A 55946-nucleotide genomic window follows, 5' to 3' on the forward strand; every position below is an offset into this window, starting at 1 on the left:
TGCGGAGGGCCGGGACCGGGGGCGCCGCGGCCCGGAGCGGCCGTCGGGCGGGCGGCCCCAGGAGTGCAGTGCCCGCGGGGGCGGAGTCAGGGGTGCGTCAGGGGCGGCGGCCGGCGGCGTCGAAGCGCTCGGTCGGCTCGAACCGGCCCAGCGAGGGCGCACCGCCGGAGCGGACGCGGGCGGGACGGCGCGGCCGCACGACGCCGAGTACGCGGTCGAGCTCGGCTGTCGACAGGGCGCTGTCGGCCCCGGCAACGGCGATGAGGACGTCGGCGTAGAGCTCGATCTCTGCCATGGCCGCGTGGTCATGCAGGCGCGCGTCGGCGTGGATGTCGGGGTCCAAGCGGGCGCACCTCCCTGCGGGACCGGCCGCGGAGGCACCGGCTCCACCCCAGGTTACGCCCGGGTAGCCCACCCGGGCATGACTCGCGCGGGCCATTCCTCCCGTGCCGGGACTAGTCCCGCAGGGGGAGGGCGGCCCGCCGCCGGGGCGCCGCGGACGTGCTGGCCGGGCCGGGGCGCGCCGGACCGGCCGGCCCTGCAGGGTTCAGTCGGCCCGGCGCCACGCCACCGCGCGGTGCTCGGCGGCGCGGGCGGCGTACTTCTCCGGTGTCTCGGCGAACAGCGCGCGGTCGCCGTCGGTGAGTTCGCGCACCACCCTGCCCGGAACGCCCGCCCAGAGCGTCCCGGCCGGCACCTTCTTCCCGGGCGGCACGAGTGCACCGGCCGCGACCAGGGCGCCCGCGCCCACCCGCGCGCCGCCCAGCACGCGCGCCCCGATGCCGATCAGAGCGCCCTCCTCGACCACGGCGCCGTGCACCATCGCCTGGTGGCCGAGGCTCACCCGGTCGTGCAGCTCCACCGGCTCGCCCGGATCGGAGTGCAGGCCGCACTGGTCCTGGATGTTGCAGTAGGCGCCGACCAGGATGTCCTCGGTGTCGGCGCGCAGCACCGAGCCGTACCAGACGCTGCTGTGCGCGCCCAGGCGTACCCGGCCGACGACGACCGCGCCGGGCGCGACCCACGCCTCGGGGTGGATGTCGGGCGATCCGAAGCCGGCGTCGCCGACCAGGGCTCCGGGTGAGGCGGTCATGCTGGGCCCTCCTGGGGTCGTCGCGGGTGTGCAGCGGCGGCGCAGCAGCGGCTGCGGCACTGGACCGGGCGCTCGGCGGCCGGGCCGGCGGCGCGCACCGGCCGGCGCGGCTCCGGCGCCGCCGATCGCGAATACCTTAGTCGCATAGCCTGGAGCCCGGCCGGCGGAGAGGGGGTCCGGTGCATTCGGTGCAGATCCGCGCCGCACTGCGGCGCGCAGCGGCAGTTCCGACGCTGCCGGCGGGCCCCCGCCCGCGCCGCGCCGGCCCCGGACACCCCGGCATCCCGGCCCGCGCGGTATTGAGCCCGGTCCATCCGCACGGATACCGTGGGCGCTTCTTGGTGTTCGCCAGGCCACGCTTCGTACAGAGCTGCAGCACGACCCGCATCCGCCGCTCCACCGGACATCCGCGCCTCCGATCCGCTCCGCGTGAATTCTCGCCGATGCGTAGTGGGGGCGATATGGGAATGATGGGTGGCGGGAAGCGGGTCACCCTTCCCCGACATGCCGCCAACCCGGTTGATTAGGACATGAACGAGCAGAACTCAGAGATGGTGTCGAACCTCCTCCGCGAGGAGGCGTTCCCGAGCGCCCGCAAGGGCTACGACAAGCGCCAGGTCGACGACTTCGTGGTGCGCAACCACAACCACATCCGCGACCTCCAGGAGCGGCTGGCCCGGGCCCACGACGAGCTGGAGCAGCTCCGCCGCGAGCTCGCCGAGGCCAAGGACCGCGCCGCGTCGCGTCCCGAGCACGAGGAGATCAGCGAGCGGATGTCCACCATCCTCCGGATAGCGGAGGAGGAGGCCAAGGAGAAGCGCGGCAAGGTCGACAGCGAGGTCGAGGAGATCCGCTCCTCGGCCGAGGACGCTGCCGCCAAGACCCGCAAGGACTCCGAGGAGCACGCCGAGCGCATCCTGTCCTCCGCCCGCACCGAGGCCGGCGAGCTGGTCTCGGCCGCCAAGGAGGAGGCGGAGCAGATCCACTCCGCCGCGGAGAAGGACGCCGCAACGCGCGTCTCCGATGCCGAGGCCCGCGCGAAGAAGATCCACGACACCGCGGACCGCCGCCTGGCCACGCTCACCGCCACCCACAACGAGGCGGCCCGCCGCCTCACCGACATGCACAAGACGCTGGCCACCCTGCTGGAGCAGGAGAAGCAGGCGGGGCCGCTGGAGGCCGGGCTGTCCCGCGAGGACGCGCCCGCCAGCGTCCAGGAGCCGGCCGAGGCCGCGGCGCCGAAGGGTGGCCAGCAGGGGCCGAAGCAGAACCCGAAGCCGGCCCAGCAGGCCAAGCCCGAGCAGGCCAAGCCGGAGCAGGGCCCGCAGCAGCAGAAGGCGCAGCAGCCGAAGGCCGCTGCTCCGCAGCCGGCGGCTCCGGCCGCTCCGCAGGCGGCTCCGGAGGAGGACGAGGGTCCGTCCACCGTCCGGCTCAACCCGCAGTCCGGCCACGGGGCCGCACCGCAGTCGGCGCCGGCTGCTCCGGCGGCGCCGCAGGCGCCGTCCGGCGGCCACCAGCAGGCGCCGCAGTCGGGCCCGCAGGCGTCCGCTGCGCCGTCCGGACCGCAGGCCGCGCCGTCTGCTCCGGCCCCGTCGGGCCCGCAGGCGGCGATGCCGCAGCCGCAGGGCGCCCGGTACACCATCCCGGCCCCGCCGGAGAAGGACGCGGCCCCGGCAGCTCCGGCTGCGCCGGCCGACCCGGGGGCCACGGCGATGCACCAGCGCCCCGACCAGGCACCGCAGGCGCCGGCCGCCCCGCAGGACGGCGGCGAAGGCGAGGGCGTGCGCATCATCAAGCCCTGACGTCCGCGGCGACCGGGACATGTCGGGCGCCGGGGGCGGGACGCAGGTCCCGCCCCCGGCGCTGCTGTTCCCCGCTCCCGGCCGCGGGCCGGCCGCAGCGCGCAGCGAAACCGCCGCCGCAGCCGGGGCTCCGACCTGCTTCGTCCCTGCATGCAGGGCTACGTCGGCCTTGTCCGCGCCGGTCGGCTACGATTCGACCAGCCATGATTATCCGCCCCGCCATCAGGTCTGACCTCGGTGCGATCCTCCGCCTGCTGCGCGAACTCAGCGACGGGACCTCCGGTAGCAGCGCCGGTGTCCGCATGTCGTCCGCAGCGGTCCGCGCCTGGACCCGGATGGAGGCCGACCCCGACCGCACCGTCCTGGTGGCCGAGCGCCGCGGCCAGATCATCGGCACCCTGGACCTGATGGTGGTCGCCAACCTCACGCACGACGCCCAGCCGTGGTGCGTCGTCGACAACCTCGTCGTCGACCCCGCCTGCCGCCGCAGCGGCGTGGGCCGCTCGCTGATGGAGGAAGCGGCCGACCGCGCGGGGCGCGCCGGCTGCTACAAGGTGGAGCTGCTCTCGCACGAGAGCCGCGGGGGAGCACACGACTTCTACCGCGCGCTCGGCTTCGAGAACTCCGCAGCGGGGTTCCGCCGGCCGTTGTGAGCGGTGCCCCGAACCAGTGGCCCTCCCGCCCGCTGCCGGGTGCAGCCCCGTGCACGCGAACGCGCCCGGCGCCCGCGGCGGGCCGCGGGCGCCGGGCGCGCAATCGGGGGCCGGCCGGCGGTCAGCGGCCGGAGCGGAGCGGGATGGGCTTGAACAGGCAGACCAGCACGAAGCCGGCCACCGCGATCGGGAGGCCCAGCTCGAAGACGGTCTGCATCGACGTGTTGAACGCCCCGATCACCGCATCCTGCGCCTCGGCCGGCAGCGCATGGATGGTCTCCGGTGAGCCCAGCGCGGACTCGCCGAGGTCCGGCGGGGCCGGAGCGGTCCGGCCGGCCGCCTCGGCCTCGGCGGAGCGCTCCGCCATCCGGCGGGTCAGCTCCGCGAGCTCGGTGTGCAGGCGGCTCGTCATCACCGCGCCGAAGACCGCGACGCCCATCGCGCCGCCCAGGTTGCGGAAGAACGCCACCGCCGACGTCGCCGACGCCATGTCGGCGCGCGCCAGCGCGTTCTGCGCGGCGAGGATGAGGATCTGCATGCACAGGCCGAGGCCCAGGCCGATCAGGCCGACGCCGGTGCCGACCAGGACCAGCGAGGAGTCGGCCTCCAACCGGGCCAGCACCAGGTAGCCGAGGACGACCAGCAGCATGCCGATCACCGGGAAGACCTTCCACCGGCCCCAGCGGCTCACCATGAAGCCCGACGAGATGCCGGCGACCAGCGAGCCGCCGACCATCGGCAGCGTCATCAGCCCGGACGCGGTCGGGCTCATGCCCTTCACGATCTGCAGGTACTGCGGGAAGTAGATCATCACGCCGAACATGGCCATGCCGACCGCGGCGGAGGCGGCCGAGGAGAGCACGAACGTCCGGTCCCGGAACAGCCGGGGCGGCAGGATCGGGTCGGATGCGCGGCGCTCGGCCAGCACCGCGAAGACCGTCAGCGCCACTGCGGCGGCGGCCAGTGCGTAGGCCGGGGCCGAGTTCCAGGCGAACTCCTTGCCGGCCAGGCTCAGCAGCAGCATGACGGCGCTCGCTGCGCCGACGATGCAGGTGGCGCCCCACCAGTCCACCCGGGCGCCGCTCTGCGGCCGGGACGGCAGCCGCAGCAGCCGCTGGATGCTGATGAACGCCACCACCGCGACGGGCACCGTGATGAAGAAGCACCAGCGCCACCCGAGCGGGCTGTCGACCAGGAAGCCGCCCAGCAGCGGCCCGGCGATGGTGGAGACCGCGAACACCGACCCGAGGAAGCCGGAGTAGCGGCCGCGCTCCCGCGGCTCCACGACGTCGCCGAGGATCACCTGCGGCAGCGTCGCGAGTCCGCCGGCTCCGATGCCCTGCACGAACCGAGCGGCGATCAGCCACGTCATGTCCTGGGCGAACCCGGCCGCGACCGAGGAGCAGATGAAGATGACCAGCGCCGTCTGGAACAGCAGCTTCCGGCCCCAGATGTCGGAGAGCTTGCCCCACAGCGGGGTCGACGCCGTCATGGTCAGCAGTGTTGCGCTGGCGACCCAGGAGAGCTTGTCCTGTCCGCCGAGGTCGCCCACGATCGTCGGCAGCGCGGTGCCGACGATCGACGTGGTGAGCATGGAGGTCAGCATCGCCAGCATGAGCGCGATGAGGATCTCGATGATCTGGCGCTGGCCGTAGGCGGGCGCCTCGGCCTCCACCGGCTGCTCCGGAGCCGCCGCCGCTGCGCCGCGCTGGGCCGCGCCCTTCCGGGGGGCGGTGCCGTGGGCGGTGCCGCCGTGCAGGGTGCCGGTGGCCGGTGCGCGCTCCGCCGCCCGTTCCCGTCCCTGCTCCGCCGCCTGGTCTGTCACTGTGTGTCCCCCTCACACGGCTGCCGTGCCGGCCGCCTGCCCCCGGTTCGGCCGCGCACGCAGGGCCCCGCGGCGCGCAGCACAGCGCGTCCCGGTGGGGTCGGGGTGGTCGGTCGTGGAGCCGGGTGCGGGGCAGAGCCAGGGCAGACGCCATAGCGGATCTCCGCATGCGGATCGCACCGCGGCGAGCGGTACCGGAGGGAGAAATCGGCCGATGTCACCCTCCGGTATAAGTAAACACTGTTGACTTGTCAAGCCCGGCCGTTATGGTTCGGTGCCCCGGGCATGGTTCGATAAGGGGCGGTCCGGTGGGCGGCGGGACGGAGCCGGAATGGTGTCCTCCCCGGTCACCGGGGTGCCGTCCGGAAATCGGGCGGTGCCGGCGGCGCGCAGCCGGCGCACCGCGCGGGATCCGACGAGGGGGCAGCAATGGGGCACCCGGGCGCAGAATCCGAGGACGGGTGCTCCGGGCGGCCGCGCGATCGAGAGGCGACGCGGCGGCGCATCCTGGACAGCGCCCGCGCGCTGTTCACCGCGGAGGGCTACCAGTCGGTCTCCTCGCGGCGCATCGCGGCGCACGCCGGGGTCAACGTGGCGCTGATCAACCGCTACTTCGGGGCCAAGCGCGGCCTGCTCGCCGAGGTCATCGCCGAGGAAGCGGCGTTCCCCGGCATCATCGGCGGCTCGCGCGAGGAGCTGCCGCGCCGCCTCGCCGAGCACGTCGTGGACCGCTCGCTGGCAGGCGGAACCCCGCTCTCCCGCGCGCTCGAGCACTCCGCGGGCGATCCCGATCTGGCGTCGGTGCACCGGGAGCGGCTGGAGAACGCGATCATCGCGCCGCTGGCCGAGGCGATCGGCGGGCCCAGCGCCCGTGCGCGGGCCGCCCTGGTGGTGTCGATGCTGCTGGGCGTCGGCCTGGTGCGGCGCGTGGAAGGCGCCGCCGACCTGGTCTCCTACGACCGCGAGCGGCTGATCCGCCGGCTCGTCAGCATCATCGACGCCTGTCTTGAGCTCTCCCCCGAGGAGGCCGCTGCCGCCACCGCCGCAGACACGGCTGCGGCGGATACCGCCGAAGAGGACTGAGTCCGGCCCCTGCCGCTGCCTCCCATCGGATTCCGCGCCCTGCGGCGCCCTGCCGGCTGCCTGCTGGAACTGCCATTGCCCGCACCCGGTGGTTTCGAACCCACTTGGCCGACAGATCTCCGTTTCTCGAGGCAGATTTTACGCAACACGCCTTGCGGGCACCCTCCGCGGAAAATCGGCACCTCCTGTGTTTCGCTGTGGAGCCATGCGGCCCGTGCCGGAATGGTGCGGATGCCGCTGCCGTAAATCATCGGCTCCGCACTATCGGAAAACGTGGGGGAAGAGCATGGACGGGGAACGGGGACCTGTGCCCGCTGCGGTCGGCGGCCGGCCCGCGGGGGTGCGGGCGCCAGCGGCCGCACCGCAGCCGGCGGCACGGGGGCGTGCGGTGCGCGGGCAGGAGGCCCGGGGGCGCCGCGGAGGCGCCCGGAACGGGGAGCGCAGTGCGGACGCGGGGGGCGCGGCGGCCCGTCGGCGCAGTAAACGCGGGGCCCGGGCCCTGCCGGCGAGGGTGGCCCGACATCGGGTCCGAGATTCCGGCCGCACCGCCGGGCGCACCATCGTCGTCTTATCGGCGCTGCTCTGGCTCGGTGCGGGCGGAGCAGTGGCGGCCGAGGAGGCCGCCGCGGGAACGGTCGCCCAGAAGGCCGCCGACTACGCGCTCTCGCAGGTCGGCGCACCGTACCGGTACGGCGGGAACGGCCCCAGCGGATTCGACTGCTCCGGGCTGGCGCAGTGGTCCTACAAAAAGGCCGGAAAATCGATCGGCCGCACCACCTATGACCAGTTCGCCCAAGGAAAGGCCGTCTCCAAGGCCAATCTGAAAAAGGGCGACCTGGTCTTCTTCTATTCCGGGCCCTCGCACGTCGGGATCTCGCTCGGCGACGGGCGGATGGTGCACGCGCCCAGCTCAGGAAAGCAGATCCAGATCGTCAAGACCTCCGACTACTGGGACGCCCACTACAAGGGCGCCCGCCGGATGGCCTGACCCGCGTGCCGGCGCCCGCTCCGCCGGCCGCCTTCCGCCGACCTGACGCGCGTGCGCGCCCCGGACCGGGGTCCGGGGCGCTGCAGCGGCCGGTTCAGCCGAGCACGATCGCGCCGGCGAGCAGCGCGACACCGAAGTCCACCGCGCCGCTGCCGGTCGCGATGGCCCGTCCCCCCTGGCAGCTGGTGCCGGAGTAGAGGGCGAACTTCGTGTCGGAGTCGGCTTCGAGGGCCACCACGCCGCCCTGCTCGGAGTCGAGGGGGCGGCACCCGCCGCCCTCCACCTCCTGGCGGTGGCCGGATTCGAAGACGACGGTTACCGAGGCGCGGCTGCGCTCGCCGCCCCGGTGGCCCCGGGCTCCGGCGAGCGTGGCGGACATGGTGGCGAGGTTCGCGGGACGGATCGGCACGGGCGGCGTCCTCTGCTCCGAGACGGATTATTCACTGAACGTCATTATCGTGTTCGGAGAGTGAGCATCCGCGGTGGTCTGCCGGTGTGTCGGGGCATTCGCCGACATGGCGCCCCTGGAGCGGAACGCGTCCGCCGCCGGGCGGGCAGGGACCGGTCTCAGGCCGCGCGCGACGCCAGTCCCGGGTAGTCGAGCACGAGGCCCGAGGCGTCGTAGACCAGCCTGCAGGCCACGTCGAACGCGGGAGCGGCGTAGTCGAAGTGCTGCTCCGACCCGCCGCAGGGGACCCGCGCATACCCCTGCTCGAGGCGCTCGACCGCCAGGCCGCCGACGCGGACGAAGGCGGCCGGGGCATCGGCCCGCTCGCCTGCACCGAGCGCAAGGCGGCGCAGGGGGAGCGCGTTGGTCACGACCGAGGCTTCCAGGTCGACGTCGCGGCATCCGCCGAGCTCCGGAGCCGGTGATCCGTCCACCCGCCACGCGCCCGCGCCGTCGGATTCCAGCAGCACGGAGCCGGCTGCCTCGGCCGAACGCACGGAGACCCGGGCACTGCGGGTGGCGCCTTCGGCGTTAAGGGCGATGTCGTAGTCGGCCACCCAGGGGCGGCCCTCCTCAACGGCGGTGGTGCAGCCGGTGATCCGGGATCCGCCGCTCCCTCCGGAGGGGCTGGCCGCTGAGAAGCAGGCGACTTCGAAGCCGTCGCGTGCGCCGTGGTGCCGCCAGGCGGCGGTGCGGGGAAAGGGGCGGAAGCTCATGGGGAACACCTCCCCCTGGGGAGCTTCGGCATTCCCGCCCGCCGCCGGCCCGCGATGGGGCACGGACACCGCGCTCCGCCGAGCGCGGCGGGAACCAGGGGGAGGGGCTGTTCGTCGTAGAAGGGACGGCCACAGGGAAGGGGATGCGATGCTGCTGCTCCTCACCCATGTGCTGGCCGCCGCCCTCTTCGGCCCCGACCTGGTCCCCGGCGGCGTGCTCGACGCTGTCGGCGGGCTGACCGGGCTGGGCGGGGCCGCACTGCTGGCCGCGGTCGCCGTCGGCGCCGCGCTGGTCCTGGTCGCCCTGCGCGGTCACCCGCCGGAGTGCACCGGGTCGGCTGCGTCGGCCGAAGAGTCCTGGCTGCGCCGCTCCGCGCGCCGCCCGGTGCCGCCCGCTGCGGCGCCCGACACCCCGGGAAAGCCCCGTCCCCGAGCCCCCGGCGCCGCGCTCGCGGCCGCCTGAGCCGGCCGCGCCTGCCGCGTCCGACCACCCCCGCCGGAGGTCTCCGGCCCTGCCTCGAGGGGCTCTTCCACCGTGTACACCTTTGCACCCATTGCGGCCGCCATCGGCTTCGCCGCCACGGTCACCACCGTGCTGACCGCCCTGTTCGCCCCGATCGCCGGAGCGTCGGCCGCCGCCCTGGCCGTCGTCGCCCTCACCGTCCTGGTGCGCCTCGCCGTGCACCCGCTGAGCCGCGCCGCCGTGCGCGGTGAGAAGCAGCGCGCCCGGCTCGCCCCGGAGATGCGCCGCATTCAGGAGAAGCACGCCGGCAACCCGCAGCGCCTCGCTGAAGCGCAGCAGCAGCTCTTCCAGAAGGAGGGCACCACGCCGCTCGCCGGGTGCCTGCCGATGCTCGCCCAGACGCCGGTGTTCCTCGTGCTCTACGGGCTCTTCATCAGCCCGGAGGTCAGCGGCGGACCGAACACCCTGCTCGCGGAGACACTGGCCGGGGTTCCGCTCGGCGACACGCTCTCCGCCGCGGCCGGCGGCTCCGGCATCGCGGGCGCGGCCGTGTTCGCGGTCCTGATGGCGGTGGCCGCGGCCGCGGCGTGGGGCACCCGGCAGTGGCTCACGCTGCCGGCGATGCAGCAGAACGCGGCCGGGCCGGCGGGCGCCGGCCAGCCGCAGCTGCCCGGCATGGGGGTGATGACCTACCTGCCGTTCATGACGGTGGCGATCGTCGCCTTCGTGCCGCTCGCCGCCGGCCTGTACCTCGCCACGTCGACGGTGTGGAGCCTGGCCGAGCGCCTCTACCTGCGGGCGGCCATCACCGTCTGAGGCGCCGGGCCGGCGTGCGGTGCCCGCGGGCGCGGCCGGCTCCAGCGCAGACGTCAGTCGAGGTTCACGTTGGCGCAGGCCAGGCGGTCGCCGGCCATGCCGGCTTCGCCGTCGGCGGTCTTGGTGTGCTCGGCGTGGATCACCAGCGACTGCATCTCGCCGGCCCGCGGCGCCCAGTCGACGCCGGTGTCGGAGTCGGCGCTGCCGTCGGCGTCGGTGGCGAAGTCGAGCCAGACCTCGTTGTCGTCGTTGGCGTAGGCCGGGTCGGTCGACGGCTGCTCCGGGTCCTCCTTGTCCTGGTAGTGCGGACCGGAGTCGTCGGGGTTCTCGCCGCACGGCTCGGTGTGCATGTGCGCGCCGAACTTGCGGTCCGGCTCCAGCCCGGCCACGGTGAGCTCGAACTCGGTCTCGGTGCCCTCGGCGCCGCCGCCGGTTCCGGCGCTGCTCTCCTCGCCGCCATGGCCTTCGTGTCCGTCGTCCTGACGGGGCGCGCGGGCGTCGTCCCCGTCGTCCCCGCCCTCGTCGGGGTCGTCGGAGATGACGAGCTTGACCGTCGACCCGGCCGGCACGGCCTCGGTGTCGTAGGTGACGGCCGTCGCGCCGTCAGAGTACTCGGTGAACTCCTCGGAGACGTCGGCGAGCACCTTCGCTTCCGGCGACGCCTCCTCCGGCGCGTTCTCCTCGGCCGACGCCCCGCCGAGGTCGTCGGTCCCGTCGTCTCCCTGGTCGTTCCCGCTGCATCCCGCCAGCAGCGGGAACACCATCAGTGCGGCCATAGTCCTGGTGCGGAGCACGTCTGACACCCCCGGGTCGTGGTCGTCCGCCCAAGCTACCCAAAGTGACGCGGAGAATACAGGGTGTCGGCTGCGGGCTGCGGGCTGCGGGCCGCGGGGGCAGCCCCGCTCCGGCGCCCCTGCTCAGCGGTGCAGGGTAGGCGCGGAGTCTCCGGAGGGGGAGAAGAAGTCGCGGAAGGTGAAGGCGGCGGGGGTCGGGCCCTGGGTGCGGAGGGCGTGCAGCCGTTCGCCGGCCTCGCCGGTGCCGGGGCGGTGGCCGGCCGGAACCCACCACAGGACGGAGGCGACCTCGTCGGGGTGGTGGAACCACTCGCGGCGGCGGCGCAGGTAGTCGAGGTGGAGGGTGCGGTAGGTGAAGTTCCACAGGGAATCGCGGTCTTCCCAGGTGGAGAGGTTGATCAGGATGTCCGGACCGAACGGCCGGGACTCCGTGGCGTCGTCGCGCCCGCCCTCGATGAACCGCCAGACGAACCCCGGCGCCGCGTCGGCGAGGGCGTTGACCGGCGCCAGGCCCTCCGTGAAGTCGGCCATCCCGGCTGCGTCACGCGGCGCCCGGAACGCGCCGACGTTGAGTTGGGCCAGGTGGAACCGGTGCTCGGCAGGGGCGTGCGCGGAACTCGTGTCGGTGCTCATGGCGGTAGCCAAGCACGCGGCGGATTCTAGTTCAATGATTATTTTTTTAGAAGTCGGACCGGGCCGCGTTCAGCAGTGCTCTCCGCCGACCGCCGAGACGGTGACGCAGCAGCCCTCCGGCGCCGGGTCCATCCGGGCGGTGAAGCGGCCCGTTCCCTCGACCATCCCGCGCAGCAGCTCCAGGTTCATGGCGCAGGCGAGGGGCGGGTGCGTCGACGCAAGGGCGTGGAAGGGGCAGTTCCGCAGCCGCAATCCGGCCCCGGTGCCGTCGGCCGCCGGCGCGTAGCCCGCGTCGGCCAGCGGCGCGGCCAGCTCGGTCAGGGTCCGGCATCCGGCGACCGCGGGGGCGCGCCGCTCGCCGTGCGCGCGGGCCGCCGCGTGCAGGGCCTCCTCAGCTCCCGCGTGCTCGACCGCGTCGGCCAGGATCCCTGCTGCCGACGCATAGTCGCGCGGCGGCACGGAGACGGCGACCTCGCCCGGGGCGCGCCGGTAGAACTTGGCGGGGCGGCCCGACCCCGGGCCGGTGCGCCCGGACGCCTTCCGCTCGTCCACCGCCAGCAGGCCGGCCGAAACGAGCTTGTCCAGGTGGAACGCTGCCAGCGCAGCGCCGACCCCGGCCGCCTCGGACGCTGCCGCGCGGGTCGCCTCGCCGTGTTCCACCACGTGCTCGTAGAGGCGCTGGCGCAGCGGGTCGGCGAGCAGGCCCGCCGCCTCCAGCGCGGCGGGGCCTGCGGTCACATCGTCCATGGCCCCATTCTCGCCCCGGGGCGCGTTGGCCGGGCAACCGGACGCCACCCGCCACGCACGCTCTGACCCGCCGGGACCGCCGCCCGGCGGGTGCGGGGCGGCTGCCGCGTACGGTGGGACTGCGGCGGCCGGCCGGGCGCCGTCCGGGAGCGGAGCAGGCGGCAGGACGGGTGGCAGCGGGGACATGCGGACCATCAGGACCGGTGGCGCAGTGGAGCTGGAGATCCGCAAGTCGCGGTTTCTCTGCGCCATGGAGCGGGTGGCCGACGAGGAGGCGGCGCGGGAGTTCATCGCCCAGCGCCGCCGGGCGCACTGGAGCGCGAACCACAACTGCACCGCCTACATTCTCGGCGACGACGCCGAGATCCAGCGCTCCAGCGACGACGGCGAACCCTCCGGCACCGCCGGCGTGCCCATGCTGGAGGTCCTGCGCCACCGCGGGATCACCGACGCCGTCGCCGTCGTCACCCGCTACTTCGGCGGGATCAAGCTCGGCGCGGGCGGGCTGATCCGCGCCTACGGGGGCGCCGTGTCGGCCGCCGTCGACGAGCTCGGCGTCCTGGAGCGGCGCACCCTCGCCGTGGTCGCGGTGATGGCGGACTACCTGCGGGCGGGGCGCCTCGAAAGCGATCTGCGCTCCTCCGGATACACGGTGCGCAATGTCGAATACGGCGCCGACGTGCGCATCGACGTCGCCCTGCCCGAAGAGCAGCTGCCCGCGTTCGAGGCGTGGCTGGCCGAGGCGACCGCGGGCGAGGCGGTCTGCGAACGGGTCGGTGCCGCCCGGGTCGAAGTGGCTCCCGATACGGGCTGAACGGTGGGCCCCGGGGCTGCGCGTCGGCGGTACCGGAGCGGGCACAACCCTGGGTGACGGGCCCGCCCGGGGGCGCGCTGCGCTACCGTCGCGGCCGGAGTGAGTCGTTTCGACCGGACGGCGGCGGAGCGCGGATACCGCGCCGCGGCCAGAGCCGGGCACCGGAGGAGGTGGCCATGCCGACCGTGCGCGCAGCGGCGCCGGTGGTCGCCGCGGTGCTGCTGGCCGCGGGCTGCTCCGGGCCGGAGGCGGGCGGGGACGACCCGTCGCCGCAGCCGCTTCCCACCGCGTTCGGGGGAGAGGCACCGCCCGGCGTCGGCACCGAAGTGGTGCGCTACCTGCACGGTCCCGGAGCGGAAGCCCCCGACATCGTCTCCGACGAGCGCGGCATCCGCATCACGGCGTTCGGATCCGCCTTCCTGATCAGCGCCAACAGCGCGGAGCGGCACGCGGTCCAGCGCGCGGCCGACGGGGACGTGCTGTGGGAGGGCGAGCTGCGGGTGGACGGCTTCCTGCCGCCGCCCGAGCCGGGCGGCCCGCCGGAACTGCGGCTGTCCGGGGAGGGCGGCGCGGGCCTGGTCGTCGGCGACGACGGCGAGGTCCGGTGGGAGGGCGCGAGCGCGCGCGACGACTACGTGGCGGGACTGTCGGTGACCCGCCCTGAGGGCTGGTCCCCGGAGGAGCCGCACGGCGAGTTCACCGTCGACCCGGGCGACGGGGCCGACCCGTGGACGTTCGCGTTCACCCCGCCCGAGGACGGCGGGGACGGCGGCAGTGGCGGCGGCGAGGCCCCGTCGCCCTCACCCGATCCGGACGACCCCGCCCAGCAGGTGCCGGAAGCCGCCCCGGACCCGGACCGGATGGGCGTCCCGGTGGGGGCGGGCAGCGGTGTGGTGCTGCTCGACGACGGCGCCGGACTGCTCCAGGCCCGGGCGACCGGCGCCGGCGCCACCGGCGGCGAGGAGCCCGGCACCGAGCTGTGGAACTACACCGGCGACGATCCCGACCTGCTCGGCGAAGGGGCGATCCCGCGCGCCCGCCCGGAGGTCGTCGGCGTCTACCGGGTGCCCGAGGAGCCGGGGGCCGATGCGGCGGCGGACCGCTCCACCGGCTCGCCGGAGCCTGCGGCCGACGAGAGCGCGGAGGAGAGCGGTTCGCCCGGGGCGGATGCGCCGAGTGGCGGCGCGGACGGGGACGGCAGCGGCGACGAGAGCGCGGGCGGGTCCGACGCCGTCCTGCTCCGCTGGTCCCGGCCCGAGGAGCCGTCCCTGCTCTCCCTGCACGACCTGGAGACCGGCGACATCCGGTGGACCCTCGCCGAACCCGGTGCCAACCCCGGCGAGCCGGACTTCGCGCTGCGCCCGCTGCCCGGCACCGTCTTCGACCCGGAGACGGGCACCCTCCTGGTGCCGCAGGCCGGCGGAGCGACGCCGATGATCGCGGTCGACACCGCGACCGGTGCGCAGCTGTGGGAGTTCGGCGGCGACGACGAGCGGGCGATGACCCCGGTGTTCGCGGCCGCCGGGCAGGTCTACGCCGACGCCCGCGGCCCGGAGGACGACGGCACCGCGCAGGTGGTCTTCGACGCACCGACCAAGGACGTCCGCTCCGACGGCCTCGACGCCTACGTCGAAGCGATCAGCTCCGACGGTTACGCCATCGTCGCCGCCGACCGCCAGCGGTTCGTCTTCGCCCCGCCTCCCGGCTCCGCGCCCGGTCCCGGCGGCGAACGTGAAGAGGGCGGCTGACGGCGCGGTGCGCCGAGTCGCCCGGCGCCGCGCGTGCCGCGCCGGGCGCCGGGCCGGCCGCTCCGGTCCGGCCTTCGGCCGCCGCCCTGCTTCCTTGCGCCGCCCCCCCCGGAATCCGACCGTGTCCCGCTGACCGGAAGGGGGCACCGGACGGCCCTGCCGGGGCAGCGCGGCGCTCCTCGCGGTCGGAGAAACGCGCTGAACAGGGGGTTTGTCGCGATGGCGGTGCGCCGTTCCGAGTGACGCAGCACACTTCGGCGCGCCGTCCGGGGGGCCCGGAGCGGGGATGGCCGAACGGCGCTCTATAGCATCCGACTATGGAGACGCCGGAAAGTCGGGAGGCGCTCGGGGCGGGATTCCCCGCCGCGACGCGCGCAGAATGGCGCGAGCGCGTCGCCGCCGTGCTGGAGAAGAGCGGAGTGGACGCCGACGCCTCGGAGCCGGAAGCGCTCCTCGCGTCGGCCACCTATGACGGGATCACCGTCAGCCCCCTCTACACCGAAGAGGACGGCTTCGACTCCGGCTTCCCCGGGCTGGCCCCGTTCACCCGCGGCGCCCGGGCCGACGGCAGTGTCCGGTCCGGCTGGCAGGTCCGCCAGCTGCACGCCGACCCCGATCCGGCCGCCGCCCGCCGCGCCGTCCTCGCCGACCTGGAGAACGGGGTCGGCGCCCTCTGGCTGCGGCTCGGCGACGGCGCCCTGCCGGTGTCCGGGCTCCGCGAGGCGCTCACCGACACCTATCTCGACATGGCGCCCGTCCACCTCGACGCCGGCGCCGACTACGCGGCGGCGGCCGACGAGTTCCTCACCCTGTGCAGTGAGCGGGAGCTGCCGGACTCCGCCCTCCAGGGCGGCCTCGGCATCGACCCGCTGGGCACCGCCGCCCGCACCGGCGCACCCGCCGCCGTTGAGCCGGCCGCCGCGGCCGCCGCCGGATACGCCGCCGGCCGCCCCGGACTGCTGCTGATGGCCGCCGATGCCACCCCGGTGCACGATGCCGGGGGCTCGGAGGCCCAGGAGCTCGGCACGGCCGTGGCCGCGGGCGTCGCCTACCTGCGCGCGCTCACCGAGGCGGGGCTCGGCCTGGACGAGGCCGCCCGCCGGGTGGAGTTCCGGATCTCCGCCTCCGACGACCAGTTCCTCACCATCGCCAAGCTGCGCGCGGCCCGCTCCATGTGGGCCCGCGTCCTCGACGCGTGCGGCCTGGCCGGCGGGGACGCGGGCGGTGCTGCTCCGCCGATGCGGCTGCACGCCGTTACGTCGGCGGCGATGATGACCCGCCGCGACCCCTACGTGAACATGCTCCGCACGACCCTCGCCTGCTTCGCGGCCGGGGTGGCCGGCGCCGACGCCATCACGGTGCGGCCGTTCGACACCGCCCTCGGGCTGCCCGACGGCTTCGCCCGCCGGATCGCCCGCAACACCCAGACCCTGCTCATCGAGGAGTCGCACGTCGCCCGCGTCATCGACCCGGCCGGCGGCGCCTACCTCGTCGAGCGGCTCACCGCCGACCTGCACGACCAGGGCTGGGCCTTCCTGCAGGAGATCGAGGCCCAGGGCGGCATCGCCGAGGCGCTCGCCTCCGGCGCGGTGCGCCGCGCCGTCGACGGCGTGTGGGAGCGGCGGCGCGCCGCCATCGCGCACCGCACCGACCCGATCACCGGCGTCAGCGAATACCCCGACGCGGCCGAGGTCCTGCTGAGCCGCCCGGCGCCGCCCGGAACGCCTGCACCGCGGGTGCCCGAGGCGGCGCTGCCCGCGCGCCGCTACGGCGCCGAATACGAGGAGCTGCGCGACGCGGCCGAGCAGCATGCCGCCGCCACCGGCAGCCGTCCGCGGGTCTTCCTCGCCACGCTCGGCCCGGTCGCCGCGCACACCGCGCGCGCCTCCTACGCCGCCAACCTCTTCACCGCCGGCGGTATCGAGCCGGTCGGCGGGGCCGGGGCGGACGGCCCAGCCGAGGCCGCGCAGAACTTCGCCGCCAGCGGTGCGGCCGTCGCCTGCGTGTGCTCCTCCGACGCCGTCTACACCGAGCACGCCGCGGCCGCCGCCGCGGCCCTGAAGGACGCCGGCGCGGTGCGGGTGCTGCTCGCCGGGGAACGGGTAGAGGAGTACGCCGACGCGGGGGTCGATGACTTCCTCCACCGGGGATCGGACGCACTCGGACTGCTGGCCAGCCTGCACGCGACACTGGGGGTGGGACGATGAGCCACGACACCGGGGACGGCGCCCCGAGAGCGGGCGCGCACCCGGCGGGACGCGCCGCCATCCCGGACTTCAGCACCGTGCCTCCCGGCAGCCCCGCGGCGCCCGCCGGGGCGGCCGCCGCCGCAGGCGGCACCGCGTGGGGCGAGGCGCTGGCCGAAGCGACCGGCAAGGGCCCCGACGCGCTCGTCTGGGAGACGCCCGAGGGCATCGGGGTGAAGCCGCTCTACACCCCGCAGGACCGCGAGGGCCTCGACTTCACCGCCGGCTATCCGGGGATCGCGCCCTACCTGCGCGGCCCCTACCCGACGATGTACGTCAACCAGCCCTGGACGGTGCGCCAGTACGCCGGCTTCTCCACGGCCGCCGACTCCAACGCCTTCTACCGCAGGAACCTCGCCGCGGGCCAGAAGGGCCTGTCCGTCGCCTTCGACCTGGCCACCCACCGCGGCTACGACTCCGACCATCCGCGCGTGGCCGGCGACGTCGGCATGGCCGGGGTCGCCATCGACTCCCTCTACGACATGCGCCAGCTGTTCGACGGCATCCCGCTGGACCGGATGAGCGTGTCGATGACCATGAACGGCGCCGTCCTTCCGGTGATGGCGCTCTACATCGTCGCCGCCGAAGAGCAGGGCGTGCCGCCGGAGAAGCTCGCCGGGACCATTCAGAACGACATCCTCAAGGAGTTCATGGTCCGCAACACCTACATCTATCCGCCGCAGCCGTCGATGCGGATCATCTCCGACATCTTCGCCTTCACCTCGCAGAAGATGCCGCGCTTCAACTCGATCTCGATCTCCGGCTACCACATGCAGGAGGCCGGGGCGACGGCTGACCTGGAGCTCGCCTACACGCTGGCGGACGGGGTCGAGTACATCCGGGCCGGCCGGGACGCGGGCCTGGGCGTCGACACGTTCGCGCCGCGGCTCTCGTTCTTCTGGGCCATCGGGATGAACTTCTTCATGGAGGTGGCCAAGCTGCGCGCGGCACGGCTGCTCTGGTCGGAGCTGGTCGCCGGGTTCGGTGCGGAGAACCCCAAGTCGCTGTCGCTGCGCACCCACTCGCAGACGTCCGGCTGGTCGCTGACCGCGCAGGACGTGTTCAACAACGTGGTGCGCACCTGCGTTGAGGCGATGGCCGCCACCCAGGGCCACACCCAGTCGCTGCACACCAACGCGCTCGACGAGGCGCTCGCACTGCCCACCGACTTCTCCGCGCGCATCGCCCGCAACACGCAGCTGCTGCTGCAGCAGGAGTCCGGCACCACCCGCTCGATCGACCCGTGGGGCGGCAGCCACTACGTCGAGCGGCTCACCGCCGACCTCGCGCTGCGCGCCCGCGCGCACATCCGCGAGGTGGAGGAGGCCGGCGGCATGGCGGCCGCGATCGACGCCGGCATCCCGAAGATGCGCATCGAGGAGGCCGCCGCGCGCGCCCAGGCCCGGATCGACTCGGGCCGGCAGCCCGTCGTCGGCGTCAACAAGTACCGCCCGGACACCGGCGACGACATCGACGTCCTCAAGGTCGACAACTCCAAGGTGCGCGCCGAGCAGCTGGAGAAGCTGCGCCGGCTCCGCGCGGAGCGCGACGAGGGGGAGACGCGCGCAGCGCTGGACCGGCTCGCCGCGGCCGCCGCCGCGGAGCCCGGTCCGGGGCTGGAGAACAACCTGCTCGCCGCAGCCGTCGGCGCGGCCCGCGCCAAGGCCACCGTCGGCGAGATCTCCGACGCCATGGAGCGGGTCTTCGGCCGCCACTCCGGCCAGATCCGTACCATCCAGGGGGTGTACCGGGACGAGGCGTCCAGTTCGAAGGGGGCGGTGCGTGCCATGGAGGCGGTCGCCGCGCGGGTGTCCGCGTTCGAGGAGGCAGAGGGGCGCCGGCCGCGCATCCTGGTCGCGAAGATGGGCCAGGACGGCCACGACCGCGGCCAGAAGGTCATCGCGACCGCCTTCGCCGACCTCGGCTTCGACGTCGACGTCGGCCCGCTGTTCTCCACGCCGGACGAGGTCGCCGCGCAGGCGGCCGAGGCCGATGTGCACATCATCGGCGTCTCGTCGCTGGCCGCCGGGCACCTCACGCTGGTGCCGGCCCTGCGCACGGCACTGGCCGAGCAGGGCCGCGAGGACGTGATGGTGGTCGTCGGCGGCGTCGTCCCGCCGGCCGACTTCGACGCGCTGCGCGAGGCCGGCGCGGCCGCGATCTTCCCGCCGGGAACCGTGATCGCCGAGGCCGCCGCCGACCTCCTCGACCGGCTCGCGGCCTCCCTCGGGCACGCCGCGGCCGCGGACGGAGCGGAAGGCGGCAGCGGTACCGGGCAGAGCGCCGGGGCGGCCCGCGCCGCGGGCGGCGAGGGCTGAGCGGTGCCGCGCCCGATCGACGTCGCCGCGCTCGCCGACGGGGTCCTGTCCGGGCACCGGGCCACCCTCGCGCGCGCCGTCACGCTGGTGGAGTCGCGCCGCCCGGACCACGCGGCGGCCGCACAGGAGCTGCTGGTGAAGCTGCTCCCGCACGCCGGCGGTGCGCACCGCGTCGGCATCACCGGGGTTCCGGGCGTGGGAAAGTCCACATTCATCGACGCGCTCGGCACCCGGCTCACCGGCGGAGGCCACCGGGTGGCGGTGCTCGCCGTCGATCCGTCGTCGACCCGCACCGGCGGCAGCATCCTCGGCGATAAGACGCGGATGCAGCACCTCGCGGTGGACCCGGCGGCCTTTGTCCGGCCCTCGCCCGCCGCCGGCACGCTGGGCGGGGTCGCGCGCGCCACCCGCGAGACGATGGTGCTGATGGAGGCGGCCGGCTACGACGTCGTTCTGGTCGAGACGGTCGGCGTCGGCCAGTCCGAGGTGGCGGTCGCCGCGATGGTCGACTGCTTCGTCTTCCTCACCCTGGCCCGCACCGGCGACCAGCTGCAGGGCATCAAGAAGGGCGTGCTGGAGCTCGTCGACGTGGTGGCGGTGAACAAGGCCGACGGGCCGCACGCCGCGGACGCGCGCACGGCCGCGCGCGAGCTGTCCCGCGCGCTGCGGCTGCTGCGGCCGGTGCACGAGGAGTGGACACCGCCCGTGCTGACCTGCAGTGCGGTCACCGGAGACGGGCTGGACGCGGTGTGGGATGCGGTGCGCGGCCACCGCGCGGCGCTGGCAGAGACCGGCGCCTTCGAGGAGAAGCGCGCCCGACAGCAGGTCGACTGGATGTGGTCGCAGGTCCGCGACCGCCTCTTCGACCAGCTGACCCGCGCCGGCGGCGTCCGCGCGGTCCTGCCCGGCCTGGAGGACGAGGTCCGCTCCGGCGCCCTGACGGCAACGCTCGGCGCCGAGCGGATCCTCCGCGCCTTCACCGAGGGCGCAGGGGGAGCAGACGGCACGGGAGCCGCAGCGGGGCCGGGTGGTGCCGACGGCGCACCCGGGGAATGCGGGTCCGGGCGGTGAAGGCTCCGCCGCCTGTGCGGGCGGGCGGCCGGCGGGTGCGGATCGGATTCTGCGGGGCGCTGCTGACATCGGATGTGTCGGACAGCCTCGGGCGATCAGGGGGAAACGGCTGAGGCCCCGGCGTAGGGGACGGTATCGTGCCGTAGAGGGTTCACCACGGCGCGCCGCACGGCGCATCCGCGCCGCGGCGGTCCCGACAGCGGCCGCACCGCACCGCCGCCCATCCGAGGTGGTCGGCGGAGGCCGAACGGGGTTGTCCCGGACGGTTTCGCGACTCGTGGTCGAAAATAGTGTCAGCATCGGCATTCCCGAGACGCCGATCTGCTAATACCGTGTGTGGCTAGGGATGTACGCGCATCCGCCCGCCCCGGACGGCGGCCCCCTCAGGCCGCGGTCGGGGCGCGCGCGTACGGGAGCCCTCCGCCGTCACACGTGGGGCTGGGAGGAGTGAACGTGCACAGGCTTGGGATCGGCACCCGTGTCGAGAACCGCACCGTGGTGGTCACGGTGGAAGGCGACCTCGACATCGCCACCGCGAACGACCTCCAGGAGCAGGCCCTAGCGGCCGTTGAAGATCACGGCCCCTGGCTGATTCTCGACCTGGCCGGCCTGGAGTTCATGGACTCCAGCGGCCTCAACGCCGTCATCCACATCTACCGTGCGGTCAAGGAGCGGGGCGGCAGCCTCGCCCTCGCGGCGCCGAACGAGCGCGTCACCAAGGTGGTCCGCCTGGTCGGCCTGCACCGCCAGGTCCCGGTCCACACCACCGTTCCCACCGCCGTCAGCGCCATGGAAGCCCTCGAGTCCAAGGCGGGCTGACCCCGCCTCGCGTCCGCTGCCCGCCTCATCCGCGCGAGGCGGGCATGAGGTGTGTCTGAGGCCTCAGCCGGAGTCCGCCGCGCGTCCGGCGTCCGGCGTGTTCGCGGCGAGCGCGGCGCGGGCGCGCCGGTGGCGGCGCCGCCGGTCGGCGGCCGACCAGGGGAGGAATACGGCGACTGCGGCTGCCAGCGCGGTCGAGAGGATCCCCTGAAAACTCCAGAAGTCCGCCGCAGCCCAGCGCAGCCCGCCCACCGCGACGCCGGCGCCGAGCAGTACCTGTCCGGCGAAGAACCAGGGGTTGGCGTCCCGCCGCAGGTTCTCCGCGGCGAGTCCGCGGACCGCGGCCGCCTCCTCGTGCGTCTCGGCGCCGGTCCCGTTCTCCAGTGCCTCCCGGGCGCGCTTCTGCGCGTCACCGGGCAGCCGGTCGAACGCGCCGAGCTCGGTCAGGTCCTGGTCCGGTACCCGGTGGCGGCTGCGCCGCGCGAGGCCGGCCGCGAACACCGCGGCCGCCGCTGCGATGCCGGTGAACGAGAGGACGTCGGCGAGCCAGAGGGCCAGCTCCGTGTCCACGGGTGACTCCTTTCGCCGGTTCCACGGCTTCCGCGGGACCGGATCGGGGGTGCGGCGACGGTACCCCGGATGCGCACCGCTCGCAGCGCCCGGGGCACCGGCCGCCGGCGGCCCGCGCGCTGAGGTCTCGCCACTCTGCTCCGGCGGTTCCCTCGTCCGGCGCATCGGCGCATCGGCGCATCGGCGGCAAGCGCCACCCGGGCCCGCCGGTGGCGGCGCGGTCCGCGGACCGGCCCGGGATCGCGACCGCGGAACCGGCACAGGTGCGGAGCGCGGCGAGCACCCCCGCGGACCGGGTGCCCTGCCCAGCCCAGCGGAGTGGAGGGACCGCGGTCCCGGCCGCCAAGACCCGGCCGGCCGCGCGGTACCGGGGCTGACTGTCCGCTCGCGGTTCGTGGCCGCGGCGCGGACTCCCCCGGCACCGCGGGGTGTAGCCGCCCGTGCTGAGCAGGGCGCGCACGCTCCACGCCTCGGGTCCCCGCGTTCTCCACGCGGGGTACTGCTGCCAGGGGGTGGGCGGGGAACGGGGACAGCGTCGCCGTCTCCGTGGCCGTGGCCAGCAGGGGCAGGACGACCGCGAGACAACAGAGCGCGGTGGCGGTAGTCGGCAGGGCCATCAGCGCCGCCCCGTTCCGGGCGGGGCCTCCGCTGGGCGCGAACGCTGGGTCCTGCCGTTCGCGGTTCGCCCTCGTGCAGGTCGGACGGCAGGCGGGAACCAGCGCGGCCCGGGCCCGCCGGTGGCGGCGGGCGGCTGCCTGCCGGGGGAGGCGGACGGCCAGGGCTGCCGGGAGCAGGGCCGGCGCACCCCAGAAACCCCGGAGGGCGGCGCGGATCCAGCGCAGCCCCTGGGGCCGCTTGCACTGAACCGGCGATCCGGGCGGCGGAGTACCGGGGGGGACCGGGGGCGCAGGGGCCCGTGGCAGGGGCGGACCGACGCCTGCTGCGCGATGCCGCCGGGCGCCGCTCGTGAGCGCGAGCCCGGCCCGGCGCTTCCCTGAGCCGGTCGGGCGCCCCGGGCTCGGCCGGTGCCTTCCCATGCGGGGGGGGGGGGCTGCCCGGGTGCTGCCAGCGCCGCGGCAGCGGCGTACCGAGACGCAGGGGAGGCGGGAAGTCCACGCGGCACGGCCGGCGTTCCCGCTTTCCGCCCGGGCCGGGGCGGGGCCGGGGCGGCACTGCGGTGCGCAGGGGGTACCGAGCGGGCGCGGCGGCTACTCGGGAGGGCCCTCGAAGAGGGCGGGGCCCGCCGCAGGGCCGGCTGGGCAGCGGGCTACGCCTCTCCGGCGCGGGCGTCGAGCTCGGCGACCAGCTCCAGCAGCCGCTGCCGCCGGCGGAGCCACAGGAGCCCCAGCCCGGCCTGGAGAAGGCTGATCAGGACCCAGAAGGCGGCGAAGCCGGGGGGACCGAGCCAGAGCACGGCCCCGGCCATCGCCAGGCACACCGCGCCCAGCCCGAAGTAGGGCCAGGGCATCCAGCGCAGCGTGGCGGCCTGGCGGTCCGCCTCGGCGCGCTGGATCGGTGCCAGACCGGGGTCGTCCACCGGCCTGCCTTCCTGGACGGCCCTCTCGACCTGCCGCCGCTGCGGCTCGGGGAGGCCCCGGGCGGGGCGCTGGCCGCGCGCTCGCCGCGCCCGGCGCACCGCCAGTGCCGCGGCCGCGACTACCCCGAACACGAGCACCCCGAAGGCGGTGAAGACAGCGGTCACGGTGTACCTCCTCATTGACGGGCATGGCGGAAGGCGAGGGGGTCCCCTGGGGCGCGAACGCCGCGGGCGGGCCTGCAGGCGGTGCTGGGGAGTGTCGGGCGGGCAGCTGCCGCGACAGACGCCACCCACTCGGCATGCCCTAGCGCTCCACCGGTGCGGACGTGTGCTGCCGCCCGGTGAACGCGGTGAGTTCGGCGGCGGTCGGGGCCGTCCCCGGGCCGGGGCGGGTGACCGAGAACGCCGCCGCGGCGTTCGCCCGCCGTGCGGCGGCGAGCGGGTCCGAGCCATGGTCCAGGGCGGCGATGAGCGTGCCGACGTGGGTGTCGCCGGCGCCGGTGGTGTCCACGGCCGTGACCGGGACACCCGGGATGCGGGCCGGCGGCTCCGTCCCCTGCGCCAGGACGCAGCCCCCGGCGCCGTCGCGGACCGCGGTAAGGCCCCCCGGGCGGATGCGGACGGAGAGCGCCGCCGCCGCGGCGAGCGGGTCGCGGCGGCCGGTCAGCACGGCCGCCTCGGCGGCGTTCGGCGAGAGCACGTCGGTCCGCTGAAGGACGGCGCCGAGCGGTCCGGCGGCCAGCTCGTCGACCACCGGTGCGGGGTCGAAGACGAGCCGGACGCCGTCCGGCAGGTCCGCGATCCACGCGAGCAGCGGATCCAGGGACGGGCCCGGGAGGAGGCTGTAGCCGACCAGGTAGACCGTGTCGTCCGCGGCGGGGCGCAGGGCCGCCAGCTCGGCCGCAGACAGGTCGCTCTCTGCGCCGAGGCTGGTGACGAACGTCGGCTCCGCACCGGGTTCCACCAGCGCCACGCAGAACCCCGTGTCGGCGCCCTGCTTGGGTGCGTGCGCGAGCTCGACGCCTTCCGCCCGCAGCGCAGCCCGGGCCATCTCGCCGTAGGGCCCGGTGCCGTGCGCGCCCGCGTAGACGACGTCCATGCCCGCGCGCTTCGCCGCCGCCATCACGCTGAAGCCGCCGCCGGGCCGGGTCCGCGACGACGTGGCCAGCACCGCGCCGCCGGAGGCGGGCACCGTAGGCACGGTCATGGCGACGTCGGCGATGACGGCGCCGACGTGGACGAGACGGGGCATGGGGGTCCTCTCCGTGTGCGCGGGGGCGTTCCCCCAGCCTCTCAGCCGGCAGCGGCGGCCCCGGTCCGGCTCCCGCCCGGCCCGGTGGCCGCGCATCCGGCCCCGCCCCTGCCGGCTCCGCGGGGCGGCGGGAGCGGCACCGGGGGACCGGTGGTGCAGCTCGGTAGGGTCGCCCCATGGCCACACCCGACTTCATCCTCGAACTGCGCAAGCGCGTGGGGCACGACCTGCTGTTCCTCACCGGCGTCACCGGCGTGGTGATCGCGCCGGACGGCTCGGTCCTGCTGCACCAGCGCGCCGACGACGGCAGCTGGGCGCCGCCGGGCGGCATTCTGGAACCGGGGGAGCAGCCCGCCGCGGCCCTGGTACGGGAGATCCGCGAGGAGACCGGGATCGAGGCGGCGCCGGAGCGGGTGGTCAGCATCGTCACCGAAGAGCCGTTCACCTACGCCAACGGCGACCGGGTCCAGTTCCTCGACGTCGCCTTCCGCTGCAGCCCGCTCGGCGGCGAGCTCCGCACCGACGACGAGGAGACCCTCGACGTCGCCTGGTTCGCCCCCGACGCCCTTCCCGAGCTCAAACCGCACGTGCTCCGCCGCGTCCGCTGCGCCCAGGACGACGCTCCCGCCTACTACGCCGGTCCGGCCACCTGACCGCTCCGCCTGCCGGCCCAGTCCCGGCCGGGCGCAGCACCCCCGGCGGCGGTTCCCCCGGGCCGCCGCGGATACACCGCGGCCGGAACCTGCACGGGCCCTGCCGGGCGGGCCCAGAGCGCTGACGGGGTGCTGCGGCCGCCAGCGGTGCGGGCCGTCGGCCGCGGCGCCGGCCAGCCGGTTGTCCGGATTGCGGCGTTGAGCGCACGCCTTGCGACCGGTGCCCGGCCACAGGGCCGGGTGCCGCGCGCCGCACCGGCCGGAGCTGGTCCGTGAGAGGTCCGGCCGGCGGCTCCGGTGAATTGACGCGGCCGCCTGGGGACCGGCCCGGGGCCGGGCTCGTCCGGCGCTCCGGGATGGGCTGGGGAGCACGCGGCGGAGCCCCTGCAGCGGCGCTGCTGTGCGTGAGACGGGTTCGGCGGGCCGCGCCGGTCCGGGGAGGCTGACCGGCTCCCCGGATCGGCACGGAGGGCCGCGGTGAGGGGTGCCGGGCGGGCAACTGTCCTGCTGCTTCTCGCCCGGCGCGCGCCTCGCGGCGTCTTTCTCTTCTCGGGAGGAAACCCGCCCTGACTCCCTCACCGGCCGTGCGGCGGGTGCACCGCCGACACCGCTCGCGGCAGACGCCACCCACCCAACACGCCTTAGGGAGCGGCTTCCACGGGGTTCCCGGTGCCGTCCTCCGCCAGGGACGCCGCGGGGACCACCTCGACGGTGCCGGCGGTGCCGTCGATGCGGAGGAGGTCGCCGGTGCGGATCTGCCCGGTGGCGTCCGGCACGGCGATCACCGCTGGGATGCCGTACTCGCGGGCCACGGTCGGGCCGTGCGCGATCGTCGAGCCGGTGTCGCTGACCAGCCCCGCCGCGGTCATGAACAGCGGCGTCCAGCCGGGGTCGGTGGTCGGCGCCACCAGGATCTCGCCGGGCTCGACGTGCGCCCCGGACGGGTCGGTGACCACCCGGGCCCTCCCCTCGGCGTATCCGGGCGAGGCCGGCAGGCCGGCGAACCCGTGCTCCGGCGCGGGCGGGCGGGGCGCCGTCGCCGCCAGGTCGGTGCCGTCGCTGAGCAGCAGGCTCGGCACCGATCCGCGGCGCAGCTCGCGGATGTGCGCCCGCTGCCGCTCCGCCACCAGCCCCCTGCGGTCCGCGCCGTCCGCCCCCGCGGCGCGCACCTCGTCCCGGGTGAGGAACATGACGTCCTCGGCGGTGTCCAGCACACCGGCGGCGACCAGCGACTCCCCGGCCAGCACGAGCTGGCGGCGGATCTCGGCGTAGGGCACCAGCCAGGCGAACTTGGCGTACTCCCGCATGCCGGTGAGCTCCCGCGAGCGCTGCATGAGAAAGCGCGCGATCCGCCCACGCACCGGCCGCGCCCGCACCGCGCGGCTGCCCAGCTCCGCCAGCTTCGCCTCCGCGGCGGCCGCGGCCCGGGCGAACCGGCGGTCCGGCGCCTGCTCGGGGTCGTCCAGCTTCAGGTAGTTGGCGATGGTGGCGAACACCGGCGACGGGTCGTCCCGCCAGCGCGGCACGCCGATGTCGACCTCGCCGGCGGTGCGGTGGCCGTAGACGTCCAGGAAGCCGGCCAGCCCGATGTCGGGCAGCTTCCCGCTGCGGTACTGCTCCGCGAGCTCCGCGGGCGGCGTCTCCGCGAACAGCGGGCCGTGCTCCCGCGCGCGCTCCGCGATCCGCCACAGCTCCAGGTTCATTTCCGTGGTGACGTTGTGCGGCATCCCGCCGAGTACCGTGGCGCACTCGTCCTGCGTCGCGACGCCCTTGAGCAGCTGGGTGGGCAGTGTTCCGGCGAGGATTCCGGCGAAGACCGGGCCGATGATGGTGGTGAGGTCGCCGCCGAGCATGACCGGGGTCGCGTCACCGGTGATCCAGTCGAGCCGCTCCGCCGGCGTCCGCGGCCCGTCCGGGCCGGTGAGGGCGCGCAGGTTGCCGGTGGCGCGGTGGGCTGCCGCGCGCGACTCCGCGGGCTTCGCCAGGGACCAGCCGACCCCGGCTGCGAAGGACGGGAGGAGGCGTGCGGCTGCGCCGAGCACGGTGCCGACCGGGAAGGGGCTGCCCCGCCGCGGCGCGAAGCGCGGGTCGGCAAGGACGCGCTGCAGTCCGCTGATCGCCCGCGGACCGTACACCTGCAGCCCTTCGGCCAGCCGGCCGCGGGTGGTGCCGCTGCGCACCATCGCGGAGATGTCCAGGAAGAGCCGGTTGCCGACGCCCACCATGAACGCGTCGCGGGCGTCGGTGTCCACGCCGGCGGCCGTCTTCACCCAGTCCGCCCAGACGCCCTCCATCATCGAGATGCCCATCGGCGTGAAGGGCCGGAGCATGCCCTGCATGCTCCCGACCTCCAGGTAGAGGCGGGGCATGTCCGGCAGGTCCTGCGGCGGCAGCGGGAAGAGCGTAGTGATGGGCCGCGACTGCACGAGCCAGAGCACGCCGTCGCCGTCGTAGGCCCACTCCGCGTCCTGCGGTGCGCCGAAGAGCTCCTCGAGGCGGTGCCCGGCCGCCGCGATCTCGGTCAGCTGCGCCGGGGTGAGGCAGCCTCCGGCGGCTTCCGGAGGTGTGCCGCCGGAGACGGTGTAGTGGTCGGTGCCGGTGGCGCCGTCGACCACCGCGGTCCCCAGCCCGCGGGCAGCGTCGATCACCGCGGTGCTGCGCGATCCGGTGACCGGATCGGCGGTGAAGAGCACGCCGGCGGTCTCGGCGTCCACCATGCGCTGCACGACGACGGCCATCTGCACCTCGGAGCGCGGGATGCCGTTGGCCTCCCGGTAGGCGACGGCGCGGTCGTTGTCGAGCGAGGCCCAGCAGCGCTGGACGGCGTCGGCCACCGCATCGGCGCCCTCGACGTTCAGGTAGGTGTCCTGCTGGCCGGCGAAGCTGGCGTCCGGCAGGTCCTCGGCGGTCGCGCTGGAGCGCACCGCCACCGGGCCCTCGCCCATCCGGACGTAGGCCTCGGTGATCGCATCGGCCGGCACGGTGCCGGACACGGAGGCGGCGGTGGTCACGCAGAACCCGGGCGGGACGCGCTCGCCCGCGGCGGCCATCTCGCCCAGGTTGGCGGCCTTGCCGCCGACGAGTCCGCCCATGGTGCGGCGGACCTCGGACAGATCGACGACGGGCGGCCCGCCGCTCTTTCCGCGGCCGGTGCCCCGGCCCTTCCCCTCGGTCATTCCTCGGCCTCCTGCTTCATCCTCTTCGCGGCTGTGGCGAGCAGTTCCATGGCGCGGAACACCGTGGCGCGCTCGTCCTCCTCAAGGCGGTCCCAGAGCTGCAGCTGGGCGTCGGCGCGCATCCCGTCGATGCGCTGGATCAGTGCGCGGCCCTCGGCGGTGAGGCTGACCCGGCGGACGCGCCGGTCGGCGCCGTCCTCGTCCCGGCTGACCAGCCCGCGGTCGACGAGCTGGTCGACCAGCCGGCTAGTGCGGCTGCGCGACCGCCCCAGCAGGGCGGCAAGACCGGACACCGTGCTCGCGGGGCCGTAGGCGACCACCCGGAGCAGTACGGCGTGGATGAGCCGGAGATCGTCCTCGTCGTGGGTGCGGATGAGCGACGGCAGCAAGTCGCGCTGCATCTCTCCGACGATCTCGATCAGCCGGTCCCGCTCGTCCATGCCTCTCCCGTCCATTGCGCGAACGCATTAGGTGCCCTTTCGCACCAAAATAGGCGCACGCCTCCCGGGCGGCAAGGGGGCCGGCGTCAAGAAGGCGTCAGGAGACCGCCCGGCGGGGGGCCGGGCGGTCGTGCCTGCAGGGGTCAGGGGGCGGCGGGCGCGGGCGCGTGGCGGCGCATCAGCCCGAGGTAGAGCACGCCGCCGAGAAGGGCTCCCGCGATCCAGGCGAAGCCGGACCAGGACTGCAGCGCCGGCACCCACACCGACGCCACCGAGAACGCCGACGCGGTGCAGAAGGCCGCCAGCGCCCGCAGGTTCCAGCCGCTCGTGTAGTGGTAGGCGGCACCGGGCGCCGCCGAATAGAGCGCGTCCAGGTCGAGCCGGCGCCGCCGCACCAGGTAGTAGTCGGCGACGACGATGCCGTACAGCGGTGCCAGCACCGCCCCGAGGGTGTCCACGAACGCCGCGATGCCCACGTCCTCGATGAAGGCCACCCACAGGCCGCCGATCACGAAGCCCACCGCCGCGGTGATCAGGCCGCCGGTCCGCGCCGAGATGCGGGACGGCCACAGGTTCGCCAGCCCGTACGCCGGCGGGACGAAGTTGGCCACCAGGTTGATGCCGACCGTGGCGATGAAGAAGGTGACCGCCGCCGCCACGGTCAGTGCGAGGTTGTCGATCCGGTCGACGATGTCGGCCGGGTTGGTGAGCGCTTCGCCGTAGAGCACCGAGGTGCCCGCGGTGATCACCAGGGTCAGGAATGAGAAGAAGGCCAGGCTCACCGGCAGGCCCCAGAAGTTGCCCCGGCGCATCGCCGTCCCGGTGCGGACGAACCGGGAGAAGTCGCCGTAGTTGACGATCACGGCCGCGAAGTAGGCGACCATCGTCCCGGTCACCGCCGAGAAGGCCGCGATGCTGCCGCCCGGGTAACTGCCCGTGCCCGCGAAGACGGTGCCCAGCTCGCCGAGCAGATCGCCGCCGGCCTTCCACCAGATCAGCGCCATCAGCACGATCATGACGGCATAGACCGCCGGGCCCGCCCAGTTGAGGAACGTGCCGATCCAGCGCATGCCCTTGGCGAACAGCGCCACCTGGAACACGGCGACGATGCAGTAGGCGGCCCAGCCGACCGCGGAGAGGCCGAGGAAGGTGCCCTCCGGTCCGGGCCCGGCGAGCGCGGTGATCAGCAGCGCCACCGCGGTGGAGGCGAAGTAGGACTGCGAGCCGTACCAGAACATCGCGGTGATCGCCCGGATCAGCGTCGGGAACTGGGTGCCCCGGACGCCCATGCTGGCGCGCGCCATCACCGCGTAGGGGATGCCGTACTGCACGCTGGGCTTGCCGACCAGGTTGCACAGCACCATCACGATGAGGCCGGCGAGCACGATGCCGCCGAACACCGCCCAGCCGTTGAGGCCGTAGGCGATGAAGAGCGTCGCGGCCAGCGTGTAGCCGAAGAGGCTCTGGATGTCGTTGGTCCACACGTTGAAGATCTCGAACGCGCCCCAGGAGCGCTTGGCGCGGGGGAGCGGGGCGAGGTCCTCGTTGTAGAGCGCGGGATCGGGGTTGCGCACCGCGGGGTCGGGCGCGTCAGCTGGGGGAGCGGTCTCGCTCACGGAGTCCTCGCAGGGGGTCGGGGACCGGGGGGGGCGAGCAGGACGCGGCCGTGACCGGAGCGTCCTGCTCCGCATCAGCGCGGCGTCATCGGCGCGTGACGTACCGCGAAGCTAGTGCCCGCAGGATCGTTAAGCAATGGCTTCACACGGTTGGCATCGGAGCTTCACGCGGAGCGGCTGCGGCGGCTCCGCCGGCCGCTTCGGCGCCGGCCCCCGCCGGGTGGCCGCCTCCGGCACCGCCGGTCCGGGCGGACGCTACCCCGGTACGCTCCGTATCCATGCACAACGAGGAGACCGGCGCCCGTTCCAGCGGTTCCGGGCCCCGCCGCCCGGCTGCGCCCGGCCTGGACGGAAAGGCCATCGGCGAGCGCGTCCGCGCCCTGCGCCTCGACCGGTCGCTCACCCTCCGCGGGCTGGCGGCGCGCCTCGGGATCAGCCCGAGCGCCCTCTCCCAGATCGAGCGCGGCCGGCGGCGCCCGTCAGTGATGCGGCTCTACCAGATCCTCACCGAACTGGGCGCCCCCGCGTCCGCGGTGTTCGGCGGCGCTGACCCGGCGCCCGTCGGCGCCCCGGCGGCCGGCCCGCCCGGAACCGCACCGGCCGTGGTCGCGCGCCGGGACGACGCGGCCGTCGTCGAACTCGCCCACGGCGTGCGCTACCGGCGGCTCTCACCCGCACCGCTGGCCAAGGCCGGGCTGTACGAGTGCGTCTATCCCCCCGGCGCCTACTCCGGCCCCGACGCCGAGTTCCTCACCCACACCGGGCACGAGACCGGCAGCGTCACCCGCGGCGTGCTCACCGTCGAGATCGGCGGCGAGCAGTACGCGCTCGGCCCCGGAGACGCCATCGCCTTCCGCTCCGAGCGCCCGCACCGGATCGCCAACCTCGGAGCCGTCGACGCCGCCGCCGTCTGGCTCAACCTCGACGACGGCAGCCCCTGACACTTCCGCCCCGAAACGACCCTCCGAGGGGGCAATCGGAGGTCCGGGACGGTGGTCGTGCACAGGCTGATCCTTCGCCGTCCGATCCCGCGGAGAATTGTGCGAACCCCGGACGGAGCCCCCCGGACGTGCGAAGATGGGCACTGCCCGCACCGAGGGGCGCGGGCAGCGGAAAGGGACCTGAGGGGGAGGTCTCTTTCTGCGATCCCCCTTCTTCCAACGGATAGGGGGACGGCCCCCTGCGGGCCGGGTGGCCCGCCACAATTCCTTGCTGCCGCTGTCTGGGGGGACCGGCCGAGGGTGTGGCGGGCCCCTTTTTCTGTCGTTCTGCGGGGCCGGGCCGGGTGGCCCGCCACCGGTGCTGCTTGCTGCCGCTGTCCGAGGGACCGGCCGAGGGTGTGGCGGGCCCCTTTTCCTGTCGCTCTGCGGGGCGCGGCGGCCCGCCCATCGCGCCACCCCGGGCGATCGCCCCGGGCCGAGCGGCCGGCCTTCCGGGCTCTGCCCGGCCCACCGCTTTCTATGCTGGGGGGATGACGAGAGACGACCGGGGTGCGGTGGAGCGCAGGACCGTGCTCACTGCGCTGCTCGGCGCCGCCGGCGCGGCCGCGCTCGCCGGGTGCGCGGGCGGAGTCGGCGACGGGCGGCCCGCCCCGGCGCGCCTCGCCATCGCGACGGGGCCGCCCGGCGCGGTCTTCCGCGAGATCGGGGCCGCTCTCGGGCAGCAGCTCGACCGGGACCTGCCGGACACCGAGATCGACGTGCTGCCCACGCACGCCTCGGCGGAGAACCGGCGGCTCGTCGCCGGCGGCGAGGCCGACATCGGCATCGCCAGCCTCGACTCGATCCCCGTCCACCGCCCCGGCGTCGACGCGCTGTGCCGGCTCTACGACAGCTACCTGCACCTCATCGCGCTGCGCAGCTCCGGCATCCGCACCCCCGGCGACCTGGAGGGGCAGCGCGTCTCCATCGGCGCCAGCGACTCCGGGACCGAATACACCGCGCGGCGCCTCACCAGCCTGCTCGGCATCTCCATCGACGCCGTGCTGCTCGACCAGGCCGATTCGGCCGCCGCGCTCGCCGACGGCTCGATCGACGCCATGTTCTCGCTGACCGGGGTCCCGACGCCCGCCGTCACCACCGTCGACGAGCGCGCCGACGTCCGCGCCATCGACCTCGCCGCCGCGGCCGACGCGATGGCCGACGCCTACCCCGACGTCTACTACCCGGCGACCCTCTCGGCCACCGCCTACAGCGGCATCGACGCCAGCCCCACCTTCACCGTCCCCAACATCCTCATCGCCCGCCCCGACCTGCCCGACGACGTCGCCGAGACCGTCACCAGCACCGTCTTCACCAGCGCCCCGCGCATCGCCGAGACACGGCCCGAAGCCGGCCAGATCAACGTCCGCACCGGCATCGCCACCGGCGCGGTGCCGCTGCACCCGGGCGCCGTCCGCTGGTTCCGCGCCCAGAAGATCTGAGGCGTCTGCCGTTCAGGCGGTGCCGCAGCAGCGGCGGGCGAGTGCCGCCGACGGAGACGGGCCCGCGGGCATCCGGGGCGTGCCAGGGCGGCGCGCAGCAGGAAGTGGTCCACCAGACACGCCCTAGTCCGCGGTGCCGTCCCGGGGACCGGTCCCGCCGGCGCCGCCGTCCACGGGGGCGTCCCCGTCCCGCTCCTCGGCCGGCGCAGCCCCCTCGGGTGCTGCCGGCAGCCGCACCTCGACGTCGAGTCCGGTACCGCGCTCGGAAGCCCGGCCGGGAAGCAGCTGCAGCGTGCCGCCGGCCGACTCCACCAGGTCGATGCAGATCGCCAGGCCGAGCCCGGTGCCCTCGGTGTTCTGCTGCGCGGCGCCCCGCCAGAACCGCTGCCGCGCCTGCTGCCGCTCCGCCGCGGTCAGTCCCACGCCGTCGTCGGCGACGTGCAGCACCACGTCCGCACCGTCCGCCGCGGCGCTGAGCCGCACCTCCGCGGCGCCGGACAGCCGCGACGCGTTGCTCACCAGTTCGTCGAGCACACTGCCCAGGCCACCGGGCGGCGCCAGCGGCCGCAGCCCCGGCGCCACCTCCGAGACGACCGTCATGCCCCGCTCCGCGGCGAGCGCGCGCCACCGCTCGATCCGGGTGGCCAGGAGGTCGTCCAGCTCCACCGGTTCCGCGGCGCGCAGCGTGTCCAGCCGGGTCGCCGCCATCAGCGAGTTGAGCAGGCGGTTCATCGCCTTCGTCTCCTCCACGGCGTCGGCGTGCGAGGCCCGCGCCTCCGCGCTGTGCAGGTGCGGCTCCAGGTTCTCCACCGCCAGCCGCATGCTCGCCAGCGGATTGCGGAGCTGGTGGGAGGCGTCGGAGACGAACGCGCGCTGCCGGTGCAGCGCCCGCTCCACCACGTCGACCATCGCGTTGAACGACGCCGCCAGCCGGCGCAGCTCGGGCGGGCCGCCCTCGGCGTCGGCGCGGACCGAGAGGTCTCCGGCAGCGATCGCCGAGGTCGCCCCGTCGAGGCGGTCCACCGGGCGCAGCACCCACCGGGAGAGCGGCCAGGCGACGGCGCACAGCAGCGTCAGCGGCGCAGTGCCCAGCAGGGCCATCCAGCCCCAGGTGCCCAGGATCGTCGCGCGCAGCCGGTCGGTGGGGACGGAGAGCACCACCACCCCTTCGACCATGCTGTCCCGGCCCACCGGCTCGGCGATGACCAGGTCGTTGCTGCTCCACGGCCACACCACGGTCGGCGGCTCGGGGCGGAACCCGGAGAGCGCCCGCTGCACGGCCGGGTCGGCGACCGCGGCGTGCGGGGCGCCCGAGGCATCCCCGCCCGCCTCCAGCATCGGCGTTCCGGCCGGGTCGGCGACGGTGACGTAGCCGCCGTACAGCTCCTGGTAGCGGTCGAGTTCGGTGACGAGGCCCTCGACCCGGCCGGTCTGCATCGCGGTGCCGGCCAGCGAGGCGAACCGGCCCGCATCGTTGAGCCGGTCGACGTAGACCTCCTGGGTGTGGCGCTGCGCGACGACGGCCGCCAGCGGTACTGCCAGCGACGCCGTCAGCAGGAAGGCGAGCGGCACGAGGATGGCCAGGAGCCGGCGGAGCACGGGGCCGTCCCGTCAGTCGCCGGCCGGCGGCGCTGCGGGCGCGTCGCGAACGGCTGATGCGGGCTGCCCGCCGGCGGGCGTGTCGGCTGCCGCGGCGCCGTGCGGTGTCTGTTCGGTCAGCCGGTATCCCACGCCGCGGACGGTGCGGATGGGCGCGCGCTCGCCGAGCTTGCCGCGCAGCGCCGCGATGTGGGTGTCCAGGGTGCGCGAGGACGACTCCCAGGCCGCGCCCCAGACCTGGTCGAGGATGGAGTCCCGGGACACCACCTCGGGGGCGCGGGCCGCCAGCAGCGCCAGCAGGTCGAACTCCTTGCGGGTGAGCTGCAGCGGCACGCCGCCCACCGCGGCCTGGCGGGTGGCCGCGTCCAGCGTGAGTGCGCCGACCCGGCGCGGTGGCACGGTCGGCGCCTCGGCGCGGGCCGGGCGGGTGCGGCGCAGCACCGCCTCGATCCGGGCCAGCAGCTCGTTGATGCCGAACGGCTTGACCACGTAGTCGTCGGCACCGGCGCGCAGCCCGCGCACCCGCTCGCGCTCCTCGGCGCGTGCGGTGACCGCGATGATCGCGGTGTGCGGGCGGTCGCGCAGCCGGCGGAGCACGTCGAAACCGTCGGCGTCGGGCAGGCCCAGGTCGAGCAGCACGACATCGGCCGTAGCCGCCGACAGCGCCCGCTGGGCGGTGGCGGCGCGCTCGACCTCGTACCGGGCGTTGCGCAGCGCCGTGACCAGCCCGCGCGCCACCCGGTCGTCGTCTTCGACCACGAGAATGCGCATCGGTGTCCATCGTAGATCGGTGCCGGCCGGCGTGCTGCGCGCGGAGTGGGGAGGCCCCGCGCGGCCGCTGGCGCGGAGCCGGACCGGGCTCCGCGCCAGCGGCCGCAGGAGGGTGTGACCGCGGGCGCCGCTACCCGATGAAGCCCTCGTCCTGCAGGAAGTACAGGGCGGCCGCGTCGGGCGAGGCGCCGTCGAGGTCGACCAGGCCGTTGAGCTCGATGATCCGGTCCTCGGTGAGCGCGCCGCCCAGCTCCTCGGCCAGGCCGCGCAGCTCCGGGTGCTCGGCGACGGTGTCCTCGCGCGCGGTGAGCGCGGCGAGCTGGGTCGTGAAGTAGCCCTCCGGGTCGTCCAGGACCTCCAGGTCGAGCGACTTCAGCCGCGCGTCGGTGGTGAACACCTCGGCGAACGTGCACGGATCGCCCTTGGCCACGTTGACGTAGTTGAGCGCCAGGTCCATCTGGTGCACGCCGCCGACCGGGAACGGGGCGCCGTAGTACTCCTGGAACGCGTCCCATTCGCGGTCCATGAACTCCGCGGCGCCGCAGAACGAGGCGTCGTCCGGGTGCTCGCGGACCATCGGCCCCAGTTCGGCGAGGCTGTCGACCTCGCCGGCCGGGCCCGGAGCGTCGGCCGCGCGGGCCACGCCGTACTGGTTGCCGAACTGCGCCGGGCCCAGCCATTCGATCCCGTTCTCGGCCAGGTCGCGCTCTGCGGTGGCGTCGAACTGCTCCTGGGCGCCGGCGATCCGCTCGTCCTCCTGGAGGTACTGGGTCCAGCCGGTGCCGGCGTACTCCCAGTACAGGTCGACGTCGTCGCCCTCCAGAGCGCCGCGCAGGATGTTGGAGCCCATCAGGCCGGTCATGTCCTCGGCCTCGGCTCCGGCGGCGCGCAGCGCGTAGACCGTGATCTTGCCGAGGATGACGCTCTCGGTGAACTCCTTGGAGGAGACCCGCAGCGAGGCGCCGGACAGGTCGATGTCGGAAGCGAGCGAGCCGCCGGCCAGGTCGGCCGAAGACGCGGTGGGCAGGTCGGTGCGCGGCGCCGGCGCGGAGCAGCCGGCGAGCAGCGCCGCGCCCGCGGTCAGTGCCGCGGCGCTGCGCACGGCGGTGCCGCGGGAGCGGAACACGGTGCGGATCATGGTGGGCGCTCCTCTCAGATTCCGCGCGGGCGGAGCACGTCCTCGACGATGCCCGCCAGCCAGTCGACGGTCAGGGCGAGTACCGCCACCAGCACGCTGCCGGCCACCAGGACGGCGGTGCGGTTCGAGGAGATGCCGTTGGAGATGACGTCGCCGAGGCCGCCGGCGCCGATGAAGGTGGCGAGGGCGACGGTGCCGACGGTGAGCACCAGCGCGGTACGGATCCCGGCCAGCATCACCGGCACGGCGAGCGGCAGCTCCACCTGCCACAGCGTCTGCCGGTGCGACAGCCCCATGCCGCGGGCGGACTCCAGGACGGAGGCGTCCACCTGCTCCAGGCCGACCATCGTGTTGCGCAGCACCGGAAGCACGCCGTAGACCACGATCGCGACGATGGCGATGGTGTAGATGCCCCAGGACACGAAGGCCACCGCGAACAGCACGATGAGGCCGATCGTGGGCACCGCCTGGCCGATGTTGGCGAGCGCCAGCACCGGTCCGGCGAGCGGGCGCGCCCAGGGGCGGGTCAGCAGGATGCCGAGCGGCACCGAGATCGCGAGCACGAGCAGCACGATGGCCGCGCTCAACCCGAGATGCTGTGCGGTGCGGCTGAGCAGGTACTCGGCGTTCAGGCTGCGCTGCTCGATGCGGTCCAGGTCCTGCGCGCCGAGGTAGAGGTAGAGCGCCGCGAGGGCCGCGACCAGCGCCGCGGGCGTGCCCGCGTAGCGCAGCCACCGGCGTGCACCGCCGGGACGCCGCCCGGGCGCAGTGCCGCCGGCGGTACCGGGGGCGCCGCCGTCAGCCCCGTCCGGGGCGGGATCGGCCGGAGCCGTGAGCGCTGCCACGGTCAGCGCACCCCCTTGCGCGCACCGCCGCGCTCGCCGCTCGGCTGGGGCAGCGCGGACTGCGCTCCGCCGCCGGCCGGCGCGCGGTGGATGAGCTCCTGGATGGCGGCCAGGTCGAGGGTGCCGCGGTAGGTGCCGTCGTCGCCGGTCACCACCGCCACATCGGTGTTGTTGGACAGCATGGCGTTGACCGCGTCGTACAGGGTGGCCTGCGGCGACAGCGGGCTCAGCACCGGCAGGCCGCTGCCGGTGATCCGGTCGTCGCCGGCCGCCAGGTCCCGGCCGAGCCAGCCCAGCGGCTTGCGGTCGGCATCCAGCAGCAGCACGAAGTCGCGGTCGGCGGCGCGCAGTGCCGCGCTGCGGTCGTCCCGGCCGGCGGCGGCGTCGACGGTCGGCCAGTCGGTGCGCACCGCCGCGTCGCCGAGCCGGGTCAGCGTGAGCCGCTTGACGAACGCGCCGGCGCCGATGAAGTCGGCCACGTAGTCGTCGGCCGGGTCGCTGAGGATCGCCTCCGGGGTGTCGTACTGGGCGATGCCGCCGTCGGTGTTGAAGATCGCGATCCGGTCGCCGAGCTTGACGGCCTCGTCGATGTCGTGTGTGACGAACACGATCGTCTTGCGGATCGTCTGCTGGATGCGGAGGAACTCGTTCTGCAGCGCCTCGCGGGTGAGCGGGTCGATCGCGCCGAACGGCTCGTCCATCAGCATCACCGGCGGGTCGGTGGCGAGCGCGCGGGCCACGCCGACGCGCTGCTGCTGGCCGCCGGAGAGCTGCTTGGGGTAGCGGTTCCGGTAGGTGTCGGGGTCGAGGCCGACCATGGTGAGCAGCTCGTCCACCCGGGCCGCGGTCCGCGCGGCGTCCCAGCCGAGCAGTTTCGGCACGGTGGCGATGTTCTGCGCGACGGTGCGGTGCGGGAAGAGGCCGGTCTGCTGGATGGCGTAGCCGATGCCGCGGCGCAGCGCGTCGGGGTCGACGCGGGTGACGTCGCGGCCGCCGATCAGGATGGTGCCCGAGGTGGGTTCGATGAGCCGGTTGACCAGCTTCATCAGGGTCGTCTTGCCGCAGCCCGACGGGCCGACGAAGACGACGATCTCGCCCTCGGGGATGTCCAGGCTGAGCCGGTCGATGGCCGGCCGGTCCTGGCCCGGGTAGGTCTTGGTGAGGTTCTCCAGCCGGATCATCGGCTCGGCGGAACCCGTCGCTGCGGTCGCGGTGGAGTCAGTCAACGCGGAGCCCCTTGGAGGTCGTGGCGCGGTTCAGCGCGGCGAAGGCCAGGTCGGCGAGGACCGCCAGCACGACGATCCCGAGGATGCCCTCCAGGGCGAGGTAGACCGCGAACGGCGTCCCCGCACTGGACAGGCCCTGGAGGATGAGGTTGCCCAGGCCCGGCCCGTTGACGGCGGCGGCGATGGCGGCGATGCCCATCAGCAGCTGGGTGGCGACCCGCAGGCCGGTGACGATGACCGGCCAGGCCAGCGGCAGCTCGATCTGGCGCAGGACCTGCAGCCGGCTCAGCCCCATGCCGCGGGCGGACTCGACGACCGCCGGGTCCACTCCGCGCAGGCCCACCACGGTGTTCCGGATGACCGGCAGCAGCGCGTACATCGTGAGCGCGATGACCGCGGGCGTGGTGCCCAGCCCGAACGGCGCGATGAGCAGGCCGTAGAGCGCATAGGAGGGGATGGTGAGGAAGACGCCGGCGACGGCGAGGACCGCGCCGCGCGGTGCCGCGCTGCGGTAGGTGAGGACGGCGAGGGGGACGCCGAGCACCGCCGCGGCGGCGAGGGCCTGCAGGACCAGCAGCAGGTGCTGCCCGGTCAGCGTCAGGACTTCGGCGTAGTTGCCGGCGAGGTAGTCGAAGAACGTCACTCCGCGGCCTCACGGGCCGCGGCGGTTCCGCGGCGGCGCAGCGAGCGGGGAACACCCCCGCGCCGCGCGGCCCCGAACCGGGGAGTCTGAAGAGCGCGCATGAGTGTCAGGATGACACGAATCGGACAGTGCTCCCTGCAACGCCCCAGCGCACGACCCCGCAGCCGGCCGCGGTGGAACCCGTCCCGTTACCGCCGGTTGTCCGGATCGTGTCGTCCCGGAGGTTTTGTCCCGCGCGCGGGCGGTCAGACGGGCACCGCCTCGAGCAGCCGGTAGCAGGACGGGTTCGCCAGCGGCTCGGTAGAGGCCAGGGAGAACCCGGCGCGGGCGCACAGGCGCGCGAAGTCGGAGCGGGTCCGCTCGCGGCCGCCGACGTTGACCAGCATGTTCACGTCGCTCACCGCTCGGGCCAAGGCCCACGCAAGGACGGCTTCGTCGGCAGACTTTCCGCTCTGTTCGGTCACTCCTGGCCGCTGTGTGGACAGAGTTTCTGCTGGTCGTGGGGTGGGTGAGGTCGTAGGCTCCCGCAGCTCTGCAGCCGACTTCCCGGTGTACATGGCGTCGGACAGGCGCAAAAGCGGCAGCGACGGCAGGGTTGGGCGGCGCCTCAGGCGGGCGGCCGGGTGTCGGCGGGCCGCGTGGCGGGGGACAAATGCCAGGAAATCGGACACTGCAACGGGGGCCCCTGTAAACCCGGCCCAAGTAAGCACGACCCTCCCCCCTGTGGACCCTGCACACAGGATCCGATTCCGTACCGCGCTGACCTGCGCAAACACGAGGTTACGCAGCGCCGCGGTGTCCGATTCCCGCGCACCCGCCTTTTCCGCGACCCGATCGGCGAAAAGGCGCGCTCGGTGGTCTCGCGCTGTCCCATTGTGGGTGGTTTGAGGCGGGAGAGGTTTCACCACCCCGCGAAAAGGAACGCGCCGCGCTCCTGCGCGTGGGCCCCCAGGTCGGACACCCGCGGTCCGCCGGCGCCGTTGCCCGGTTGGGCCCGAGATGTCGCCACGCAGAGTGAAACTGGCCCGGTGAATGGGGCGCGGGACGGTCACGCCTCCCGGGTTTTCCGCGCATCCGCCCTCGAAAAGGTGGGATTCGTGGCGCCGATGGGGTGTTACCAGCGGTTCGCGAACACCTGCCCGTGTCGGGTCCGCCTGCCGCCGACCCTGCAACCCCTGTAGCCCCGCTATTCACACCAGTTGCACCCGCCCCGCGACCCGCCGCCGACCCGAGGGCCCCGGGCGGCCCTGCCGTCGCTGCCGTCTTTGGCTTGTCCGACGCACTGAACACCAGTGAGACGGCTGCAGAGAAGCGGGAGCCTTCGGCCTTGTCCGTGCCTTCCCGGCGCCCAGTAGAAACTCTGGCCACACACCGGTTCCGGAGCGACGGGACAGAGCGGAAGCCTGCCGGCGAAGCTGTCCTTGTCGTGAAGCCTTACGCCCCAGCCCGGTGATCCGCGGCGGCTCTGGTTGCACGGGGCAGGGTGATAGGGGCTGCCGGCGAAGCCGTCCTTGTCTTGATGCCTTGCGTCCCCCGTCCCACCCCCGCGACCCCGGTTACGACCAGTGGCGGCGCAGGGTCCAGGCATGGGTGGCGGGGTCGACGGCGATGTCGGCGATGCTGGGTGTGCCCGCAGAGGACTCGGCGGCGACGCGGACGAGGCGGGCTGTCGCGGGGCGGTCCCAGGTGCCGATGATCCGGCGTACGCGGTAGAGGTCGCCGCGCCAGGTGAACAGGGCGGGGTGGCCGCCGGTGGTCGATCGGACATCGATCCGCTCGTTGTAAAGACTCACCCGGCGAGTCTATCGAACACCAGTTCGATGATCCACTCCGGTTGCGCGCTCCGGAGTGGAGATCCCTGCCGGAGCGCCCACAGACTAGGGGCAGTCGCGGCGGTGCGCGGGGATCAGCGGCGGGCGTGTCGCGGTCTGCCGAGTCCTGCAGGGCGGGCGATCCGGCGGCAGCCGGTCCGACCGGTCGTTATGGTGGTGGGTCATGGCTGACGGCACGGCGGACGCGATCGGGGCGGCGGAGCGGCGGGGCGCATCCGGCGTGCCCGCCCGGATCATGGCCGCTGCCACCCGGCTGTTCGCGGAGCGCGGCTTCGAACGCACCTCGGTGCAGGAGCTCGTCGTCGCGGCGGGTGTCACCAAAGGCGCGATGTACCACTACTTCGCCTCGAAGGACGACCTGCTCTACGCCGTCACCATGCGGCTGCTCGGCCGCCAGCGCGCCGCGATCGAGACCATCGCCGACGGCCCGGAGCCGGTGGCGGACCGCCTGCACCGCGCCGCGGTCGCCGTCGTCGCCGACACTGCCGCGCACTTCGACGACGCCGTGATCACCGTGCGTACCGCGCCGCTGCTCTCCGCGGACCGGCAGCGCTCGGTGCGGGTGGAGCGCCGCGCCGTCCACGACCGGTTCGTCGCGCTGGTGGCCGAGGGGCAGCGGGCCGGCGTGTTCCGCGCCGAAGTGCCCGCGCACCTCGCCCTCACCCAGTTCTTCGGTGCCGTGCAGCACATGGCCACCTGGTACCGGCCCGACGGCGGACTCGGCGGAGCGGAGATCGGCGGCCACTTCGCCGGCCTGCTGCTCGCCGGCCTCGGTGTCCCGCCGCAGGCCGTCGCCGGCGGTGGTGCGCCGGCCGGTTCCGCTACAGGAACAGGCGGCCCGGGCGGGTCCGGTCCCGGATCGCCGCCATCCGCTTGACCGCCGCCGGACGGCGGGACAGCAGGTTGTGGACGAAGAGGAAGCCGCCCCGGTCGCGGCCGGCCCGCTCGGCCATTTCCCCCATGTGCACCTCCTGGTAGAGGTGCGGGCCGCCGGCGATGAGGCGCACGGCGTGCGCGCCCTCCGGGCAGTGCGCGAGCGCGTGGTTGTCGGCCGTGTACTCCATCGCGCGGGCCAGCGCCGGGCCGAGGAGCGGCAGGACCCGTCCGGCGGCCGTGGCGGTGCGCCGCCAGTACGAGGCGTGGCCGGCGGCGATGTGGCCGAGCTGGTGGGCGAGGACGAAGCGCAGCGCAGCCGGGTCGCGCAGCCGCCCGCCGAGCGCGACGAGCTCCGCGGGGACGACGATGTAGCGCCGCGTCCCGTGCCCGCCGGCCCCGGTCCGGCGCCGGCCGGGTGCGGCGACGTAGGCGTCGGGGGTGCTGCGCAGTCCCATGTCGGCGGAGAGCCGGCGGATCTCGGCGTGCGCCTCGGGGAACTGGGTGGGGGAGACGCGCACCGCCTCGGCGCGCTGTTCGGCGTGGCGGAGGCCGCCGACCGACCAGTACGCGGCGGGAACGGCGATCAGGACGGCCGGCGCCCACCCGGGCACCGCGCCGATCCACAGCAGCATGGCTGCTGCGAGCGGCAGCAGCAGGGTGGCCGCACTGCACAGCACCAGGAGCGGCAGCTCCCACGGATGCCGTTCGAGGGCCGGCCCCTCGGTCACTAGGGCGGGTGAACGGTCCGCGGCCGCACCGCGGCCCGAGGCGGTCGCAGAGGTCATGCCAGGCGCCTCCCCGGGTGGTCGAACGCGCGCACCGACACGCGATGATCACGTCAAGTAATGGAATATTACTTTCCGAATCCATTGCGGTCCCTCACCAACCCCGCGTGTCTCGCGCCCCTTCACCCGCTCCGGCTGACGGACGGGGGCGAAGAGCGCGACCCGGTACCCCGCAGGGCCGAACCGGGCGTGCCGTCCGGCGCGCCGGACGGCGCCGGGGTCAGCGCTCGTAGGTGCGGAGTTCTTCGGCGAGGAGGTCGAGGAAGGCGTCGACCTGTGCGGGGTCGTAGCCCGGGCGGGCGCGGGTGGTGGAGAAGCGGACGCGTTCGACCTCGGCCGCGGTGAGCGGCGGAGCGGCGCTGCTGCCGTCGATGTGGGCGGAGAGGGCGCCCTCGGCGGCATCGAGGAAGTCGTCCACCTCTTCCTCGTTGTAACCCGTGGTGAGGCGGGTTGTGGAGAAGCTCTTGTTGCGGACGCCGGCCGGGGTGAGGGTGCCGCGGACGCCCATGGCCGGCGTTCCGCCGGCGCCGGGTGCGCCGCGCGGGGCGTCTGCCCCCGGCGGTGGATCCGCGCCGACGATGGGGACCGGGCCGGTGGCTGCGCGGTGCCGGGAGGCGCTCCAGGTCTCGGGTCCGGCGGGGGACGCCGGCGGCGCGGCGCCGTCCGGTATGTCGCCCCTGCGGGAGAGCCCGCGGGCACGCAGGTCCCGCGCGATCTCGTCGAGGAACTCGTCGACTTCGTCCTCGTTGTAGCCGGGCAGCAGCCGCGTGCCGCGGAACCGGGACGCCTCGATGTCCTCGGCGGTGAGCCACGCGCCGTCCGCGGGACCGCCGTCCAGCGCGGCGAGGGTCTCCTCGGCTCGGTCGAGGAGCGCGTCGACGTCGTCCTCGTTGTAGCCGGGGCGGAAGCGAACGGTGCTGAACCGCTTCTTTCTGATGTCGGCGGGCGTCAGAGGCATGCCTCTATTGTGCCGACTCGCCTGCCTGGGCTTTTCCGGGAGGGGTGGTGAGCGTCACGTGACGGGCGCCGCAGGCGCTCCCGCGGCATCCGCGCGGCGCGCGCGGCCGCAGCCGATTCCGCGGAGCTGCCGCCGGACCAGCGGCGATGCGGTTGGTGACCGGATGAGGCCACCGCGTGACGAATCTCGCGTTCCGGCAGGCCCGGATGGCCGCTCAGGCATCGCCGGAACCCGTGACGAACGCCGTGACGGCTTCCGTGAGGGCATCGGCGGCGTCCTCCTGCCATGCCGGATCGGTGAGCAGCTCCGCGTCGGCGGTACTGCGCATGTTGCCGGCCTCCAGGAACACCTTCGGTACCGTCGACAGGTTGAGGCCGCCCAGGTCGGTGCGCTCGTCCAGGCCGTCCTCGGCGAGGTAGTCGGCGACCGGGATTCCGGCGGACTCGGCATAGGAGTCGCGGACCAGTTCGGCCAGGTCCGCGGAGGGGCCGACCACGTCGCCGTTGCCCTCCACCGGGCCGGGCGCGATCACGTGGAAGCCGCGGCCGGACTCCGGGCCGCCGTCGGCGTGCAGCGAGATCGCGGCGTCCGCGCCGGCCTCGTTGCCGATCGCTGCGCGCTCGTCCACGCAGGGCCCGACGCCCTCGTCGTCCTCGCGGGTGAGCACCACCTCCGCGCCGCTGTCCTCCAGGCGCTCCTGCAGCAGCGTCGCCAGCGACCAGGTGAAGGCGTGCTCGGGGTCGCCGTCCGCGGTTTCGGCGCCGACCGTGTCGCACGCCTTCTCCTCGCCGCCCGGTCCCGACGGCACCAGCGCGCTGATCTCGCCGGCGGCGTCGGCGTTGCCGCCGTTGTGGCCGGGGTCGATCACCACGGTGGCGCCGTCCAGCGGGCCGCCGCCGGCTGCGTCTCCGCCATCCTTGCCTCCGCCGTCGGCACCGCTGCCGCCGGCTTCCGGGGGGCCGGCCCCGGAGTCCGCCGAGGGCTCCCCGCCGGGGGATGCGCAGGCGGTGGCGGCGAGCAGCGCCGCAGCGGCGAGCAGGGGCGAGAGTCTGTTCGGCATGCGCCGTCCTGGATCGGGGGTGCGGCCGAAACACGGGAGGTTTCGGGCGGGGGCCACCACAACCTAGCGCTTCGGTGGAACGCACGGCGCTGGCAACACGTCATATCGTGAGTAAGGCGGTGGGAACCTCCCGCCCCCGAGAGGTGATGAGATGCGCAAGTCCAACCGCGCCGCGGCAGGGGCGGCTGCATGGCAGGCACTCTCCGAGGCGGCGCAGCCGGGAAGGCCGTCGGTGTGGGCCCGGGCCGGAGCGGTCCCCCGCATGGTGGGCGCCCGCCTGCGCGGCCGCTACACGGAGATGCCGAAGTCGCGCCTGCTCCTGTTCATCGCGGCCGTCCTCTACATCGTCAGCCCGGTCGACCTGGTGCCCGAGCTGTTCATCCCCTTCCTCGGGCTGGCCGACGACGCGTTCATCGCCGTCTGGCTCACGTCCGGGCTCCTCGGCGAGACCGAGCGCTTCCTCGCGTGGGAGAACAGCGGTCCCCTCCGCGATGAGGAGTACATCCAGGGGCACGTCGTCGATTAGCGACGGCGCAGACACCGCTGCGGCCCCCGCCCTGAACGCCAGGGCGGGGGCCGCAGTGTTGTGCACCCCGGGCCGCCGGAGCTGCCGGAGAGGGGAGCTAAGGTCTCTATTGCAAACAATTCGCAATAAGTGAGGTGTCATGGCGGACGTGCGGGCGCTTGCGGCCGGGCTGGGAGCAGGGCTCCTGCTGCTGGCAGGGTGCAGCGCCGGGGACGATGCGGGCGGGAACACGCTGACGTACGCACTCGGCGACGAGCCGGAGGACTTCAACCCGGTCCTCGTCGACGAGCACCTCGACCCCGTCACCCAGATGGTGTTCCGAGGGCTCACCGAGCACGGTGCCGACGGCGCCCCGGTGCCCGGCCTCGCCGAGTCGTGGGACGTCTCCGACGACGGCCGCACCTACACCTTCGCCCTGCGCGAGGGCGTCACGTGGCACGACGGGGAGCCGTTCACCGCCGCCGACGTCGTCTTCACCGTGGAGTCGGTCCGCGACGGCGGCTTCGCCACCAGCAACAAGTTCGCGGCGGTGGAGGAGATCACCGCCGACGGCGACCACGCGGTCACCCTGCACCTGTCCGAACCGGCGCCTGCGCTGCTGGACAGCCTCTCCAACGGCATCCTCCCCGAGCACCTGCTCGCCGAGAAGGGCATCGACGACCCGGACTTCGGCGCCGACCCGGTCGGCACCGGGCCGTTCCGGCTGGACACCTGGAAGCACGGCGAGTACGCGACCGTCACCGCGTTCGAGGACTACTACGGCGGCGCGCCCTCGCTCGACTCCATCACCGTCGCCTACGTGCCCGACGCCTCCGCGCGCCTCATGCGGCTGCAGAGCGGCGAGGTCGACGCGGCCTCGCTGGAACCCGAGCAGGCCGACGGCTTCAACGAGGAGGGCCTGCGGCTGGAGGTGTTCCCCACCGCCGACTACCGCGGAGTCCTGTTCAACATGGAGGACGAGCGCTTCGCCGACCCCGCACCGCGGAAGGCGATGAACTACGCCGTCGACCGGGACGAGCTCGTCGACCTCGTGCTGCACGGATACGGCGAGCCCGCCTCCGGCCCGCTCGACCGCGACCCGTTCGGTACCGGCGCCGCCGACTACGGCACCTCGCCCGACCAGGACCGGGTCGACGAACTCATGGAAGACGCCGGGTGGAAGCGCAACAGCGACCGGATCTGGGAGAAGGACGGCACGCCCTACTCCTTCGAGCTGACCACGTTCGCCGAAGACGGCGTGCGCAGCGCCATGACCGAGGTGGTCGCCACCCAGCTGCGCGCCGCCGGCTTCGACGTCACCGCCGCACCGCGCCCCCGCGACGCCGTCGAATGGGAGGAGGTCGAGGGCTTCCTGATCGGCTGGGGCACGCCCTACGACGCCGACGGCTCCCTCTACGGGCCCTACCACTCGGAGGAAGCGCTGGCCGAGGGCGGCTCCAACTACGGCAGCTACGCCGATGAGGACGTCGACGCCGCGCTGGAGGCCGGCCGCGGGACCAGCAGCACCGGCGAGCGCACCGACGCCTACGGCGCGCTGCAGGAGGCGCTGGTCGACAACCCGCCCTACGTCTACCTGACCTACCTCGACGCGGTGAACGCCGTCCCCGAGGACCTGCGCGGCGTCCGCGAGCGCACGCTGGCCCACCACGGCTACGGCTTCTTCGCCGATGCCGAGGAGTGGACCCGCGGGCAATGACCGGGTTCGCGCTGCGCAGGGCCGCGGCCGCGCTCGCCGTGCTGGCCGGGCTCTCGGTCTTCTGCTTCCTGCTGCTGGAGGCGGCGCCGGGCGACCCGGCCCGCGCGGCACTGGAGGCGCGCTCCGGCGGCCGGCCGGTGCCCGAGGCCGCGGTCGCCGCCGAGCGCGCCGCGATGGGCCTCGACCAGCCGCTGCCGGTGCGCTACGCGGAGTGGGCCGGCGGGGTCCTCCGCGGCGACTTCGGCGTCTCCGTACTGCACGGCCGCCCGGTCGCCGGCGAGATCGCGGCGGCGCTGCCGTGGACGCTGGTGCTGCTCGCCGCGGCAACCGCGGTGAGCCTCGCCGGCGCCCTTGCGGTGGGCCTGGCGGCCGGCCTGGCGCGGAGCGCCGTGCTCCGGCGCGGGATCGAGCTGGCCATGTTCGTCCTCGGCGGCCTGCCCGGGTTCGTCGGCGCGCTGCTGCTGCTCTTCACCGGGGCGGTGTGGCTCGGCTGGTTCCCGTCCGGCGGACTGGGCCGGCCGGGTGCCGAACCCGGTGCCGCAGCGGTCGCGTCCGCGGTCGTCCTGCCCGCACTGGCGCTGGCGTTCGGCCACCACTTCGGCGTGTACGTGCGACTGGTCGAGACGGGGGTGCGGCGCATGCGCGGCGCACCGCACGTGCGCGCGGCAGCCGCGCGCGGCATCCCGGCGCGCGCGGTGCGGCTCCGGCACGTGCTGCGGCCCGGCCTGGTGCCGTTCGCGGCCCGGTTCGGCGTCGGCACCGCGCAGCTGATCGCGGGCGCAGCCGCGGTGGAGGCCGTCTTCGCCTGGCCGGGCCTCGGCCGGCTCACCCTGGAGGCGGCGCAGGCCCGCGACTTCCCGGTCCTGCTCGCCGCCGTTCTGGTCACCGGCGCCGCAGTCGTCGCGGCCGGCTTCGCCGCCGACCTGGCGGCCGCACGCCTCGACCCCCGCACCCGCCGCACCGCCCCGCACCCCGAGCCGGCCGGATGAGCGCCCGCCCGATGAGCGCCAGTGCGCTGCGGACGCGGCGGCGCGACCTGCCCGTGCTCCCGCCGGCCGACCGCGCACCCGCCCCGGCGGCAGCCGCGCGGCCCGCCCGCACGCGCCGCTGCACCCCGAACGCGGAACCCTGCGCCCTGGCCGTCCGGGAGCGGACGCGCCGCGCCCTCCTTCCTGCAGACGGCCGCGTCCCGGCGGGACGCGGTGCCGCGGCCTCCGCCTGCGCACCGGTACCAGGGTGCGCGAGCGCTTCCTGCGCCGGGGCCTCGGCAAACGGCGGTGCGCTGCCCGGCACCTGGGGCCCGGAGCCAGAGAACGACGTGCCGTTCGCGGACGGCAGGGGCCGCCGCGAGCCCGCCTGGTCCGCGGCCGAGCCGCTGCCCACCCCCTCCGTGACCCCCTTCGCCGCGCCGCTCCGGCAGCCCGGAACGGTCCGGCCGGCGGGCACGCCCGCCGGCCGGACCGCGCCGGCAGAGTCCCGCGGGAGCCGGCGCGGAACTGCGCCGCAGGGCGGAGGCGCGGGCTTCGTCCGCGCCGACGTGCGTCCGCCGATGGCTTCGGAAGCCGGCCTGACCGGAGGAGCCGATCCCGCGGTAGCGCGCGGAGCCCTGAGGCGCTGCCGGCTGCGCGCCTCGGCGTGCGCGTTCGCTGCAGGCGCCGGCCCGATCAGGGGCGGCGCCGTGCGGCTGGGAGGGATCCGATGAGTGCGGGTGTGCACTCCGCCGTCCGGGCCGGGCGTCCGGGCCGGGCTGCTGCGGCCGGGGTACTCGTGCTCGCCGGGGCGGCCGCGGTGCTGGCGCCGGTCCTGGCGCCGCACGACCCCGCGGCCACCAACGCCGCCGCGGCCGCCCTGCCGCCGTTCTCCCCGGACCACCCGCTCGGCACCGACCCGCTCGGCCGGGACCTGCTCTCCCGCATGCTGTACGGCGCGCGGCTGTCGCTCGCGGTGGGGCTCGCCGCCGGCGGTGCCGCCGTTGCCGCGGGGACCCTGCTCGGTGCGCTCGCCGCCGTCGGCCCCCGGTTCGTCGACACGGCCATCACGCGCACCGCCGAGGCGCTCCTCGCGCTGCCGATGATGCTCGTCGCGCTGGCCCTCGCCGCGGTCGCGGGCCCGTCGGCCGGCACGGTCGCCGCCGCCGTCGCGGTCACCGGATGGATGCCGGTCGCCCTGATCGCCCGCGCAGAGGTCGCCGCGCTCGCCGAGCGCCCCTTCGTGCGCGCCGCCCGCTCGCTCGGCCTCAGCCGCACCCGCGTCCTGGTGCGCCACCTGCTGCCCAACGCGCTGCCGCCGATCGCCTCGGTGGCCGCCTTCGAGGTCGGCCACGCCATCCTCACCGAGTCGACCCTGAGCTTCCTCGGTGTCGGCCTGCCACCCAACACCCCCAGCTGGGGCACGCTGCTCGCCGACGCGCGCTCGGTGCTGCTCACCGGCCAGTGGTACGCGGTGGCGCTGCCCGCGGCGGCGATCGTCGCCGTCATCACCGCCGTCAACGTGCTCGCCGCCGGCGCCGGCCGGCGCGGAGCGGAAGGGAGGGCCTGGTGAGCCCCGTACTGGCGGTGTCCGGGCTGCGGATCGCCGCCGGCGGCCGAACCGTCGTCGACGGCCTCGACCTGGACCTGTACCCGGGCGAGGTCACGGCCCTCGTCGGTCGCAGCGGCAGTGGCAAGAGCCTCACGGCACTGGCGCTCCTCGGGCTGCTCCCGGACGGCGCCGCCGCGTCCGGGAGCGCCGTGTACGCGCCTCCCGGGGGAGTCCCGGCGGACCTCCTCGCGCTGCCGGAGCGCGACCGGGAGCGGGTGCGCGGCGCCGGTATCGGCTTGGTCTTCCAAGATGCACAGGCCAGCCTGAACCCGACCCTCACCGTCCGGCGGCACTTCACCGAGACGCTGGCGGCGCACGGCGTGCCGCGCCGCGCCCGGGCGGACCGGGGCCGCCGCGCGCTCCTCGCGGCCGGGCTGGCGGATCCGGACGGCATGCTCGCCGCGTACCCCTTCGAGCTCTCCGGCGGCCAGGCGCAGCGGGTCGCCGTCGCCCTCGCCCGCGCCGCCGGCCCGTGCGTGCTGATCGCCGACGAGGCCACGTCGCACCTCGACCCCGTCGCCCAGGCCGCCGTCCTCGACACGCTGCGCGCCGACGCCGCAGGGGCCGGGGGGCAGGACCGGGCAGCCGGCCGCGCGGTGCTGCTCATCACGCACGACCTCGCCGTCGCGGGGCGCTGGGCCGACCGGGTCGCCGTCCTCGATGGCGGACGGATCGTGGAGGCCGGCCCCGTGCAGCGGCTGCTCGGCGCTCCCGCGCACCCGTTCACCGCCGCCCTCGTGCGCGCCTCGGGGGCCGCGCGGTGACCGGGCTGGAGTGCACCGGAGTCGTCCGCCGGCCGGCCACCGGCCGGGGCCGCCGCCGCGTCACCGCGCTGGACGGCGTCGACTTCGCCGTCGCCCCCGGCGAATCCGTCGCCGTGGTGGGGCGCAGCGGCTCCGGGAAGACGACGCTGGTGGGGGTGCTGGCGCTGCTGGACCGGCCGCAGCACGGCCGGATCGCCGTGACCGGCGCAGACGGCGGCAGTACCGACGTGTGGGCCATGCCGGAGCGCCGCCGGCGGGAACTGCGGCGCCGCGTCGGCTGGATCCCGCAGGACCCGCTCGCCGCGTTCGATCCGCGCTACACCGTCGGTGAGGTGGTGGCGGAGGCGCTGCCCGGCAGCGGCCGGCCCGGCGCCCGAGCGGGCGGTGCCGCGACGGCCGCGCTCCTGGCGCGGGTGGGGCTCGACCCCGCTGCCGCGGGGCGCTGGCCGGCGTCCCTCTCCGGCGGTGAGCGGCGCCGGGTGGCGGTGGCCCGCGCCCTTGCCGCGGACCCGGACGTGCTGCTGGCCGACGAGCCGACCGCGGGTCTCGACGTCCTCGCCCAGGACGAGGTGCTCGGCGTGCTGGACGGGGCGATGCAGGGCCGCACCCGCGTGGTCGTCACGCACGACCTGCGCATCGCCCGCCGGATGGCCGACCGCATTGTGGTCCTCGACGAGGGCCGCGTCGCTGCGGACCTCCCGGCCGCCACCCCCGACGGAGACGCCCGCGCGGCGTCTCCCGCCCTGGCCCTCCTGATCGACGCGACCCCCTGAACCGGGGCGCGGCGGGCGGCCCGCGGCCGCCCAGCGGCCCCCCGGGGAGCCGCTGGGTGTTCTGCCTGCCGCGGGCACGGCCGCGGACACGCGAAGGGCGGGCCGCCGATGGCGGCCCGCCCCGGTCCCGACCCCGGTCGCACCGGGTTCGGACGCTCCCCCCGGAAACGGCACGTGCCGGGGGAGATCACTCCGAGCGCTGGCTGGGGATGCCGGAGAGCAGAGCGCGGACCTCGGTCTCGCGGTAGCGGCGATGACCGCCCAGAGTCCGAATCGAAGTCAGTTTGCCGGCCTTAGCCCAGCGCGTGACGGTCTTGGGGTCCACGCGGAACATGGTGGCGACCTCGGCAGGGGTCAGCAGGGGCTCCGCCTCGGGCGTGCGAGTCGACATGTGTACGGCCTCTCCTCCTGGATCTGTGTGCCGATCCTGAGCCTTAATCCTGGCACTTGGCCCGGATGTCCAATATTTGCCCGGAGGCCCATATTGGCATCACCCGAGGTGATTGCACAGCCACTTACCGCGACTTGATCTGAAGAGAGGTTTCAAAGTCGCCCAAGTGCTGCGTCACGCTGAGTGATTCTAGCGACACGTTTAGTGGCATGTGGCGTATTCGGTCAAAACTTCGTTCTCCGGCCCTGTTTTTCTCGATCCGGCGGACCGAAAGTGCTACCGGGCTCGGGTCGGAACCGGTCCGGGGGATGGGGGCTGGCCGGTTTTCCTCCTGGCAGGCGCCCTGAAGTCGGAGGTGGGCGCGCGGGCCGGTATCTAGGTCTACCCCCCTCCGCGGCGAGGCTGCCGCACGTGCAGACCCCCGGCGTGGCATGGGGTCTCGATTACTGAGAGTGCACTCAGTGACGACGTGACCACAGTCTATGTGGATGTCTATCGGCGGGTATGCCCACTTTCGGCAAACTTGACGCGATCTGTGCCGCTCCGGACCGCTTCTACGTCGCTGACGTGGGAAGAGATATGTGGCGCTCGGTGAGAAACCTGGTACACCAGGTTGCCGTTCGGCGTGGCGCGCGCCGCGTCCGCGGCCGCACTGGCGCTCTGGCGAGCAGAAACACGAGCCGGTCTCAGGTCTGCGGCCTCCGCGGGGGGACGCAAGGGCCGCGGGCCGCCGACGCACCGTGACCGCCGCCGCGGGGCTGCCGCCCGGACGGCGCTGCCCGCGGCGCGGCGCGGGCAGCGCCGCGCAGCCCCGCGGGTGCGCGCGCACCCGGGCCCCGGACGGCCGGGCGCCGGAGGTCCGGAGCGGGCAGCGGCGCCGGCCTCAGTTGGCGTGTTCGAGCGCCTGGATGGACTTCCAGCGCCGCGCGGTGCGCCGGTACATGGCCACGGCCAGCTCGTCCTGGCCGGTCTCCAGCCCGGTCAGCGCGGCGGCGATCTCGGCCACCGATTCGTCGTCGCGCAGCCGCTCGTCGTCGAGCAGGTGGACCAGGCCGCCGTAGTCGAGCTCGACGAGGGCATCCGGATGGGCGACCGCCGCGAGCCAGTCCTCCAGCTCCTCGGTTTCGCCGAGGAGGGCGCCGTCGCCGATGTGCTCCTGCAGGATGCCGACCGCGTGCTCGAGCCGCTGGCGCGCCAGCGACGCCTCAGTGACGTAGAGGAGGACGCGCGTCCCGGCCTGCTGCGGGGCCCGGCCGGAGCCGGCCGGAGCCGCAGGGGAGCCGCTGGGCGCCGCCCCGGGCCCGTCCTCACCGCTCGCGGCGCCGGAGCCGGTCTCGGCGGAGGCGTCGCCGTCCTCGGCGCGCCCGTCCAGCACGAGGCAGCGCTCCTCAGCGGCGAACGGGGCGAACCACGGGATGGGCACGGTCCAGTTGCTGGAGCGGATCTGGGTGCGCAGCGGCTCTCCGCGCTCGCGCCAGCGCTCGAACGCCTGCTCCGCTCCGTCGGCCACCCGGTCCGGCAGGAAGGCCCGGCGCAGTGCCGCCGGCGTCTCCTCGCGGAATGTGCGCAGCGCCACCCAGGAGCGCAGCCGCGTCTGCCACGGGCAGACATAGACCGCGCCGCCCATCCGGCGGACATAGGCGTGCCCGCTCTCCCCGGCCGGAGCCGGCACCGGCGGCAGCGCCACCACGCGGCGCAGGCTCTCGGCGTGCTCGGCGGCGACCGCGTCCGCGCGCCGGGGCCGCTCAACCGAGGCGGCGTAGTCCCGCCAGTAGGCCCGCTCAGCGGTGGGGAAGGCGGCCAGCGGCTGGTAAACCCGGAGATAGGCGGTGTAGGGCAGCACGCTCGCATCCTGGCATAAATCACGGTCCGCGGCACCGGTTCGACCGGGGCCGGACGGCTCCCGCCGGGCAGCGGCGCACCCGCTCGGACCAGTGCGGGCACGGGTACTGAGCGGCCGGCCCGCGATGCGGCCCGGCCGCTGCCCTCCGCCCGGTCGGCGGCGGTGCGCCGGTGCTGCCCGTTTGGCGTGGGCGGCGTAGGCAGGTCCGTTCCAAACCGGGTACGGTTGTATCCGTACGTAAGCTGGCGCCTGACGTCAGTGCGCTGAGGGCCGTCAGCCCGGCATTGCGGATTTGCTAGTGATCTGGGGTTTCGTCAAACCCAATCGTTGAGGGGGTCGAGCCAATGGGGCGCGGCCGAGCCAAGGCCAAGCAGCAGAAGGTCGCACGGCAGCTGAAGTACAGCTCCGGGGGGACCGATCTTGACCGGCTGCGGTCAGAGCTGGGTGTCGCTGAGGACGAAGCGGGGCCGTCGCAGGGGGGCAGCGATCCCTATGACGACCTTGTCGACCGTTACGCGGACCTAGCGGAGGAGTACACCACGCCCGACGAGCCTGCGGAGGACGAGTCCTCGGACCGCCGCCGCTAGAGCCGACGGGCGCGGCGGCGGCAGGGTGGGTCTCCATCCCCGGTCCGCGCCGATCTCCGCCTGACCGAGTCCGACGGTGCGCAGAGCCGAGGCGGTCCACCGCGGTGGCCGCCACGGCTGTGCCTGTCTGCATCCGCTCCCGGCGACGGGGGCGCTCCGCCGGCTGAGGGGCGGTGCCCACGGGGCACCGCCCCTGCGCCATGTCTGGCCCGGGTGCCGGTGCCCCCGCCACCGCTGGCGGAGCGGCGGGCAGCCGCCCCACCGCGCCGCGTCCGCCACCGGGCAGGACGCCGGCGGCGATGCGGTCGGCGGGGGCCGCCGTCACGCGACCGCCCCGCGCCCCTGCGGCGCACCGTGCTCCCGGTCTACCGCGTAGTCGCCGGTCAGCCGCGCGCCGTCGCCGGGCTCCACGGTGCCGAGCTGCCAGGCCGGAACCCCGCGCTCCGCCAGGATGTCCAGGGCCGCGCCGGCGTCCGCGGCGTCCACGATCGCGACCATGCCGACGCCCATATTGAACGTCGCCTCCATGTCGTCCCGGGACAGCCCGCCGCGGTCGGCGAGGAAGCGGAACACCGCCGGCGGGGTCCAGCTGGACCGGTCGATCCGGGTGCCCAGCCCCTCCGGCAGCGACCGGGCCAGATTGGCCGCCAGGCCGCCCCCGGTGACGTGGGCGAACGCGTGCACGCCGGTGCGCTGCGCCAGGTCCAGGCAGTCGCGCGCGTAGATGCGGGTGGGGGTGAGCAGCGCCGCACCGAGCTCGCCGCCCAGCTCCGGCACCGTCTCGGTGAGCTCCAGGCCGACCTCGTCGACCACCCGGCGGATCAGCGAGTAGCCGTTGGAGTGCGGGCCGGAGGACGCCATGGCGATGACCGCGTCGCCCGCCCGCACCCGGTCCGGGCCGAGCACGCCGTCGGCCTCCACCACACCGGTGCCGGCGCCGGCCAGGTCGTACTCGCCGGGCCGCATCGCGCCCGGGTGCTCGGCGGTCTCACCGCCGATCAGCGCGCAGCCCGCCGCGGCGCAGCCGTCCGCGATGCCGCCGACGATCGCCGCGATCTGCTCCGGCACCACCGCGCCGGTCGCGATGTAGTCGGTCATGAACAGCGGCTCGGCGCCCACCACGACCAGGTCGTCGACGACCATGCCGACCAGGTCGCGGCCGATCGTGTCGTGCCGGTCCAGCTGCTGGGCGAGGAGGACCTTCGTGCCGACACCGTCGGTGGAGGTGGCGAGCACCGGCGCGGTGTAGGACGCCGTGTCGAGCCGGAACAGCCCGGCGAAGCCGCTGGCGTCGCGGACCTGCTCGGGCCGCGCGGTGCGGGCGACGTGCCGCTTCATCAGGTCGACGGCGCGCTCGCCGGCGGCGATATCGACGCCGGCGGCGGCGTAGGCGGACCGGGCCTCTGCCACGGGGATCCTCTCGTCGGGCGGTGCGCCGGGTCCCGGCGCGGGCTGGGGCGGTGCTGCTGGGCGGGCTGATGCGGCGCAGTGCGGGCGGAGGTATCCGCGGGGAGCGCGGCGCTGCGGGGCCGGTGCGCGGGACCGCAGCCGGGCGGCCCCGCACGGCGCCTAGCGGGCTCCGGATGCGGCGGGAGTGCCGCAGGACTTCTCCAGCAGGAACTTGCCGCGGCTGGCCTCGTCCACCTCGATCGGGTAGACGCCGTCGAAGCAGGCCCGGCAGAGCTGCCCGGCCGGGACCCGGGTGGCCTCGGTGAGGTCCTCCAGGCCGACGAAGGCCAGCGAGTCGGCGTTGATCGAGGCGCGGATGCCTTCGGTGTCCAGCGAGCCGGCGGCGAGTTCGGCCTTGCTGGCGAAGTCGACCCCGTAGTAGCAGGGCCACATCACCGGCGGGCTGGAGATGCGCACGTGGACCTCTGCCGCACCGGCCTCGCGCAGCATGCGCACCAGGGCGCGCTGCGTGTTGCCGCGCACGATCGAGTCGTCGACGACGACGAGCCGCCGCCCCTCGATCACGTCCCGCAGCGGGTTCAGCTTCAGCCGGATGCCGAGCTGGCGCAGCGTCTGGCTGGGCTGGATGAAGGTCCGGCCCACGTAGGAGTTCTTCACCAGGCCCTGGGCGAACGGGATGCCGCTGCCGCGGGCGTAGCCGACGGCGGCGGGCGTGCCCGACTCGGGGACCGGGATCACCAGGTCGGCGTCTGCCGGGTGGGCCGCGGCGAGGCGGCGGCCCACCTCCACCCGGGTGGAGTTGACGTTGCGCCCGGCGATGGTGGTGTCGGGGCGGGCCAGGTAGACGTACTCGAACAGGCAGCCCTTCGGGGCCGCCTCGGCGAACCGGAGCGAGCGCAC

General features: G+C 74.9%; 52 protein-coding genes (1 of these 52 cut by a window edge). 23 read left to right on the top strand and 29 right to left on the bottom strand.

The annotated features are described in order from the left end of the window. Nucleotides 1–97 precede the first annotated feature (97 nt). The gene (locus tag ACYVGT_RS07190; protein ID WP_460855641.1) at nucleotides 98–343 is read right to left on the bottom strand and encodes a hypothetical protein; all 246 of its coding nucleotides are present in this window, start codon (nucleotides 341–343) and stop codon (nucleotides 98–100) included. Nucleotides 344–547: 204 nt separating this feature from the next. Continuing rightward, the gene (locus ACYVGT_RS07195; RefSeq protein WP_460855642.1) at nucleotides 548–1093 is read right to left on the bottom strand and encodes a gamma carbonic anhydrase family protein; all 546 of its coding nucleotides are present in this window, start codon (nucleotides 1091–1093) and stop codon (nucleotides 548–550) included. 530 nt (nucleotides 1094–1623) lie between these two features. Here ACYVGT_RS07195 and ACYVGT_RS07200 point away from each other — a divergent pair. Beyond that, nucleotides 1624–2895 carry a DivIVA domain-containing protein gene (locus ACYVGT_RS07200; RefSeq protein ID WP_460855643.1) on the top strand — a complete coding sequence of 424 codons (1272 nt, stop codon included), beginning with the start codon at nucleotides 1624–1626 and terminating at the stop codon, nucleotides 2893–2895. Between the two features lie 203 nt (nucleotides 2896–3098). Then, the gene (locus ACYVGT_RS07205; protein ID WP_460855644.1) at nucleotides 3099–3548 is read left to right on the top strand and encodes a GNAT family N-acetyltransferase; all 450 of its coding nucleotides are present in this window, start codon (nucleotides 3099–3101) and stop codon (nucleotides 3546–3548) included. Between the two features lie 121 nt (nucleotides 3549–3669). On the opposite strand, the gene ACYVGT_RS07210 is transcribed toward ACYVGT_RS07205, so the two are convergent. Next, nucleotides 3670–5223 carry an MDR family MFS transporter gene (locus ACYVGT_RS07210; RefSeq protein WP_460855717.1) on the bottom strand — a complete coding sequence of 518 codons (1554 nt, stop codon included), beginning with the start codon at nucleotides 5221–5223 and terminating at the stop codon, nucleotides 3670–3672. Between the two features lie 579 nt (nucleotides 5224–5802). Between ACYVGT_RS07210 and ACYVGT_RS07215 the strand changes: the two genes are divergently transcribed. Next, nucleotides 5803–6456 (top strand): TetR/AcrR family transcriptional regulator, encoded by a 654-nt coding sequence (locus ACYVGT_RS07215; RefSeq protein WP_460855645.1) that lies wholly within the window; start codon nucleotides 5803–5805, stop codon nucleotides 6454–6456. Between the two features lie 511 nt (nucleotides 6457–6967). Next, nucleotides 6968–7444, top strand: coding sequence for a C40 family peptidase (locus ACYVGT_RS07220; RefSeq protein WP_460855646.1), 477 nt, complete (start codon nucleotides 6968–6970; stop codon nucleotides 7442–7444). A 94-nt stretch (nucleotides 7445–7538) separates the two neighbouring features. On the opposite strand, the gene ACYVGT_RS07225 is transcribed toward ACYVGT_RS07220, so the two are convergent. Then, nucleotides 7539–7853: a phosphatase gene (locus ACYVGT_RS07225; protein WP_460855647.1), complete on the bottom strand. Its 315-nt coding sequence runs from the start codon at nucleotides 7851–7853 to the stop codon at nucleotides 7539–7541. Between the two features lie 158 nt (nucleotides 7854–8011). After that, on the bottom strand, nucleotides 8012–8608 hold the full coding sequence (locus ACYVGT_RS07230) for a putative glycolipid-binding domain-containing protein (RefSeq protein ID WP_460855648.1): 597 nt from the start codon (nucleotides 8606–8608) through the stop codon (nucleotides 8012–8014). A 148-nt stretch (nucleotides 8609–8756) separates the two neighbouring features. On the opposite strand from ACYVGT_RS07230, the gene ACYVGT_RS07235 reads away from it, so the two are divergent. Next, nucleotides 8757–9071, top strand: a complete 315-nt coding sequence (locus tag ACYVGT_RS07235; protein ID WP_460855649.1) for a DUF6412 domain-containing protein — start codon at nucleotides 8757–8759, stop codon at nucleotides 9069–9071. A 72-nt stretch (nucleotides 9072–9143) separates the two neighbouring features. Next, entirely contained in the window at nucleotides 9144–9887 is a 744-nt protein-coding gene (locus ACYVGT_RS07240; RefSeq protein ID WP_460855650.1) for a YidC/Oxa1 family membrane protein insertase, read from the top strand. Nucleotides 9888–9940: 53 nt separating this feature from the next. Here ACYVGT_RS07240 and ACYVGT_RS07245 read toward each other — a convergent pair whose 3' ends face one another. From ACYVGT_RS07245 to ACYVGT_RS07255, 3 genes are all read right to left on the bottom strand, one after another. Continuing rightward, nucleotides 9941–10681 (bottom strand): superoxide dismutase family protein, encoded by a 741-nt coding sequence (locus tag ACYVGT_RS07245; RefSeq protein ID WP_460855651.1) that lies wholly within the window; start codon nucleotides 10679–10681, stop codon nucleotides 9941–9943. A 123-nt stretch (nucleotides 10682–10804) separates the two neighbouring features. Next, nucleotides 10805–11314, bottom strand: a complete 510-nt coding sequence (locus ACYVGT_RS07250) for a DUF3291 domain-containing protein (protein WP_460855652.1) — start codon at nucleotides 11312–11314, stop codon at nucleotides 10805–10807. A 69-nt stretch (nucleotides 11315–11383) separates the two neighbouring features. Further along, a complete protein-coding gene (locus ACYVGT_RS07255; RefSeq protein ID WP_460855653.1) occupies nucleotides 11384–12061 on the bottom strand; it encodes a helix-turn-helix transcriptional regulator in 678 nt (225 codons plus the stop codon). Between the two features lie 184 nt (nucleotides 12062–12245). On the opposite strand from ACYVGT_RS07255, the gene ACYVGT_RS07260 reads away from it, so the two are divergent. From ACYVGT_RS07260 to ACYVGT_RS07285, 6 genes are all read left to right on the top strand, one after another. Further along, nucleotides 12246–12875: a YigZ family protein gene (locus tag ACYVGT_RS07260; RefSeq protein ID WP_460855654.1), complete on the top strand. Its 630-nt coding sequence runs from the start codon at nucleotides 12246–12248 to the stop codon at nucleotides 12873–12875. Nucleotides 12876–13051: 176 nt separating this feature from the next. Further along, nucleotides 13052–14623 carry a hypothetical protein gene (locus ACYVGT_RS07265; RefSeq protein ID WP_460855655.1) on the top strand — a complete coding sequence of 524 codons (1572 nt, stop codon included), beginning with the start codon at nucleotides 13052–13054 and terminating at the stop codon, nucleotides 14621–14623. A gap of 317 nt (nucleotides 14624–14940) precedes the next feature. Beyond that, complete coding sequence (locus tag ACYVGT_RS07270) at nucleotides 14941–16830, top strand: methylmalonyl-CoA mutase family protein (protein ID WP_460855656.1); 1890 nt, start codon at nucleotides 14941–14943, stop codon at nucleotides 16828–16830. Beyond that, nucleotides 16827–19187, top strand: a complete 2361-nt coding sequence (scpA, locus tag ACYVGT_RS07275; RefSeq protein WP_460855657.1) for a methylmalonyl-CoA mutase — start codon at nucleotides 16827–16829, stop codon at nucleotides 19185–19187. The genes ACYVGT_RS07270 and scpA overlap by 4 nt, the downstream gene beginning before the upstream one ends. Before the next feature lie 3 nt (nucleotides 19188–19190). After that, nucleotides 19191–20258: a methylmalonyl Co-A mutase-associated GTPase MeaB gene (gene meaB, locus ACYVGT_RS07280; protein WP_460855658.1), complete on the top strand. Its 1068-nt coding sequence runs from the start codon at nucleotides 19191–19193 to the stop codon at nucleotides 20256–20258. 453 nt (nucleotides 20259–20711) lie between these two features. Then, nucleotides 20712–21077: an STAS domain-containing protein gene (locus ACYVGT_RS07285; RefSeq protein WP_460855659.1), complete on the top strand. Its 366-nt coding sequence runs from the start codon at nucleotides 20712–20714 to the stop codon at nucleotides 21075–21077. 63 nt (nucleotides 21078–21140) lie between these two features. Here the strand turns inward: ACYVGT_RS07285 and ACYVGT_RS07290 are convergent, their stop codons facing one another. The 3 genes from ACYVGT_RS07290 to ACYVGT_RS07300 form a co-directional block, all read right to left on the bottom strand. Further along, entirely contained in the window at nucleotides 21141–21647 is a 507-nt protein-coding gene (locus tag ACYVGT_RS07290) for a hypothetical protein (RefSeq protein ID WP_460855660.1), read from the bottom strand. A 1267-nt stretch (nucleotides 21648–22914) separates the two neighbouring features. Continuing rightward, nucleotides 22915–23349 (bottom strand): hypothetical protein, encoded by a 435-nt coding sequence (locus ACYVGT_RS07295; RefSeq protein WP_460855661.1) that lies wholly within the window; start codon nucleotides 23347–23349, stop codon nucleotides 22915–22917. A 139-nt stretch (nucleotides 23350–23488) separates the two neighbouring features. Beyond that, the gene (locus ACYVGT_RS07300; protein WP_460855662.1) at nucleotides 23489–24436 is read right to left on the bottom strand and encodes a PfkB family carbohydrate kinase; all 948 of its coding nucleotides are present in this window, start codon (nucleotides 24434–24436) and stop codon (nucleotides 23489–23491) included. A gap of 176 nt (nucleotides 24437–24612) precedes the next feature. On the opposite strand from ACYVGT_RS07300, the gene ACYVGT_RS07305 reads away from it, so the two are divergent. Beyond that, nucleotides 24613–25089, top strand: coding sequence for an NUDIX hydrolase (locus ACYVGT_RS07305; protein ID WP_460855663.1), 477 nt, complete (start codon nucleotides 24613–24615; stop codon nucleotides 25087–25089). A gap of 641 nt (nucleotides 25090–25730) precedes the next feature. Here the strand turns inward: ACYVGT_RS07305 and ACYVGT_RS07310 are convergent. The 3 genes from ACYVGT_RS07310 to ACYVGT_RS07320 all read right to left on the bottom strand — a co-directional run bounded on the left by ACYVGT_RS07310 (nucleotide 25731) and on the right by ACYVGT_RS07320 (nucleotide 30396). Further along, complete coding sequence (locus ACYVGT_RS07310; protein WP_460855664.1) at nucleotides 25731–28265, bottom strand: PEP/pyruvate-binding domain-containing protein; 2535 nt, start codon at nucleotides 28263–28265, stop codon at nucleotides 25731–25733. Continuing rightward, complete coding sequence (locus ACYVGT_RS07315; RefSeq protein WP_460855665.1) at nucleotides 28262–28705, bottom strand: MarR family winged helix-turn-helix transcriptional regulator; 444 nt, start codon at nucleotides 28703–28705, stop codon at nucleotides 28262–28264. Before ACYVGT_RS07315 ends, ACYVGT_RS07310 begins: the two co-directional genes overlap by 4 nt. A gap of 143 nt (nucleotides 28706–28848) precedes the next feature. Next, complete coding sequence (locus ACYVGT_RS07320) at nucleotides 28849–30396, bottom strand: NCS1 family nucleobase:cation symporter-1 (RefSeq protein ID WP_460855666.1); 1548 nt, start codon at nucleotides 30394–30396, stop codon at nucleotides 28849–28851. 203 nt (nucleotides 30397–30599) lie between these two features. On the opposite strand from ACYVGT_RS07320, the gene ACYVGT_RS07325 reads away from it, so the two are divergent. Further along, nucleotides 30600–31262 (top strand): helix-turn-helix domain-containing protein, encoded by a 663-nt coding sequence (locus ACYVGT_RS07325; protein ID WP_460855667.1) that lies wholly within the window; start codon nucleotides 30600–30602, stop codon nucleotides 31260–31262. Between the two features lie 530 nt (nucleotides 31263–31792). Further along, nucleotides 31793–32743, top strand: coding sequence for a TAXI family TRAP transporter solute-binding subunit (locus ACYVGT_RS07330; protein ID WP_460855668.1), 951 nt, complete (start codon nucleotides 31793–31795; stop codon nucleotides 32741–32743). A gap of 123 nt (nucleotides 32744–32866) precedes the next feature. Here ACYVGT_RS07330 and ACYVGT_RS07335 read toward each other — a convergent pair whose 3' ends face one another. The 8 genes from ACYVGT_RS07335 to ACYVGT_RS07370 form a co-directional block, all read right to left on the bottom strand. Then, on the bottom strand, nucleotides 32867–34342 hold the full coding sequence (locus tag ACYVGT_RS07335) for a HAMP domain-containing sensor histidine kinase (protein ID WP_460855669.1): 1476 nt from the start codon (nucleotides 34340–34342) through the stop codon (nucleotides 32867–32869). 12 nt (nucleotides 34343–34354) lie between these two features. Next, the gene (locus ACYVGT_RS07340) at nucleotides 34355–35113 is read right to left on the bottom strand and encodes a response regulator transcription factor (protein WP_460855670.1); all 759 of its coding nucleotides are present in this window, start codon (nucleotides 35111–35113) and stop codon (nucleotides 34355–34357) included. 130 nt (nucleotides 35114–35243) lie between these two features. Then, entirely contained in the window at nucleotides 35244–36251 is a 1008-nt protein-coding gene (locus ACYVGT_RS07345) for a glycine betaine ABC transporter substrate-binding protein (RefSeq protein WP_460855671.1), read from the bottom strand. A 14-nt stretch (nucleotides 36252–36265) separates the two neighbouring features. After that, nucleotides 36266–37096, bottom strand: a complete 831-nt coding sequence (locus ACYVGT_RS07350; RefSeq protein ID WP_460855672.1) for an ABC transporter permease — start codon at nucleotides 37094–37096, stop codon at nucleotides 36266–36268. A gap of 2 nt (nucleotides 37097–37098) precedes the next feature. Next, nucleotides 37099–38322 (bottom strand): ABC transporter ATP-binding protein, encoded by a 1224-nt coding sequence (locus tag ACYVGT_RS07355; RefSeq protein ID WP_460855673.1) that lies wholly within the window; start codon nucleotides 38320–38322, stop codon nucleotides 37099–37101. Then, nucleotides 38315–38965: an ABC transporter permease gene (locus tag ACYVGT_RS07360; RefSeq protein WP_460855674.1), complete on the bottom strand. Its 651-nt coding sequence runs from the start codon at nucleotides 38963–38965 to the stop codon at nucleotides 38315–38317. Before ACYVGT_RS07360 ends, ACYVGT_RS07355 begins: the two co-directional genes overlap by 8 nt. A 245-nt stretch (nucleotides 38966–39210) precedes the next feature. Beyond that, nucleotides 39211–39429, bottom strand: a complete 219-nt coding sequence (locus ACYVGT_RS07365) for a hypothetical protein (RefSeq protein WP_460855675.1) — start codon at nucleotides 39427–39429, stop codon at nucleotides 39211–39213. Nucleotides 39430–40521: 1092 nt separating this feature from the next. Further along, nucleotides 40522–40758 carry a DUF6504 family protein gene (locus tag ACYVGT_RS07370; protein ID WP_460855676.1) on the bottom strand — a complete coding sequence of 79 codons (237 nt, stop codon included), beginning with the start codon at nucleotides 40756–40758 and terminating at the stop codon, nucleotides 40522–40524. A gap of 202 nt (nucleotides 40759–40960) precedes the next feature. On the opposite strand from ACYVGT_RS07370, the gene ACYVGT_RS07375 reads away from it, so the two are divergent. Then, a complete protein-coding gene (locus ACYVGT_RS07375; RefSeq protein WP_460855677.1) occupies nucleotides 40961–41674 on the top strand; it encodes a TetR/AcrR family transcriptional regulator in 714 nt (237 codons plus the stop codon). On the opposite strand, the gene ACYVGT_RS07380 is transcribed toward ACYVGT_RS07375, so the two are convergent. The 3 genes from ACYVGT_RS07380 to ACYVGT_RS07390 all read right to left on the bottom strand — a co-directional run bounded on the left by ACYVGT_RS07380 (nucleotide 41619) and on the right by ACYVGT_RS07390 (nucleotide 44476). After that, nucleotides 41619–42458, bottom strand: a complete 840-nt coding sequence (locus ACYVGT_RS07380; protein WP_460855678.1) for a M48 family metallopeptidase — start codon at nucleotides 42456–42458, stop codon at nucleotides 41619–41621. The two genes, ACYVGT_RS07375 and ACYVGT_RS07380, sit on opposite strands and share 56 nt — an antisense overlap. A gap of 220 nt (nucleotides 42459–42678) precedes the next feature. Next, nucleotides 42679–43416 (bottom strand): DivIVA domain-containing protein, encoded by a 738-nt coding sequence (locus ACYVGT_RS07385; RefSeq protein WP_460855679.1) that lies wholly within the window; start codon nucleotides 43414–43416, stop codon nucleotides 42679–42681. A 214-nt stretch (nucleotides 43417–43630) separates the two neighbouring features. After that, nucleotides 43631–44476, bottom strand: a complete 846-nt coding sequence (locus tag ACYVGT_RS07390) for an N-acetylmuramoyl-L-alanine amidase (RefSeq protein ID WP_460855680.1) — start codon at nucleotides 44474–44476, stop codon at nucleotides 43631–43633. Nucleotides 44477–44627: 151 nt separating this feature from the next. On the opposite strand from ACYVGT_RS07390, the gene ACYVGT_RS07395 reads away from it, so the two are divergent. The 6 genes from ACYVGT_RS07395 to ACYVGT_RS07420 all read left to right on the top strand — a co-directional run bounded on the left by ACYVGT_RS07395 (nucleotide 44628) and on the right by ACYVGT_RS07420 (nucleotide 50815). Then, nucleotides 44628–45002 (top strand): YkvA family protein, encoded by a 375-nt coding sequence (locus tag ACYVGT_RS07395; protein ID WP_460855681.1) that lies wholly within the window; start codon nucleotides 44628–44630, stop codon nucleotides 45000–45002. A gap of 139 nt (nucleotides 45003–45141) precedes the next feature. Next, a complete protein-coding gene (locus tag ACYVGT_RS07400; protein ID WP_460855682.1) occupies nucleotides 45142–46698 on the top strand; it encodes an ABC transporter substrate-binding protein in 1557 nt (518 codons plus the stop codon). Then, entirely contained in the window at nucleotides 46695–47687 is a 993-nt protein-coding gene (locus ACYVGT_RS07405) for an ABC transporter permease (protein ID WP_460855683.1), read from the top strand. Before ACYVGT_RS07400 ends, ACYVGT_RS07405 begins: the two co-directional genes overlap by 4 nt. A gap of 709 nt (nucleotides 47688–48396) precedes the next feature. Further along, nucleotides 48397–49239 (top strand): ABC transporter permease, encoded by an 843-nt coding sequence (locus tag ACYVGT_RS07410; protein WP_460855684.1) that lies wholly within the window; start codon nucleotides 48397–48399, stop codon nucleotides 49237–49239. Next, nucleotides 49236–50042, top strand: coding sequence for an ATP-binding cassette domain-containing protein (locus ACYVGT_RS07415; RefSeq protein ID WP_460855685.1), 807 nt, complete (start codon nucleotides 49236–49238; stop codon nucleotides 50040–50042). The genes ACYVGT_RS07410 and ACYVGT_RS07415 overlap by 4 nt, the downstream gene beginning before the upstream one ends. Continuing rightward, nucleotides 50039–50815: an ATP-binding cassette domain-containing protein gene (locus tag ACYVGT_RS07420; protein WP_460855686.1), complete on the top strand. Its 777-nt coding sequence runs from the start codon at nucleotides 50039–50041 to the stop codon at nucleotides 50813–50815. Before ACYVGT_RS07415 ends, ACYVGT_RS07420 begins: the two co-directional genes overlap by 4 nt. 187 nt (nucleotides 50816–51002) lie before the next feature. Here the strand turns inward: ACYVGT_RS07420 and bldC are convergent, their stop codons facing one another. Beyond that, entirely contained in the window at nucleotides 51003–51206 is a 204-nt protein-coding gene (gene bldC, locus ACYVGT_RS07425) for a developmental transcriptional regulator BldC (protein WP_017593211.1), read from the bottom strand. 883 nt (nucleotides 51207–52089) lie between these two features. After that, a complete protein-coding gene (locus ACYVGT_RS07430; protein WP_460855687.1) occupies nucleotides 52090–53049 on the bottom strand; it encodes a hypothetical protein in 960 nt (319 codons plus the stop codon). 344 nt (nucleotides 53050–53393) lie between these two features. On the opposite strand from ACYVGT_RS07430, the gene ACYVGT_RS07435 reads away from it, so the two are divergent. Continuing rightward, the gene (locus tag ACYVGT_RS07435; RefSeq protein WP_460855688.1) at nucleotides 53394–53636 is read left to right on the top strand and encodes a DUF3073 domain-containing protein; all 243 of its coding nucleotides are present in this window, start codon (nucleotides 53394–53396) and stop codon (nucleotides 53634–53636) included. Between the two features lie 321 nt (nucleotides 53637–53957). Here the strand turns inward: ACYVGT_RS07435 and purM are convergent, their stop codons facing one another. Both purM and purF read right to left on the bottom strand, forming a co-directional pair. Continuing rightward, nucleotides 53958–55046 (bottom strand): phosphoribosylformylglycinamidine cyclo-ligase, encoded by a 1089-nt coding sequence (purM, locus tag ACYVGT_RS07440; RefSeq protein WP_460855690.1) that lies wholly within the window; start codon nucleotides 55044–55046, stop codon nucleotides 53958–53960. A gap of 159 nt (nucleotides 55047–55205) precedes the next feature. Then, nucleotides 55206–55946, bottom strand: the end of a protein-coding gene (purF, locus tag ACYVGT_RS07445) for an amidophosphoribosyltransferase (RefSeq protein WP_460855691.1). Its footprint extends 744 nt past the window's final position; only the last 741 of its 1485 coding nucleotides appear in the window; the start codon falls outside the window, past its right edge; the stop codon is at nucleotides 55206–55208.

This window comes from Nocardiopsis coralliicola, from assembly GCF_054779695.1.

What these genes read in the sequence shown, in the direction of transcription:
- ACYVGT_RS07195 (WP_460855642.1), bottom strand. Translation starts at nt 1,093, where the DNA reads ATGACCGCCTCACCCGGAGCCCTGGTCGGCGACGCCGGCTTCGGATCG.
- ACYVGT_RS07200 (WP_460855643.1), top strand. Translation starts at nt 1,624, where the DNA reads ATGAACGAGCAGAACTCAGAGATGGTGTCGAACCTCCTCCGCGAGGAG.
- ACYVGT_RS07205 (WP_460855644.1), top strand. Translation starts at nt 3,099, where the DNA reads ATGATTATCCGCCCCGCCATCAGGTCTGACCTCGGTGCGATCCTCCGC.
- ACYVGT_RS07215 (WP_460855645.1), top strand. Translation starts at nt 5,803, where the DNA reads ATGGGGCACCCGGGCGCAGAATCCGAGGACGGGTGCTCCGGGCGGCCG.
- ACYVGT_RS07230 (WP_460855648.1), bottom strand. Translation starts at nt 8,608, where the DNA reads ATGAGCTTCCGCCCCTTTCCCCGCACCGCCGCCTGGCGGCACCACGGC.
- ACYVGT_RS07235 (WP_460855649.1), top strand. Translation starts at nt 8,757, where the DNA reads ATGCTGCTGCTCCTCACCCATGTGCTGGCCGCCGCCCTCTTCGGCCCC.
- ACYVGT_RS07250 (WP_460855652.1), bottom strand. Translation starts at nt 11,314, where the DNA reads ATGAGCACCGACACGAGTTCCGCGCACGCCCCTGCCGAGCACCGGTTC.
- ACYVGT_RS07255 (WP_460855653.1), bottom strand. Translation starts at nt 12,061, where the DNA reads ATGGACGATGTGACCGCAGGCCCCGCCGCGCTGGAGGCGGCGGGCCTG.
- ACYVGT_RS07260 (WP_460855654.1), top strand. Translation starts at nt 12,246, where the DNA reads ATGCGGACCATCAGGACCGGTGGCGCAGTGGAGCTGGAGATCCGCAAG.
- ACYVGT_RS07265 (WP_460855655.1), top strand. Translation starts at nt 13,052, where the DNA reads ATGCCGACCGTGCGCGCAGCGGCGCCGGTGGTCGCCGCGGTGCTGCTG.
- ACYVGT_RS07270 (WP_460855656.1), top strand. Translation starts at nt 14,941, where the DNA reads ATGGAGACGCCGGAAAGTCGGGAGGCGCTCGGGGCGGGATTCCCCGCC.
- scpA (WP_460855657.1), top strand. Translation starts at nt 16,827, where the DNA reads ATGAGCCACGACACCGGGGACGGCGCCCCGAGAGCGGGCGCGCACCCG.
- ACYVGT_RS07300 (WP_460855662.1), bottom strand. Translation starts at nt 24,436, where the DNA reads ATGCCCCGTCTCGTCCACGTCGGCGCCGTCATCGCCGACGTCGCCATG.
- ACYVGT_RS07305 (WP_460855663.1), top strand. Translation starts at nt 24,613, where the DNA reads ATGGCCACACCCGACTTCATCCTCGAACTGCGCAAGCGCGTGGGGCAC.
- ACYVGT_RS07310 (WP_460855664.1), bottom strand. Translation starts at nt 28,265, where the DNA reads ATGACCGAGGGGAAGGGCCGGGGCACCGGCCGCGGAAAGAGCGGCGGG.
- ACYVGT_RS07315 (WP_460855665.1), bottom strand. Translation starts at nt 28,705, where the DNA reads ATGGACGAGCGGGACCGGCTGATCGAGATCGTCGGAGAGATGCAGCGC.
- ACYVGT_RS07320 (WP_460855666.1), bottom strand. Translation starts at nt 30,396, where the DNA reads ATGCGGAGCAGGACGCTCCGGTCACGGCCGCGTCCTGCTCGCCCCCCC.
- ACYVGT_RS07325 (WP_460855667.1), top strand. Translation starts at nt 30,600, where the DNA reads ATGCACAACGAGGAGACCGGCGCCCGTTCCAGCGGTTCCGGGCCCCGC.
- ACYVGT_RS07330 (WP_460855668.1), top strand. Translation starts at nt 31,793, where the DNA reads ATGACGAGAGACGACCGGGGTGCGGTGGAGCGCAGGACCGTGCTCACT.
- ACYVGT_RS07340 (WP_460855670.1), bottom strand. Translation starts at nt 35,113, where the DNA reads ATGCGCATTCTCGTGGTCGAAGACGACGACCGGGTGGCGCGCGGGCTG.
- ACYVGT_RS07345 (WP_460855671.1), bottom strand. Translation starts at nt 36,251, where the DNA reads ATGATCCGCACCGTGTTCCGCTCCCGCGGCACCGCCGTGCGCAGCGCC.
- ACYVGT_RS07375 (WP_460855677.1), top strand. Translation starts at nt 40,961, where the DNA reads ATGGCTGACGGCACGGCGGACGCGATCGGGGCGGCGGAGCGGCGGGGC.
- ACYVGT_RS07380 (WP_460855678.1), bottom strand. Translation starts at nt 42,458, where the DNA reads ATGACCTCTGCGACCGCCTCGGGCCGCGGTGCGGCCGCGGACCGTTCA.
- ACYVGT_RS07385 (WP_460855679.1), bottom strand. Translation starts at nt 43,416, where the DNA reads ATGCCTCTGACGCCCGCCGACATCAGAAAGAAGCGGTTCAGCACCGTT.
- ACYVGT_RS07390 (WP_460855680.1), bottom strand. Translation starts at nt 44,476, where the DNA reads ATGCCGAACAGACTCTCGCCCCTGCTCGCCGCTGCGGCGCTGCTCGCC.
- ACYVGT_RS07395 (WP_460855681.1), top strand. Translation starts at nt 44,628, where the DNA reads ATGCGCAAGTCCAACCGCGCCGCGGCAGGGGCGGCTGCATGGCAGGCA.
- ACYVGT_RS07400 (WP_460855682.1), top strand. Translation starts at nt 45,142, where the DNA reads ATGGCGGACGTGCGGGCGCTTGCGGCCGGGCTGGGAGCAGGGCTCCTG.
- ACYVGT_RS07405 (WP_460855683.1), top strand. Translation starts at nt 46,695, where the DNA reads ATGACCGGGTTCGCGCTGCGCAGGGCCGCGGCCGCGCTCGCCGTGCTG.
- ACYVGT_RS07410 (WP_460855684.1), top strand. Translation starts at nt 48,397, where the DNA reads ATGAGTGCGGGTGTGCACTCCGCCGTCCGGGCCGGGCGTCCGGGCCGG.
- bldC (WP_017593211.1), bottom strand. Translation starts at nt 51,206, where the DNA reads ATGTCGACTCGCACGCCCGAGGCGGAGCCCCTGCTGACCCCTGCCGAG.
- ACYVGT_RS07435 (WP_460855688.1), top strand. Translation starts at nt 53,394, where the DNA reads ATGGGGCGCGGCCGAGCCAAGGCCAAGCAGCAGAAGGTCGCACGGCAG.